49 protein-coding genes and 1 tRNA gene (2 of these 50 running past the window's edge) are annotated in these 57,239 nt (G+C 68.3%); 23 read left to right on the top strand and 27 right to left on the bottom strand.

The features are described 5' to 3' along the window. A protein-coding gene (locus G020_RS0102705) for a proteasome-type protease (RefSeq protein WP_018946433.1) crosses the window boundary here: on the top strand, positions 1–536 show its 3' portion. Its footprint begins 268 nt before the window's first position; only the last 536 of its 804 coding nucleotides appear in the window; the start codon falls outside the window, past its left edge; the stop codon is at positions 534–536. Positions 537–551: 15 nt separating this feature from the next. Here G020_RS0102705 and G020_RS0102700 read toward each other — a convergent pair whose 3' ends face one another. From G020_RS0102700 to G020_RS0102685, 4 genes are all read right to left on the bottom strand, one after another. Then, positions 552–1,514: an alpha-E domain-containing protein gene (locus G020_RS0102700; RefSeq protein ID WP_024328560.1), complete on the bottom strand. Its 963-nt coding sequence runs from the start codon at positions 1,512–1,514 to the stop codon at positions 552–554. Between the two features lies 1 nt (position 1,515). Continuing rightward, positions 1,516–2,964 carry a circularly permuted type 2 ATP-grasp protein gene (locus tag G020_RS0102695; RefSeq protein WP_018946435.1) on the bottom strand — a complete coding sequence of 483 codons (1,449 nt, stop codon included), beginning with the start codon at positions 2,962–2,964 and terminating at the stop codon, positions 1,516–1,518. A 242-nt stretch (positions 2,965–3,206) separates the two neighbouring features. Further along, positions 3,207–4,775: a PAS domain-containing methyl-accepting chemotaxis protein gene (locus tag G020_RS0102690; protein ID WP_024328559.1), complete on the bottom strand. Its 1,569-nt coding sequence runs from the start codon at positions 4,773–4,775 to the stop codon at positions 3,207–3,209. Positions 4,776–4,874: 99 nt separating this feature from the next. Then, complete coding sequence (locus G020_RS0102685) at positions 4,875–6,242, bottom strand: HDOD domain-containing protein (protein WP_024328558.1); 1,368 nt, start codon at positions 6,240–6,242, stop codon at positions 4,875–4,877. Between the two features lie 69 nt (positions 6,243–6,311). Between G020_RS0102685 and motA the strand changes: the two genes are divergently transcribed. Together motA and motB are read left to right on the top strand one after the other, a co-directional pair. Next, positions 6,312–7,163, top strand: a complete 852-nt coding sequence (motA, locus tag G020_RS0102680) for a flagellar motor stator protein MotA (RefSeq protein WP_024328557.1) — start codon at positions 6,312–6,314, stop codon at positions 7,161–7,163. 19 nt (positions 7,164–7,182) lie between these two features. After that, positions 7,183–8,082: a flagellar motor protein MotB gene (motB, locus tag G020_RS0102675; RefSeq protein WP_024328556.1), complete on the top strand. Its 900-nt coding sequence runs from the start codon at positions 7,183–7,185 to the stop codon at positions 8,080–8,082. 15 nt (positions 8,083–8,097) lie between these two features. Here motB and ilvA read toward each other — a convergent pair whose 3' ends face one another. Beyond that, positions 8,098–9,615: a threonine ammonia-lyase, biosynthetic gene (gene ilvA, locus G020_RS0102670; RefSeq protein ID WP_024328555.1), complete on the bottom strand. Its 1,518-nt coding sequence runs from the start codon at positions 9,613–9,615 to the stop codon at positions 8,098–8,100. A 124-nt stretch (positions 9,616–9,739) separates the two neighbouring features. Here ilvA and rpiA point away from each other — a divergent pair, with 124 nt between their 5' ends. Both rpiA and G020_RS0102660 read left to right on the top strand, forming a co-directional pair. Then, positions 9,740–10,402, top strand: a complete 663-nt coding sequence (gene rpiA / locus G020_RS0102665; protein WP_024328554.1) for a ribose-5-phosphate isomerase RpiA — start codon at positions 9,740–9,742, stop codon at positions 10,400–10,402. Positions 10,403–10,408: 6 nt separating this feature from the next. After that, positions 10,409–10,618, top strand: coding sequence for a DUF2905 domain-containing protein (locus G020_RS0102660; protein WP_018870056.1), 210 nt, complete (start codon positions 10,409–10,411; stop codon positions 10,616–10,618). Between the two features lie 9 nt (positions 10,619–10,627). Here the strand turns inward: G020_RS0102660 and G020_RS0102655 are convergent, their stop codons facing one another. The 10 genes from G020_RS0102655 to G020_RS0102610 all read right to left on the bottom strand — a co-directional run bounded on the left by G020_RS0102655 (position 10,628) and on the right by G020_RS0102610 (position 22,005). Beyond that, positions 10,628–11,452, bottom strand: coding sequence for a rhodanese-like domain-containing protein (locus tag G020_RS0102655; RefSeq protein WP_018946442.1), 825 nt, complete (start codon positions 11,450–11,452; stop codon positions 10,628–10,630). A gap of 103 nt (positions 11,453–11,555) precedes the next feature. Further along, complete coding sequence (locus G020_RS0102650; RefSeq protein ID WP_024328553.1) at positions 11,556–15,398, bottom strand: DUF3683 domain-containing protein; 3,843 nt, start codon at positions 15,396–15,398, stop codon at positions 11,556–11,558. Positions 15,399–15,591: 193 nt separating this feature from the next. Further along, positions 15,592–16,509 (bottom strand): MBL fold metallo-hydrolase, encoded by a 918-nt coding sequence (locus G020_RS0102645; protein WP_024328552.1) that lies wholly within the window; start codon positions 16,507–16,509, stop codon positions 15,592–15,594. A gap of 188 nt (positions 16,510–16,697) precedes the next feature. Further along, a tRNA-Gln gene (locus G020_RS0102640) sits at positions 16,698–16,771 on the bottom strand. Positions 16,772–16,818: 47 nt separating this feature from the next. After that, the gene (gene rpsI / locus G020_RS0102635) at positions 16,819–17,211 is read right to left on the bottom strand and encodes a 30S ribosomal protein S9 (RefSeq protein ID WP_024328551.1); all 393 of its coding nucleotides are present in this window, start codon (positions 17,209–17,211) and stop codon (positions 16,819–16,821) included. A 40-nt stretch (positions 17,212–17,251) separates the two neighbouring features. Next, positions 17,252–17,680 carry a 50S ribosomal protein L13 gene (gene rplM, locus G020_RS0102630; protein ID WP_018946445.1) on the bottom strand — a complete coding sequence of 143 codons (429 nt, stop codon included), beginning with the start codon at positions 17,678–17,680 and terminating at the stop codon, positions 17,252–17,254. Between the two features lie 150 nt (positions 17,681–17,830). Further along, on the bottom strand, positions 17,831–18,322 hold the full coding sequence (locus tag G020_RS0102625) for a DUF4168 domain-containing protein (protein WP_024328550.1): 492 nt from the start codon (positions 18,320–18,322) through the stop codon (positions 17,831–17,833). A gap of 66 nt (positions 18,323–18,388) precedes the next feature. Continuing rightward, on the bottom strand, positions 18,389–18,883 hold the full coding sequence (locus tag G020_RS0102620) for a hypothetical protein (protein WP_024328549.1): 495 nt from the start codon (positions 18,881–18,883) through the stop codon (positions 18,389–18,391). 225 nt (positions 18,884–19,108) lie between these two features. Continuing rightward, positions 19,109–20,497, bottom strand: a complete 1,389-nt coding sequence (locus tag G020_RS0102615) for a sigma-54 dependent transcriptional regulator (RefSeq protein WP_018946447.1) — start codon at positions 20,495–20,497, stop codon at positions 19,109–19,111. Continuing rightward, complete coding sequence (locus G020_RS0102610; protein WP_024328548.1) at positions 20,494–22,005, bottom strand: ATP-binding protein; 1,512 nt, start codon at positions 22,003–22,005, stop codon at positions 20,494–20,496. The genes G020_RS0102615 and G020_RS0102610 overlap by 4 nt, the downstream gene beginning before the upstream one ends. Before the next feature lie 334 nt (positions 22,006–22,339). Here G020_RS0102610 and G020_RS0102605 point away from each other — a divergent pair, with 334 nt between their 5' ends. After that, positions 22,340–22,990, top strand: a complete 651-nt coding sequence (locus G020_RS0102605) for an MBL fold metallo-hydrolase (protein ID WP_024328547.1) — start codon at positions 22,340–22,342, stop codon at positions 22,988–22,990. Positions 22,991–23,006: 16 nt separating this feature from the next. On the opposite strand, the gene htpX is transcribed toward G020_RS0102605, so the two are convergent. After that, positions 23,007–23,894 (bottom strand): protease HtpX, encoded by an 888-nt coding sequence (htpX, locus tag G020_RS0102600; protein WP_024328546.1) that lies wholly within the window; start codon positions 23,892–23,894, stop codon positions 23,007–23,009. Positions 23,895–24,048: 154 nt separating this feature from the next. Between htpX and G020_RS0102595 the strand changes: the two genes are divergently transcribed. Continuing rightward, complete coding sequence (locus tag G020_RS0102595) at positions 24,049–27,489, top strand: PAS domain S-box protein (RefSeq protein WP_024328545.1); 3,441 nt, start codon at positions 24,049–24,051, stop codon at positions 27,487–27,489. Positions 27,490–27,507: 18 nt separating this feature from the next. Then, complete coding sequence (locus G020_RS0102590; protein WP_024328544.1) at positions 27,508–29,358, top strand: bifunctional diguanylate cyclase/phosphodiesterase; 1,851 nt, start codon at positions 27,508–27,510, stop codon at positions 29,356–29,358. A gap of 43 nt (positions 29,359–29,401) precedes the next feature. On the opposite strand, the gene parC is transcribed toward G020_RS0102590, so the two are convergent. After that, positions 29,402–31,657, bottom strand: coding sequence for a DNA topoisomerase IV subunit A (gene parC, locus G020_RS0102585; protein WP_024328543.1), 2,256 nt, complete (start codon positions 31,655–31,657; stop codon positions 29,402–29,404). 174 nt (positions 31,658–31,831) lie between these two features. On the opposite strand from parC, the gene cls reads away from it, so the two are divergent. Continuing rightward, positions 31,832–33,256: a cardiolipin synthase gene (gene cls, locus G020_RS0102580; RefSeq protein WP_024328542.1), complete on the top strand. Its 1,425-nt coding sequence runs from the start codon at positions 31,832–31,834 to the stop codon at positions 33,254–33,256. Here the strand turns inward: cls and G020_RS0102575 are convergent. Beyond that, positions 33,247–34,932 carry a diguanylate cyclase domain-containing protein gene (locus tag G020_RS0102575; protein ID WP_024328541.1) on the bottom strand — a complete coding sequence of 562 codons (1,686 nt, stop codon included), beginning with the start codon at positions 34,930–34,932 and terminating at the stop codon, positions 33,247–33,249. The genes cls and G020_RS0102575 overlap by 10 nt on opposite strands. Positions 34,933–35,075: 143 nt before the next feature. On the opposite strand from G020_RS0102575, the gene G020_RS0102570 reads away from it, so the two are divergent. After that, positions 35,076–35,522, top strand: a complete 447-nt coding sequence (locus tag G020_RS0102570) for a DUF3293 domain-containing protein (protein ID WP_024328540.1) — start codon at positions 35,076–35,078, stop codon at positions 35,520–35,522. A gap of 7 nt (positions 35,523–35,529) precedes the next feature. On the opposite strand, the gene G020_RS0102565 is transcribed toward G020_RS0102570, so the two are convergent. Next, on the bottom strand, positions 35,530–35,997 hold the full coding sequence (locus tag G020_RS0102565; protein WP_024328539.1) for a CopD family protein: 468 nt from the start codon (positions 35,995–35,997) through the stop codon (positions 35,530–35,532). A gap of 125 nt (positions 35,998–36,122) precedes the next feature. Between G020_RS0102565 and G020_RS0102560 the strand changes: the two genes are divergently transcribed. The 3 genes from G020_RS0102560 to G020_RS0102550 all read left to right on the top strand — a co-directional run bounded on the left by G020_RS0102560 (position 36,123) and on the right by G020_RS0102550 (position 39,709). Next, on the top strand, positions 36,123–37,214 hold the full coding sequence (locus tag G020_RS0102560; protein WP_024328538.1) for an SO_0444 family Cu/Zn efflux transporter: 1,092 nt from the start codon (positions 36,123–36,125) through the stop codon (positions 37,212–37,214). Between the two features lie 13 nt (positions 37,215–37,227). Continuing rightward, positions 37,228–37,899 (top strand): O-methyltransferase, encoded by a 672-nt coding sequence (locus G020_RS0102555; RefSeq protein WP_018946459.1) that lies wholly within the window; start codon positions 37,228–37,230, stop codon positions 37,897–37,899. A 121-nt stretch (positions 37,900–38,020) separates the two neighbouring features. After that, positions 38,021–39,709, top strand: a complete 1,689-nt coding sequence (locus G020_RS0102550; protein ID WP_024328537.1) for a sensor domain-containing diguanylate cyclase — start codon at positions 38,021–38,023, stop codon at positions 39,707–39,709. A gap of 1 nt (position 39,710) precedes the next feature. Here G020_RS0102550 and G020_RS0102545 read toward each other — a convergent pair whose 3' ends face one another. After that, positions 39,711–40,463: a glycosyltransferase gene (locus G020_RS0102545; protein ID WP_024328536.1), complete on the bottom strand. Its 753-nt coding sequence runs from the start codon at positions 40,461–40,463 to the stop codon at positions 39,711–39,713. Between the two features lie 102 nt (positions 40,464–40,565). Here G020_RS0102545 and G020_RS0102540 point away from each other — a divergent pair, with 102 nt between their 5' ends. Further along, positions 40,566–41,192, top strand: coding sequence for a hypothetical protein (locus tag G020_RS0102540; protein ID WP_024328535.1), 627 nt, complete (start codon positions 40,566–40,568; stop codon positions 41,190–41,192). Beyond that, the gene (locus G020_RS0102535) at positions 41,189–41,695 is read left to right on the top strand and encodes a cytochrome c (protein ID WP_018946463.1); all 507 of its coding nucleotides are present in this window, start codon (positions 41,189–41,191) and stop codon (positions 41,693–41,695) included. Before G020_RS0102540 ends, G020_RS0102535 begins: the two co-directional genes overlap by 4 nt. Positions 41,696–41,736: 41 nt before the next feature. Here the strand turns inward: G020_RS0102535 and G020_RS0102530 are convergent, their stop codons facing one another. Together G020_RS0102530 and G020_RS0102525 are read right to left on the bottom strand one after the other, a co-directional pair. After that, positions 41,737–44,499 carry a cation-transporting P-type ATPase gene (locus tag G020_RS0102530; protein WP_024328534.1) on the bottom strand — a complete coding sequence of 921 codons (2,763 nt, stop codon included), beginning with the start codon at positions 44,497–44,499 and terminating at the stop codon, positions 41,737–41,739. A 154-nt stretch (positions 44,500–44,653) separates the two neighbouring features. After that, positions 44,654–45,190 carry an outer membrane beta-barrel protein gene (locus tag G020_RS0102525; protein ID WP_024328533.1) on the bottom strand — a complete coding sequence of 179 codons (537 nt, stop codon included), beginning with the start codon at positions 45,188–45,190 and terminating at the stop codon, positions 44,654–44,656. Between the two features lie 335 nt (positions 45,191–45,525). On the opposite strand from G020_RS0102525, the gene G020_RS0102520 reads away from it, so the two are divergent. Further along, positions 45,526–45,855 carry a high-potential iron-sulfur protein gene (locus G020_RS0102520; RefSeq protein WP_018946465.1) on the top strand — a complete coding sequence of 110 codons (330 nt, stop codon included), beginning with the start codon at positions 45,526–45,528 and terminating at the stop codon, positions 45,853–45,855. A 27-nt stretch (positions 45,856–45,882) separates the two neighbouring features. On the opposite strand, the gene G020_RS0102515 is transcribed toward G020_RS0102520, so the two are convergent. Next, positions 45,883–46,665, bottom strand: a complete 783-nt coding sequence (locus tag G020_RS0102515; protein WP_024328532.1) for a hypothetical protein — start codon at positions 46,663–46,665, stop codon at positions 45,883–45,885. A gap of 82 nt (positions 46,666–46,747) precedes the next feature. Between G020_RS0102515 and G020_RS0102510 the strand changes: the two genes are divergently transcribed. From G020_RS0102510 to G020_RS0102500, 3 genes are read left to right on the top strand one after another with little or no spacing between them, the layout of a single operon-like run. Next, positions 46,748–47,335, top strand: a complete 588-nt coding sequence (locus G020_RS0102510) for a TetR/AcrR family transcriptional regulator (RefSeq protein ID WP_018946467.1) — start codon at positions 46,748–46,750, stop codon at positions 47,333–47,335. Then, the gene (locus tag G020_RS0102505; RefSeq protein WP_024328531.1) at positions 47,332–47,898 is read left to right on the top strand and encodes a carboxymuconolactone decarboxylase family protein; all 567 of its coding nucleotides are present in this window, start codon (positions 47,332–47,334) and stop codon (positions 47,896–47,898) included. The genes G020_RS0102510 and G020_RS0102505 overlap by 4 nt, the downstream gene beginning before the upstream one ends. 29 nt (positions 47,899–47,927) lie before the next feature. Then, positions 47,928–49,022 carry a DUF3524 domain-containing protein gene (locus G020_RS0102500; RefSeq protein WP_024328530.1) on the top strand — a complete coding sequence of 365 codons (1,095 nt, stop codon included), beginning with the start codon at positions 47,928–47,930 and terminating at the stop codon, positions 49,020–49,022. Here G020_RS0102500 and mltF read toward each other — a convergent pair. Beyond that, positions 48,994–50,439: a membrane-bound lytic murein transglycosylase MltF gene (mltF, locus tag G020_RS0102495; protein WP_024328529.1), complete on the bottom strand. Its 1,446-nt coding sequence runs from the start codon at positions 50,437–50,439 to the stop codon at positions 48,994–48,996. The two genes, G020_RS0102500 and mltF, sit on opposite strands and share 29 nt — an antisense overlap. Positions 50,440–50,616: 177 nt before the next feature. Between mltF and G020_RS0102490 the strand changes: the two genes are divergently transcribed. Together G020_RS0102490 and G020_RS0102485 are read left to right on the top strand one after the other, a co-directional pair. Beyond that, positions 50,617–50,820 carry a DUF3185 family protein gene (locus G020_RS0102490; RefSeq protein WP_024328528.1) on the top strand — a complete coding sequence of 68 codons (204 nt, stop codon included), beginning with the start codon at positions 50,617–50,619 and terminating at the stop codon, positions 50,818–50,820. 90 nt (positions 50,821–50,910) lie between these two features. Next, a complete protein-coding gene (locus tag G020_RS0102485; protein WP_024328527.1) occupies positions 50,911–52,212 on the top strand; it encodes an OmpP1/FadL family transporter in 1,302 nt (433 codons plus the stop codon). Here G020_RS0102485 and G020_RS0102480 read toward each other — a convergent pair. Continuing rightward, complete coding sequence (locus G020_RS0102480) at positions 52,206–53,198, bottom strand: matrixin family metalloprotease (protein ID WP_024328526.1); 993 nt, start codon at positions 53,196–53,198, stop codon at positions 52,206–52,208. The genes G020_RS0102485 and G020_RS0102480 overlap by 7 nt on opposite strands. Positions 53,199–53,296: 98 nt before the next feature. On the opposite strand from G020_RS0102480, the gene G020_RS0102475 reads away from it, so the two are divergent. Next, positions 53,297–53,719 carry a DUF3617 family protein gene (locus G020_RS0102475; protein WP_018946474.1) on the top strand — a complete coding sequence of 141 codons (423 nt, stop codon included), beginning with the start codon at positions 53,297–53,299 and terminating at the stop codon, positions 53,717–53,719. 66 nt (positions 53,720–53,785) lie between these two features. On the opposite strand, the gene G020_RS0102470 is transcribed toward G020_RS0102475, so the two are convergent. Both G020_RS0102470 and hrpB read right to left on the bottom strand, forming a co-directional pair. Further along, positions 53,786–54,007, bottom strand: coding sequence for a hypothetical protein (locus G020_RS0102470; protein ID WP_018870091.1), 222 nt, complete (start codon positions 54,005–54,007; stop codon positions 53,786–53,788). 108 nt (positions 54,008–54,115) lie between these two features. Beyond that, on the bottom strand, positions 54,116–56,659 hold the full coding sequence (gene hrpB, locus G020_RS0102465) for an ATP-dependent helicase HrpB (RefSeq protein WP_024328525.1): 2,544 nt from the start codon (positions 56,657–56,659) through the stop codon (positions 54,116–54,118). Between the two features lie 203 nt (positions 56,660–56,862). Between hrpB and G020_RS0102460 the strand changes: the two genes are divergently transcribed. Further along, positions 56,863–57,239 carry the 5' portion of a winged helix-turn-helix domain-containing protein gene (locus G020_RS0102460; RefSeq protein WP_024328524.1) on the top strand. It continues 25 nt past the right edge of the window, so only the first 377 of its 402 coding nucleotides appear in the window; its start codon is at positions 56,863–56,865; the stop codon falls past the right edge of the window.

Genomic DNA, 57,239 nt, shown 5'->3' with positions numbered 1-57,239 from the left:
CGGAATACCTCGGCCGCATCAACCGCGAGGAGCAGGAGAAGCATTCCGAGGCGCTGTCGAAGTCGGGGATGAAGGCGGACGCCACCCTGATCATTGGTGGCCAGATCGCCGGCGAGCCCCCGGCAATCTACCTAGTCTACCCGCAGGGTAACTACATCACCACCTCGCAGCACACCCGCTTTCTGCAGATCGGCGAGAGCAAATACGGCAAGCCGATCCTCGACCGCATCATCGAGGCCGAGACCCCGCTGGGCAACGCGGCGCGCTGCGCGCTGGTCTCCATCGATTCAACGGTGCGCTCCAACCTCACCGTAGGGCCGCCGATCGAGGTTCTGGTGTACGAGCGCGACACCCTGGAGATGGACCACTACCTCTGCCTGGAGGCCGAGGACGAATACCTGCGCTCACTGACCCATGCCTGGGACGAGAACGTCAAGAAGGCCTTCACCGACCTGCCTCGCTTCGACTGGGAACACCGCCACGGACGCAAGGACCGCGGCACCCGCGTGAGTCGCCGGGCGAAGAAGAAGTCCTGAAGCGCCCGGGCCGTCTCAGGCGACATCCGGCGCGGGAGCGTTTTCCGGAAACTGGAACCAGGTCCGCACATTGGCCCCGTGCAGCTCGGCCACGTCCTGCTGCAGCGTCTCCAGAAATTCATGCAGGGTGTCCTCGCCGATCAGCTCGTCGATATCCGCGTTAAGGGCGTGGCGGCGCGCCTGGGTGACCAGACGCAGCGGCATCTCGTTGCGCGGCAACCGCTCCAGCGCCGCCTGGACCTCGGTCAGGGCGTGCGCCACCGCCCGGGGGAATGCGGTGTCCTGCAGCAGAAAACGCACGACATCCGGCCCGTTGATACGCCGCCTCACGTGCAGCCGGTACATCTGAAACCCGCCCTCCGAACGCAGGATGGAGGTCCACAGCAGCCCCTCGTAGGGCCGGGCCGTCTCGTCGTCTTCACGCTTGAGCAGCCTGAGGGCGCCCACGTCGACCTGGCGGGTGGTCATGTCCGCGCGTTCCAGGTTGCGCCCCAGACGGATGAAATCGTAGGCCGCATCGTGGCTCATGCTGCCCGCCAACAGGCCAGTAAGCATCTGGCAGCGTTCGATCACCTCGGACAGAAATTCGAAACGGCCGCGCTTGGTGATGCCCTGGTCGATGTGATCACGCGCGAACAGGAACAGCTCGTTCATCACCTCCCAGGCCTCGGAGGGCACCAGGTCGCGCGTGGTACGGACGTTCTCGCGCGCCTTGCGCAGCGACGACAGCACCGCCCCCGGGTTGTCGGCATCCGCCAGCAGGAACTTCACGCAGTTGCGCTCGTCCTCGCGCTGGTAATGCGCCTCGAATTCGGCGTCGTGGCCGGTGACCGACACCAGCCCCCGCCACGACAGCTGCGCCGATTTCGGCATGTCCAGCGCCAGCAGGCTGAAGGCCCGGACCATGCGTGCGGTGTTCTCGGCGCGCTCGACATAGCGCGCCATCCAGTACACCCGTTCTGCCACTCGCGAGAGCATCTCAGTCCTCCTCGTCCACGATCCAGGTGTCCTTGCTGCCGCCGCCCTGCGACGAGTTCACCACCAGCGAACCCTTGCGCATCGCGACCCGCGTGAGGCCACCGGCGGTCACGTCGGTGCGCACCCCCTGCAGGATGAAGGGCCGCAGGTCCAGATGGCGAGGCTCGATCGCTTCGCCACACAGCGTGGGCGCCACGGACAGATCCAGCGTGGGCTGGGCGATGTAGTTGCGCGGATCCTTGCGAATCAGCCTGGCGAACTCGGTGCGCTGCTTCTTGGTGGCGTGGGGACCCACCAGCATGCCGTAGCCGCCCGATTCGTTGGCGGGCTTCACCACCAGCTCGTCCAGGTGCTCCAGCACGTACTTGCGATGCTCCTCGTCGGAGCACAACCAGGTCGGCACATTGGGAATGATCGGGTCCTGATCGAGGTAATAACGGATCACCTCGGGGATGAAGGCGTACATCACCTTGTCGTCCGCCACGCCCGCCCCCGGCGCATTCGCCAGGCCGACATTGCCCTTGCGCCAGGCGCGCATCAGGCCGGGGACCCCCAGCAGCGAATCGGGGTTGAAGGCTTCGGGGTCGAGGAAAGCGTCGTCGATGCGGCGGTAGATCACATCCACCCGTTCGGGGCCGTCGATGGTGCGCATGTACACGCAGTCGTCGTCGCCCACCATCAGGTCGGCGCCTTCCACCAGTTCCGCCCCCATGCGCTGGGCGAGAAAGGAATGCTCGAAGTAGGCGGAGTTGTAAATCCCCGGGGTCAGCACCGCGATCTCCGGGTAGTCCTGCGGGCGCGGCGAGATCGAGGCCAGCATGTCGAACAGCTGCGCCGGGTATTCGTCGACCGGCAGGATCGAACTGTTCTGGAACAGCTCGGGCAGGACCCGCTTGGTGACCTGGCGATTCTCCAGCATGTAGGAAACCCCGGAGGGTACCCGCAGGTTGTCCTCCAGCACGTGAAACTGGCCGTCACCCGCACGCACCAGGTCGCTGCCGCAAATATGCGCCCAGACCCCGTGCGGCGGGTGGATGCCGACGCATTGCTCGCGAAAGTTGCGCGACTGTTCCAGCACGTAGCGCGGGATCACCCCGTCGCGGAAGATGCGCTGTTCGTTGTAGATGTCGTCGATCAGCAGATTGAGCGCGGTCATCCGCTGCTCCAGCCCGGCCGCGACCCGCTCCCATTCGCGCCGCGGGATCACCCGGGGAATGATGTCGAACGGCCACGCGCGGTCGATGTTCTCGCCCTCGCTGTACACCGTAAAGCTGATGCCCATCTCGAGGATCGCACTGTCGGCCGCCTGCTTGCGCCCCTGCAGTTCGTCGTCGTCCAGCGTGGCGAGGTATTCCGCCACGGCGCGGGCCGCGGGCCGTGGCTGCCCCGGGCCTTCCATCAATTCATCGAAAAACGGGGCGGAATCGTAATGCTTCCAGTCGATGGGCATCCGGCGGGGCTCCTCTGCTCGGCGGCGTCGCAGCCCACAGCATACGTCCGCCCGCCACCGGGCGGGAAGCCCCGCGTGCAGGAGGCCAGCCCCCTGGCCGATTTGACGTCCGGGCAATCCCCGGCGCCGGATCGGCCAGAGGGCCGGCCTCCTACGCGCGGATGCAATCGTGGGAGGCCAGCCTCCTGGCCGATCGCGGCCCGACGAGCCACCGGGGCCGAATCGGCCGGAGGGCCGGCCTCCTACGCGCGGGTGTCGAAACGGTGGATCAGGGATCTCAGCTCGCCGGCCAGGCGTTCCATGTCGGCGCTGGCCTCGCGCGCGTGTTCCGCCACAGTCCCGGTTTCGGCGGCCACGTCGTGGATGGACGTGACGTTGCGGTTGATCTCTTCGGAGACCGAGCTCTGCTCCTCCACCGCCGTGGCGATCTGGGTGTTCATCTCGGTAATGCGCCCCACCGCCTCGCGGATGCGCCCCAGCGACTCGCCGGCCGACTGCGCCTGTTGCACGCCGTGCGCAGCCTGTTCCTGGCTTGCGCGCATCGCACTGACCGCCTCGCGCGAACCGTTCTGCAAGGTCTCGATCATCTGGCGAATGGTCACCGTGGATTCATCGGTGCGCTGCGACAGCCGCCGGACCTCGTCGGCCACCACCGCGAAACCGCGTCCGTGCTCGCCGGCACGCGCCGCCTCGATGGCCGCGTTCAGGGCCAGCAGGTTGGTCTGTTCGGCGATCTCGCGGATCACGCCGAGGATGTTGTCGATCTCCGCAGCGTCGGTCTCCAGCCGGTTGAGCTTCTCTGCGGTGGTCTCGACCTCGCGCGCCATGCGATTGATCGCTTCCACGGTGGCGTTCACCACCTCCTCCCCGGAACGGGTCTCCTGCTCGGCGTGATGGGCGCTGTCCGCGGCCTGCGCCGAGTTCTGCGCCATCTCCTGGATGGTCGAGGTCATCTCGTTCATCGCCGTGGCGACCTGATCGATCTCGCCCTGCTGGCGGGTGACCCCGCTGGCGGTCTGCTCCACCGCACCCGCCATGCTCCGGGCGCCGTCGCTTACCGCCCCCGACTGCTCCTCGATGCGGTCGAGCACGGTGAACAGCCGCGCCTCGTGGAAGCGCTGGAACAGCTCCAGCGTCGCCGAACCGTCGCGCCGGCCGCAGTAGATGGTCTCCATCGCCGGGTTGTCGAAGATCCGCCGCAGTCCCCGCATGGTGCGCTGCAGCGGCTGCATCAGCCCGACCGTGGCCGCGCCCCCCAGGGCGAACACCAGGGCCAGACCCAGCCCCTGGGCCAGTACTCCCCAGGGCGCCAGCAGGACTCCCAGCGCCAGCGCAAAGCCGAGACCCCAGACACCCAGCAGCCGGAACAGCAGGCTGTCCCAGAGGTGGCGCCGGAACTGGCGCCCGCGCTTCATCGCGGCATAGACCTTCTCCGCGCGCTCTACATACTCGCGCGACGGCACCCGACGAACCGATTCGTAGCCCACCTTCTGGCCGTTCTCGTAGGCCGGGGTCACGAAGGCATCCACCCAGTAGTGGTCGCCGTCCTTGCGCCGATTCTTGACGATGCCCATCCACGCACGGTCCGACTGCAGCGTGGCCCACATGTCGGCATAGGCCGCCTCCGGCATGTCGGGATGGCGCACGATGTTGTGAGCCGACCCGTTCAGCTCGTCCCAGTCGAAACCGCTGACACGCACGAAGGCGTCATTGGCGTTGCGGATCCGGCCCTTCAGGTCGGTGGACGAGATCAGGTCCTCGCCCTCGTTGAGGGTGTATTCGGTCCCCGTGACGGGAAGGTTTTCGCGCATACTGCTCGGTCTCCGCGGGCGCGCCGGCCGGCGCGCCCCTTGCTCATCGCGTGAGTGTCGTTTTACGGGATAACGGCCGCCGCCCGGGCGGCTTGAGCTTCAGCGCCGTGCCGCCGCCAGCAGCCGGGCAAAGCCGTCGAAGGTCCGGGGATCCAGCGCCAGCGCCGGCGAGCGCCGGTCGGCGTAGATCATCCCGATGCAGCGCCCGTGCTCCCGCACCGGCGCCAGCAGGCAGTCCACGCCGCCGGTCAGCCCGGCCACTGCCCCGGGCAGCGGGGTGTCGGGATAATCGCGCGACCACCAGACAGGATCGGTCTGCTCCAGTACCGCGCCCATGGCGCCCAGGTCATGGCGGCCGATGCCGAAATGGCTGAACTCCGGCTCGTGCAGAGTACCGACGAGATCGGCCGCATGCAGCCAGTCGCCGTCATGCGCCAGCTCCGCGAACACCACCCGGTTGAGCCCCAGACCGAACTGGCAGGCACGCAACAGGCGCCGCAGGCGCACGCGCCGGTCAGGCTCGCGCTGCAGCGCGAGCTCGCCGCTGACCGCGATGTCGCCGCGCGGCAACAGGCCCAGTGGCACCGGCGAGCAGCCCTCCCGCCAGACGCGCGCGATCACCGCGGGATCCAGGGCGTCCATGGCATACAGCCAGGCGTCCCGGTTGAAGCCCTCCATCAGCCGGCCGAGCCGGTCCGCCGCCGCCTTGTCGGGCTCGCCCAGCAACCCCGCCAGCAGGCGCAGATCGCGGTCCTCGCGCAGGGTGTCCATGCCGTGGAAGATCTGGCCGGCCACCGCCGAAGCCACCATCACCTCCATGGCCCGCGGGTGAGCGGCGTTCTCTGCGCGCAGGGTACCGCGTACCAGCTCCGGCAGGTGCATGTGCTCGGCCATTCCGCGCGACAGATCGTCGGTGGCATAGCCCAGAGCCACGTAACTGGCCTCGTCGGGCAGCGCCCGCAGCTGCAGCATCGAGCGCAGCCCCGGCAGTTCCGGCGCGTCGGTCATTTCCAGCGCCAGCATGCCGAGGTCGTTCAACAGGGCGGCCAGCCCCAGCTCGCCCGGTTCACTGTCGTGGCGCACCCGTCCCAGTTCCTCCACGATCAGCGCCGCCAGGCGCGCCTGGGCCGCTCGCCGCCGGTACGGCTGCGGGTCCGGGAGGATGTCTTCCACCCTTGGTGCGCGTTCGATCTCCTCGTGCACCGCCCGCAGGCCCAGCATGGCGATCGCGTCCGGTACCGAATGCACCTCCTGCTTGAGGCCCGGACGCGGGGCGTTGGCCCGCAGGATCAGCCGCAGCGCCAGCCCCGGATCGCGCTCGGCATACAGCCCCACCTCGCGCAGCGAGCGGTTGACCAGGGCGTCGGTGTCGGCGAAAACCGCCTCGCTGGACCCCAGTACCGGCCAGTCCGTCTCTGCCAGGCTGCGTGCCCGCCCGGCATAGGGCGCCGTTTCATCCAGGGCCATTGCTGTACCTCGCCTGCGGTTCTCGATTAAGGTTGGCGGGCCGACTATAGCAACGCAGGACCTGCGCGCGTGAAGTTCATCCTCGGTTTTCTCGTCGTACTGGGCGCCGTCTTCGGGGGCTACGTGGCCCACGGCGGCGACATCTTCATCATCTGGCAGCCCTACGAATACATCATCATCGGCGGCGCCGCGCTGGGCGCGTTCCTGATCGCCAACCCGCCGCACGTGGTGATGACGGTCTTCAAGTCCATCCCCAAACTGATGCAGGGGCGCAAATATGCGCAGGCCGACTACCTCGACCTGCTGGCGCTGATGTACAAGCTGTTCGTCAAGGCCCGCAAAGAGGGCCTGATGGCGGTCGAAGTCGACATCGACGATCCGGAAAACAGCGAGCTCTTCCAGGCCCACCCGCGGGTGCTGAAGAATCACCATGCCGTCGAATTCATCACCGACTACCTCCGGCTGATCATCTCCGGCTCGATGAACCCCCACGAACTCGACGCCCTGATGGACGTGGATCTGGAGACCCACCACGAAGAGGTGGAGCGCCCCAGCCATGCGGTGAACAAGGTGGCGGATGCCCTGCCCGGCTTCGGCATCGTTGCGGCCATCCTCGGCATCATCAACACCATGGGCGCGATCGGCGGCGACATCGAGACCATCGGCATGAACGTGGCCGCCGCGCTGGTCGGCAGTTTCCTCGGGATCCTGCTGGCCTACGGCTTCGTCGGCCCTACCGCCTCCGCGCTGGAGGCCCGCTCGCACGAGGACACCAAGTACATGCAGTGCATCAAGGCCTGCATCCTCGCCAACGTGCAGGGGTACAGCCCGCAGGTCTCGGTGGAATTCGGCCGCAAGACCATGGAAAGCGACGTGCGTCCCGGCTTCTCCGAACTCGAGGAACACGTGAAGGCGGCCTGAGGCCGGCCGGACACCGCTCATGGGCGTCGAGGACAAGACCCAGCCGATCATCGTCAAGAAGAAGGTGGTCCAGGGCGGCCACCACGGCGGTTCGTGGAAGGTCGCCTTCGCCGACTTCGCCCTGGCGATGATGGCCTTCTTCCTGCTGCTTTGGCTGCTGGCCGCGCTGGAGGCGGACGAACGCGCCGCGCTGTCGGAGTACTTCCAGAACCCGTCGGCGTTCGAGGGCGAGGCCATGGCCCCGTCGCAGGCCATCGGCGACGGCACCGGCGCCGACCCGTCGATCATCGATTTCGAGGGCCTCCCGGACCGTCACGACGCCCCGCCGGAGCCCGTACCGGACGATGCCGATGACGAGACCCTGCTGGAACGCGACCGCGAGCGCCTGGAATCGCTGCAGGAAGCGCTGGAAGAAGCCATCGACCGCAGTCAGGCCCTGGAGCCGTTCAAGGACCAGCTGCTGATGGACATCACCCCGGAAGGCCTGCGCATCCAGATCATCGACGCCGAGAACCGGCCGATGTTCGCCACCGCCAGCGCGCGGCCGCTGGAGCATGCCAGCGGCATCCTGCGCGAGCTCGCGGGGCTGATCAACGAGGTCCCCAACCGGATCTCGATCACCGGCCACACCGATGCCCGCCCGCTGCAGCGCGAGGACTACACCAACTGGGAACTGTCCACCGACCGCGCCAACGCCGCGCGGCGCGAGCTGATCGCCGGCGGCACCGAGCCGGAACAGATCGCGCGCGTGGTGGGCCTGTCCGACACCGTCCCCTTCGACCGGGACAACCCCGAGGCCGCGGTGAACCGGCGCATCACCCTGATCGTCCTCAACCAGGAGGCGGAGGAAGCGATGCGCGAGGGGATCGAGACCGAGGGCACGCCGCCAGCGGATGCGCTGGACGCCCCGGAGGACTGACCCCGCACGCGACCTTCAGCGCAGGAACAGCGAATAGGCCGGGTTGCCGGTCTCCTCGTGCCACGGGTAGCCGACTTCCTCGAGGAATTCCCGGAAGCGCTTGCGATCCTCCTTCGGGATCTGCATCCCTACCAGCACCCGGCCATGGGCCGACCCGTGGTTGCGATAGTGGAACAGCGAGATGTTCCAGGTCTCGCCCATGTGGTTGAGGAAGTTCAGCAGAGCGCCCGGGCGCTCCGGGAACTCGAAGCGATACAGCCGCTCGTGGCGCACCTCGCCACCGTGCCCCCCCACCATGTGCCGCAGATGCAGCTTCGCCACCTCGTTCTCGGTCATGTCGAGAACCTCGTAGCCGCGCTCGCGCAGGGTCGTCAGGATCGCCTCGCGCTCGGCGTCCCCGCCTTCCAGCTTGACCCCGGCAAAGACATGTGCGGTGCTGTCGTCGGCGTAGCGGTAGTTGAATTCGGTAATGCCCCGCTTGCCCACCGCTTCGCAGAACTCGCGAAAGCTGCCGGGCCGTTCGGGGATGGTCACCGCGAACAGGGCCTCGCGGTGTTCGCCGATCTCGGCGCGCTCGGCCACGTGGCGCAGGCGGTCGAAATTGATGTTGGCGCCGCTGAGCACCGCGGCCAGATGCGCCCCGCGCAGCCCCTCGCGCTGGGCATACTGCTTCATGCCCGCCACCGCCAGGGCCCCGGCCGGCTCGGCCACCACGCGGGTATCGTCAAAGATGTCCTTGATCGCCGCGCAGATGGAATCGGTATCCACCAGCAGGACCTCGTCCACCAGCTCGCGGGTCAGGCGGAAGGTCTCCTTGCCCACCTGACGCACCGCGGCGCCGTCGGCAAAGATCCCCACCTGCTTCAGGCTGACCCGCCGATTCTGCTGCAGGGCCTTGTACATCGACGGTGCATCATCCGGCTCCACCCCGATCACCCGGATCTCCGGGCGCAGGCGCTTGATATAGGCCGCCATGCCCGAGACCAGTCCGCCCCCGCCGATGCACACGAACACCGCATCGAGAGGCCCGGGCTGCTGACGCAGCAGCTCCATGGCCACGGTGCCCTGCCCGGCGATCACGTCCGGATCATCGAACGGGTGGATGAAGGTATAGCCGTGCTCGGCCTCCAGCTCGCGGGCATGCGCGGCGGCCTCGTCGAAGGAATCGCCGAACAGCACCGCCTCGCCGCCGAAGCGGCGTACCGCGTCCACCTTGATCTGCGGCGTGGTGACCGGCATCACGATGACCGCACGGATACCGCGATGGGTGGCCCCCAGCGCCACGCCCTGGGCGTGGTTGCCCGCCGAGGCCGCGATCACGCCCTTCGAGCGCTGCTCCTCCGAAAGCTGCGCGATCTTGTTGTAGGCGCCGCGCAGCTTGAACGAGAACACCGGCTGCAGGTCCTCGCGTTTGAGGCGGATATCACAGCCCAGCCGGTTCGACAGCGTGGGCATGGCATCCAGCGGTGTCTCGCGCGCCACGTCGTACACGCTGGAGGTGAGGATCTTCTCCAGATAGGGATAGTCTTTCATGGCTTCGCACGATAGCACGCTCACCCCACACCCTGTGAGCTCTTCGCGCTGCGCGGCGCTTGTCCCGTCAACGTCGGGATGGTTATGCTCGGCAGGTTATATCAAGAACATGCGAGACGAAGCGATGACTCAGGACGAAATGAAGAAGGCGGTGGCCGAAGCGGCCCTGTCGAAGATCGAGGACGGCTGGGTGGTCGGTGTCGGCACCGGATCGACCGCCAACTATTTCATTGATGCCCTGGCGGGCATGAAGAACCGCATCGACGGGGCCGTCGCCTCCAGCGAGGCGAGCGCGGAGCGCCTGCGCGGCCACGGAATCGAGGTCCTGGACCTGAATTCGGCCGGCCCGCTGCCGATCTACGTCGACGGCGCCGACGAGGCCACCACCCACCTGCACCTGACCAAGGGCGGTGGCGGCGCGCTGACCCGCGAGAAGATCGTGGCCGCGGCCTCCGAGACCTTTGTCTGCGTGGTCGACGACACCAAGATCGCGAACTATCTGGGCAACTTCCCGCTGCCGGTGGAGGTCATCCCGATGGCCCGCAGCCACGTGGCGCGCGCGCTGTCGAACCTGGGCGGCAATCCGGAACTGCGCGAAGGCTTCGTCACCGACAACGGGAACGTCATCCTCGACGTCCACAACCTGCGCATCATGAACCCGGTGGAGCTGGAGTCGGAGATCGATCACATCGCCGGGGTGGTGACCAACGGGCTGTTCGCGCGGCGCCCGGCCGACGTGATGCTGATCGGCAGCGAGAAGGGCGTGCGCGAACTGCACCACCACTGAGGCACGATGAACGAGACCGGCAAGTGGCTGATCATCATCGGCGGCGCGATCGTCCTGATCGGGCTGCTGTGGCCCTGGCTGGGAAAGATCCCCTGGGGGCGGCTCCCGGGGGACATCGTGATCGAACGCGGTGACAGCCGCTTCTACTTCCCGCTGACGACCATGATCATCGTCAGCATCGTGCTGTCACTGATCCTGAGCTTCTTCCGCCGCTGATCCCCGCTCTCAGCCCATCACCTCGTCGTAGAACGCCTCCATTCCGCCCTCGAGGAAGTAATAACGCTCGTCCTCGATGCCCAGCTCGCGCAGGCGATACTGCAGCCAGCGCACCTGCTGTCCGTGCTGGTCGAAGATCAGCAGGGTGTCGCCGTCCGCGGCGGCCGCCCGCAGGGCGTCGTCCAGGGCCGCCGGCTCATTCACCGGCATGACCCGCTCGCGTCCGCCGAACAGGGCGATGTCATCCTCGTCCCCGGCACCACTGATGTCGAGCAGCAGGCTGTCGTCTTCCTGGGCCCGGCGTGCGAACGTCTCTCCATCCAGCAACCGCGCCGCGAACGACGCGTCGGGGATCAGATCGTCGTCCTCGACCGCTTCGCCGAACAGGCGGGAGAAGCGCGGATAGCTCCGCGCCCAGTCGTTCATGCCGGCGTCATACGCCAGCACGGCATCAAGCCCGGCATCACTGGCCCGCGCCGCGGCACGGTACGCCCGATGGCTGTCGCGCCCGTTGCAGTAGAACACCAGCGGGCTGCCCTCGCGGGCTTCCAGGTCGCGGACACGCTCGTCGAAATCGGGGGCGTGCAGATTCACGTGATGGGCGTCGCGCATCCGCATCACGTCGAATTCCGCGCGCGGGCGCACGTCCACCAGGGTCGAGCCGCTGAACTGACCACGCAGGTCGAACAGTTCGATGGCCTCCACCCCGAAGCGTTCGTAAAGATGACGCCCCGGAAACTCCGCCAGCTGGGCCGAGACGATGACAGGGGTGGCCAGCAGGCCGGCGGCAAGGGCGAACACACCCGAACGAACAGCGAAATGACGAAAGCTCATGCGATCTCCGTTGACGTCAGCAGGGGGCCGCGGGATACGGCCTTCCCTGCGACGCCCCGTGAACTCCGTTTATTCCACTGCGCAGTGTACGGGAAACCGTCGTTCAGAGCAGGACCTTCTCGATGCCTCCTTGGCGCGCCCGGTCGATGAAGCCCTTCTGCCAGTCCTCGCCCAGCAGCCGGTTGGCCATCTCCACCACGATGTAATCGGTGTCCAGGCCGGTATCCTCGCGGTAGCGCGACAGCCCCTGCTGGCAGGCCGGGCAGGAGGTCAGCATCTTCACGTTGCCGTTTTCCGCCTTCTCCTCGCCGGTCAGCTGCTTGATGCCCTTGTGCAGCTCCTCCTGCTTGCGGAAGCGCACCTGGGTCGCAATGTCCGGGCGGCTGACCGCGAAGGTCCCGGCCTCGCCGCAGCAGCGGTCGGACTCCAGCACCGGCTGGCCCAGCAGGTTGCCGGCCACCTCGGTCGGCTTGTGCGACTTCATCGGCGAGTGGCAGGGGTCGTGGTACATGTACTGAACCCCCTGGAGGCCTTCCAGTTTGATGCCCTTCTCCATCAGGTACTCGTGGATATCCAGCAGCCGGCAGCCCGGGAAGATCCGCTCGAATTCGTATTTGAGCAGCTGATCCATGCAGGTCCCGCAGGAAACCACCACGGTCTTGATATCGAGGTAGTTGAGCGTGGTCGCGATGCGATGGAACAGCACGCGGTTTTCGGTGCTGATCTGCGAGCCCTTCTCGAAATCGCCACCGGCGTTCTGCGGATAGCCGCAGCACAGGTAGCCCGGCGGCAGCACGGTCTGCGCACCCGCGTCGTAGAGCATCGCCAGGGTCGCCAGCCCGACCTGGCTGAACAGGCGTTCGGAGCCACAGCCGGGGAAGTAGAACACCGCATCGGAGTCCATGTCGGTCTTCACCGGATCGCGCAGGATCGGCACGTAGCGCGAGTCCTCCAGCCCCAGCATCTGGCGCGTGGTCTGGCTCGGCAGCCCCGCCGGCATGGGCTTCTTCACGAAATGCACCACCTGCTCGTGCACCGGCGGCTTGCCGGTGGTCGAACGCGGGGTCTTGCCCTCGCCGGTCAGGCCGAGCTTCTTGAACGACCAGTGGCCCAGGCGCTGGGCCGCGTACCCCATCTGGATCGCGCCCTTGCGAATACCCTTGATGGTGGCGGGATCCTTGGTGTTCAGGAAGGCCATGGACATCATGGTCGCCGGCGATGCCTTGCGCTTGCCCTTCTTGTTCAGGATCGAGCGCATGTGCATGGTCACGTCGCCGAAGTCGATATCGACCGGGCACGGGTTCAGGCACTTGTGGCAGATCGTGCAGTGATCGGCCACGTCGTTCATTTCCTCGAAGTGGTTGAGGGACAGCCCGCGCCGAGTCTGCTCTTCGTAGAGGAAGGCCTCGACGATCAGCCCGGTCGCCAGGATCTTGTTGCGCGGCGAGTACAGCAGGTTGGCCCGCGGGACGTGCGTGTTGCACACCGGCTTGCACTTGCCGCAGCGCAGGCAGTCCTTGATCTCGTCGTTGAGATCCCCCAGCTCGCTCTGCTCCAGGATCAATGCCTCCTGCTTTACCAGGCGCAGCGACGGCGTGTAGGCATTGTTCAGGCCGGAGCCTTCCATCAGTTTGCCGGCGTTGAACACTCCTTCGGGGTCGATCTGCTTCTTGTACTTCGCGAAGGACGTGATCGACTCCGGGTCCAGGTACTGCATCTTGGTCAGCCCGATGCCGTGCTCACCGGAGATCACCCCGTCCAGCTCGCGCGCCAGGCGCATCACCTCGTCCACCAGGCGCTCGGCCTGATGCATCATCGGGTAGTCGTTGGAATTGACCGGGATGTTGGTGTGCACGTTGCCGTCGCCCGCATGCATGTGCAGGGCGATGAACAGACGACTCGTCAGTACCCGGTCATGGATGGCGGTCAGGCGCTTGCGCACCGACTCCATCTGGTGACCGTTGAAGATGTCGAACAGCGGCCGTTCGACCTCCGCGCGGTAGGAGATGCGCAGGCTGCGGCGCAGCAGCAGGTGGATCAGCTTGTCATGCGGACGCATGTCCGCACGCGCGGCGTCATCCAGCAGCTCGTCGCACTCGGAGGCCAGGGTGTGGAAGTTGTCGGCGATGCGCGACCAGCGATCGCGCACGGATTCCAGCACCTCGACCGCCCGCTGGCGCTTGGACTCGAACCACTGCTGGCCCTCGCCCTCGGCGTCTTCCAGCAGCTCGCGCAGTTCGGGATGATCGCCGCGCATGCACTCCAGCATCTCGTCGATCATCGCCAGCTTGTTCTTCAGCGATTCGCGGACGTTGAGGGTCTCCACCCCCTCGGTGTATTCCGCCAGCCGCTCCAGCGGGATCACCACGTCCTCGTTGATCTTGAACGCGTTGGTGTGATGGGCGATAGCCGCGGTGCGGGCACGATCCGCCCAGAAGCGCTTGCGTGCCTCGGGGCTCACGGCGATGAAGCCCTCGCCGTTGCGGGCGTTGGCCGCACGCACCATCTGCCCGGCCAGCCGGCCCAGCGCGTCCTCGTTGTCGGAGACGATGTCGGCCACCAGGACCATCTTCGGCAGGTCGCCGCGCGCCCCCTTGGGGGTGTACTTCACCGCGCGCACGTAGCGTTCGTCGAGGTGCTCGAGCCCGGCCAGCAGGACCTCGTCCTCGGCATCCACCGCGTCCTTGATCTCGACGATCGCCGGGACCGCCTCGTGCAGGTCGGTGCCATAGAACTCCAGGCACACGGTGCGGATGTTGTCCGGCATGCGGTGGAGGATGAACTCGGCCGAGGTGATCAGGCCGTCGCAGCCTTCCTTCTGGATGCCCGGCACCCCCATCAGGGTCTTGTCGGTCACGTCCTTGCCGAGCCCCGTCTTGCGGAACTGCGCCCCGGGCATCTCGAGGATCTCGGGCTCGCCCTTCTGGGTCTTCCCGTCGGCCTCGTAGCGAGTCACGCGGAACTGCACCGTCTGCGCATCGTGGATCTTGCCGAGGTTGTGATCGAGGCGCTCGATGTACATCCAGTCGGCCTCGGGGGTGACCATGGTCCAGGCCGCAAGGTTATCCAGCGCGGTGCCCCACAGCACCGCCTTCTTGCCGCCGGCATTCATGGCCACGTTGCCGCCGATAGTGGATGCGTCCTGCGAGGTCGGATCCACCGCGAATACCAGGCCGTTATTGTCGGCCAGCTCGGAAACGCGCTTGGTGACCACGCCCGCCTCGACATGCACCACCGGCACTTCCTTGTCCACGCCCGGCAGCGTGCGCCGCTGCACGTCGCTAATGTTTTCCAGCTTCTCGGTGTTGATGACCGCCGAGCGCTTGGACAGCGGAACCGCACTGCCGGTATAGCCGGTACCGCCACCGCGCGGGATCACGGTCAGACCCAGCTCGATACAGGCCGCGACCAGCGGGCCCATTTCCTCTTCGGAATCCGGCGTCAGCACCACGAACGGCAGCTCCACGCGCCAGTCGGTCGCATCGGTCACGTGCGAGACGCGGGCCAGCCCGCCGAACTGGATATTATCCTTGTGCGTGAGCCCGTTCATACGCTTGCGAACCTTGTCGCGCAACGCCAGCGTCTTGTCGAACTCCTCCGCGAACGCGGTCAGTGCCGCCTGGGCGCGCCGGGCCAGGGTCAGGGCCTTCTCGTTGCCCTCGGCACGGGCCTCGATCTGATCGAGGCGGTGCTGCATCGCATCGATCAGAGAACGGCGACGCTTGCGGTCTCCCAGCAGATCGTCCTGGATATACGGGTTGCGCGTCACCACCCACATATCCCCCAGGACCTCGAACAGCATGCGCGCGGACACGCCGGTACGGCGTTCGCCACGCAGCTCGTTGAGCAGCTCCCAGGTATCGGACCCGAGGAAGCGGATAACGATTTCGCGGTCGGAGAAGGAAGTGTAGTTGTACGGTATTTCGCGCACGCGTTCGGCGGTCATTGAGGCGGGGCCTCCCGATCAGAGTGAAGCGCAAGGTTAACGGCCAGCCGGACCGAAAGCACGATCTCGCACTCGCGGTCCATTCTTTTGGCACCAAAGTAGTTGCGCAATATTAAGGAAACCCTGATCGACGTGCACGTCCGACCGGGCCCGGAACAGCCCGGGCCCGGTCGGCTGCGGAGATAATGCGGCGTCAGAACAGTTTGGATTCCATCTCCAGAAACACCGCATTGGCGTTGGAGCGGTTGGTGTGGTCGAACGCCGGCAGGTCTTCGTATTCGGACCAGTCCATGGCAGCGTAGGCCTCCTCGAAGGACATCATGTCCTCGACCGATTCCGCCATGTGCTCACGCAGCTTCACCAGGTAGTCCCGGGTGAAACGCACCGCGCGCCGGGCATTGGCGGTCGCGTCGCCATGCCCCGGGATCAGAAAGTTCGGCTCCATCGCCTCCACCTGCTCCAGGCGGTTCACCCAGTTGCCGGAATCCAGGGCATCATCGCCGAGGAACGGGATGCGGCCGTCAAACACGATATCGCCGGCAAACACCACGCCGTCTTCCTCGACCACCATGATGACGTCATCCGGTGAATGCGCCGGACCGGCATGCAGCAGGCGGAAAGTCTTGCCGCCCAGCTCGATGGCGTACTCGTCGTCGAACAGCTCGTCCGGCGGGATCACCTGAGTGTCTTCGTCCACCCACGGATAAAGCACGCCCCGACGCTGCTGCAGACGGGATTCGGCGCCCGGCCCGCGCAGATAATCTTCCGCCCGCCGCTGACCGATGATGCGCGCTTCCGTATGATCGGCGAACGCCTGCAGACCGTAGATATGGTCCGCATGGTAATGACCCGCAATCACGTAGCGGATCGGTTGATCCGTGACCTCCCGGATCCGCCGGATCATCTCGAAGCCCAGGGCCGGGGTACCCAGAGCGTCGTAGACCACCACGCCCTCGTCGGTCACCACGAAACCGGCGTTGGAGGTGTGGCCCTCGTTGTCGGGGCCCGGGATGCCCGACAGACCGATCATGTACCAGGCATTGGTCCCTTCCACCTGGCGGGCGCGGGTATCGACAGTGACCTCGGGATACGGATTCTCGGGTACGGACATGGCTTCTCCTTGCTCGAAACCTGGGACTGACTATAGACCACAGACGCACGGAGAAGACCCGACATTCCGTAGAAAAGCCTGCGCGTGTGCGTTGCTCCGCTGCGCTCCGCCGAACCTTCCAGGTTCTCATCCTGGTCCGGGCCCATATCCATGAAAAAGGGCCCCGCGAGGGGGCCCTTTTCCATGGTTGGCTGGGGGACCAGGATTCGAACCTGGGTTGACGGAGTCAGAGTCCGTAGTCCTACCGCTAGACGATCCCCCAATTCTGGCCGGCGCCCGAAACCTCCGGGTGCACCGGCGAAAACCGGATCAGCGCTTGGAGTACTGCGTCGCGCGACGGGCCTTGCGCAGGCCGATCTTCTTGCGCTCCACCTCGCGGGCATCCCGCGTCAGGTGACCGCCACGACGCAGCGTGCTGCGCAGGTCCTCATTATACTCAACCAGCGCGCGGGCGATACCCAGACGAATGGCACCCGCCTGACCGTTGCCGCCCCCGCCGGAGACCGTGGCCACCACGTCGAAGCCGTCGAGGGCTTCCGCCGCTTCCAGCGGCTGCCGGACAACCATGCGCGAGGTCGGACGACCAAAGAACTCGTCCAGCGGACGGCCGTTGACGGTCACGTTGCCCGAGCCGGGACGCAGGAAGACACGCGCGGAAGCCGTCTTGCGGCGACCCGTACCGTAGTACTGATTCATAGCCATTGGAATCGATTTCCCTGTTTCTGGTTGGCGGCGCCGCGGATCAGATGTCCAGCGGCTGCGGCTGCTGGGCCGCATGCCGGTGCTCGGTTCCGGCATACACCTTGAGTTTCTTGAGCATCGACCGGCCGAGCGGGTTGCGCGGCAGCATGCCCTTGACGGCCAGCTCGAGCACCTTCTCCGGATGACGTTCGATCATCTGGGAGAAGTTCGCCTCCTTGATGCCCCCCGGATAACCGGTATGGCGATAATACATCTTGTCGGAGGCCTTGTTGCCCGAGACCCGGATCTTGTCCGCATTGATCACGACGATGTAGTCGCCGGTATCCACGTGCGGCGTGTAGACGGGCTTGTGCTTTCCGCGCAGCCGACGCGCGATTTCCGTGGCGAGTCGACCGAGGGTCTTGTCACTGGCATCCACAAGGAACCAGTCGCGTTCGACTTCTGCCGGCTTGGCGCTGATGGTGCTCATGTATCGATGCTCCGATGTCGGGGCGATTCAGAAAGCGCGAAAGAATACCGTGTTGTACCCCGTCATTCAAGGGTCCCACGAGCGATCGCGCAAAAAGACGGGGCCGCCCCGAAGGACGGCCCCGTCAGCGCATGCCTGTCCCTTGCGGGCTTACATGGCGCTTTCGGCCTGCTGCTGGACCTCCTGCATCAGCTCGGGGTCGTTCTGCAGGGCCATGGCGACCTCATTGTACTCTTCAACGGTCATGCCGGCATCCTCCACGGCCGCGACCATCTCGTCCTGGGCCTCCTGCTGCATCTGCTGCGCCTCGGTCTCGTCCTCGGCTTCCTGCAGGCGCTGGGAGAAGTCCTCGCGGACCTCCTGCACACCGACAAAGGCTTCGACGAAGGTGTCGATGTCTTCATCGGACAGGTCGACCTCGGGGGCCTCCTGCTGCATCGGGGCGCCGCCACCTTCCGGCGGAGCACCACCCTGGGCGCCCGCGCCACCCTGAGCACCGCCCTGCGGCGGGGCGCCGCCCTGGGCGCCACCTTCCGGCGGAGCACCGCCCTCGGCGCCGCCACCCATCTGGGCGGAGGCCACGCCACCGAAGGCGAACATGGAAGTCAGGGCGAAAGCCATTGCGGTCTTGCGAAAGTTCATCATTGCGTTTGCTCCTTGGTCTTTACGACGGTCTGTATTCACGAAAATCATGATCTGCGGGCCGGACTACCAGTCCCGCTCCGTGCCCTGCCGCGGGTCTTCGCCGGGCTCGGGCATCGCCTCGCCCTCGGGCCGCTCGCCCGGGGCCGGCATCTGCTGGCCGGTGGCACCGCCACGCGGATCCGTGCGCTCGGGTTCCATGCTCCCCGGCGGCGCGTCACGCGGCTCGGGGGGCGCACCTTGCGGCCGATCCGGCTGCCCCGGTCCGGTCTGCGGTTCGGGGGGCTGCCCGCCGGGCGGGAGCCCGCGTTCCTGTCCGGTCCCGCCCGGCGGAAGCCCCCCGCCCTGGCCGCTCCCGCCGGGTGGCGGGGCATCCTGCGGTGCCGGTGCGTCCTGCCGCGGCTCGGGCGGCTGGCCCTGCCCCGGGGTTCCGGCCTCGGGAGGCATGTCGCCGGCGGGGGCACCGCCCTGGCCCGCCTGGGCCGCGGCCACCCCGGAAAAGCCGAGGGTCAGCACCGAACCGAGCGCCATGGCCGTTGCGGTTTTGCGGAAAGTCGTCATGCGACCTCCTGTGGTTTGCGGATTTCGCTACGGACAAGTCACATGATGCAACCCACGGGCCAACATTCAGAACACAAAAAAATATCTTTTCAATCAGAGATATGAAGGCCGTCCGTGCGGCCGGGAGGAGAACAGAAAGAAGATCAGAACTGTTTCTTTTCGACACATGGGTCGCAATGAAACGTGTCACCGCGTCCGCATGACACACCGCGCAAGGGAAAGGGCTCAGTTCGTATCGGACTCGCCGAGCCGCCGATAAAGCGTCTTGCGGCCGATCCCCAGCATGCGCGCCGCCCGTTGTTTGTTGCCCTCGCAGTGCTCAAGGACGCGCTGGATGTAATCGGTCTCGAGTTCGGCCAGCGAAGGCCAGTGGGCGTCCCGGGCTCCGGGAGCGCCGTCACTTGGGGACGTACCGGCGGGTGTCCCGCCGGATGCCGATGCGTGCACCCGCTCCGGCAGGTCGCGCAACTCGATCTGGTCACCGGAAGACAGGGTCGCGGCGCGCTCCATCAGACTGGAGAGTTCGCGCACGTTGCCGGGGAAGGCATAGTGGAGGAGGGCCCGCATCGCCTCGGGACTCGGGCGACGCTCCGGCAGCCCGTGAGCCAGGGCGTGCTGGCGCAGGAACTGCAGGGCCAGGCGTTCGATGTCCTCGCCCCGGTCGCGCAACGGCGGGATCTCGATACGAAAGGTCTCCAGCCGATAGTAGAGGTCCTCGCGGAACTCGCCCTGCGCGATGCGCCCCGGGATGTCCTGGTGGGTCGCCGCCACGATGCGAACGTCGGTGTCCACCTCCTCGTTGCCGCCCACCGGGCGCACGCGCCCGTCCTGCAGCAACCGCAGGAGCTTGCTCTGCATCGCCACCGGCATCTCGGCGATCTCGTCGAGAAACAGGGTGCCCCCGTCGGCCTCGCGGAACAGGCCGCGGCGCGCGCCCCTGGCCCCGGAAAAAGCCCCGGCGACATGCCCCAGCAGTTCCGATTCCAGCAGGCTCTCGGGGATGCCGGCGCAGTTCAGGGCAACGAAGGGACCGTCGCGGCGAGCACTCTCGGCGTGCAGCGCACGCGCCACCAGCTCCTTGCCGGTACCGGATTCGCCGGTGATGAGCACCGATCCATCGGAAGCCGCGATCCTCCGGATCAGGTCGAACAGCCGCAACATCGCCGGGCTGTTCCCCTGCATGCCGTGAAAGCCCTCCCCGGCCGCCAGCAGCTCGCGATACTGGCGCACCTCGGCCTTCAGCCGCCGGGCCTCGATCACCCGGTCGGCCGCCAGCCGCAGATGATCGAGATCCACCGGCTTGGTCAGAAAATCATCCGCCCCCGCCTTGAGCGCGGCCACGGCCTGGTCGATGGTTCCGAAGCCGGTGAGCATGATGAAACCGGGCTCCGGCACCGCCTCGCGCGTGGCTTCCAGCACGCGAAAGCCATCCTCGCCCGGCAGTCTCAGATCGCTGACCACCAGGCCGAAGGGTTGCTGGCCCAGGGCCTGCATCGCCTCTTCGGCGCTGCCCACGGCCACCACGTCATGCCCCGCCTCGCGCAGCTCCTCCACCAGCAGATCCCGGTGACCGCGATCGTCCTCCACCACCAGCACCGACTCCGGATTGGTCATGCACCCTCCTCCGGCAATGTTCCATCCTCTCCATCCCGCGCGGCACTTCCCGCGGCATCCGCAGCCCGGGGAAACCGGATCACGAAACGGGTCTCACCCGGGGCCGAACGATCCAGCGCGATCGACCCGCCATGATCCTCCATCGCCACCTGGGCCACCGCCAGCCCGAGACCGGTACCCTTTCCGGCCGGCTTGGTGGTGAAAAAGGGTTCGAACAGGCGCTCCGCGGCCTCCGCATCGATACCGCCTCCGGCGGCCGGGCCGTCGTCGGCCACGGTGACTTCGACCTGCTCGTCCTCCACGCCCCAGGTGATCCGCACGCGCGACCGGGCTGCCTGCCCGCCGTTCTCGATCAGGTTTTCCAGCGCCTGGCCCAGTCGCAGCCGGTCCGCTTCCACCTGCAGGGGCGCGCCTTCCAGCCTGAACTGCACGTCCGGACAATGTCCCCGACCGCGCACGCGATCCACCAGTTCCCGGACCAGTTCATCCAGATTCACGCTGCGGCGCTGCAGCGGATTGCGCCGAGCGAAATCCAGCAGCTGCCGCACGATGGTCTCCACCCGTTCGGTTTCTGCCCGCAGCTCCTGCATTTCCTTGCGCGCCGGATCGTCCTCGGCCAGGCGGCGGGCGGCCCGCTGGGCGCGTCCGGCGATGATCCCCAGCGGGGTTCCCAGCTCGTGCGCCACCCCGGCCGCCAGCTGGCCGATCGCCGCCAGCTTTTCCGAATGCCGCAGTTTTTCCTCCAGCGCTCGCTGCTCGGCCCGCTGCGCCTCCAGCGCGGCTTCGGACGCCTCGCGCCGTTCCAGCATCCCGTTCATGGTAGCCGCGACATGGCGCAGCTCCGCCGGCCCGGCCTCGGGTGCCCGCACGCCGCGCACCCCTTCGCCGATGTCGTGCATCACCCCGGTCAGGCGCTCGACGTGGCGCCCCACGGCCCGGTGGTACCCCACCAGCACCAGGGCCAGGAACAGCACCGTCACCGCCCCGGTCAGCACCGCGCCCTGCCAGCGCAGCTGGGAGACGTAGGCACGAAACGGAGACACGTCACGGGTTACCTGGAGCAGGCCCACGATTCGTCCCGCATGGTCCGCCAGCGGCAGAAAGAACGAAAAAACCTCGCGCCCGCGATGTTCATCGAACGCGCCCAGGGTTCCGGTCTCGCTGATCGCCTGCGCCTCTCCCCGATGCCGCAGCGACGGGCTGGGCGGCCCGGAGGTCGCCACCAGCTCGCCGCGCGCGTCGTAGACGTACACCCCGAAGACTTCGTCGATCTGGAACAGCGAGTCCAGCGACTCCTGAACGGCGGCCACGTCCTGTTCAACAATCGCCGTGGACACCGGCAGACGGATCGCCCGCGCAACCAGCTCGATGTCGTCCTGCATGCGGTCTTCCATCTGCGTCTGGAATTCCTGCAGGCCCAGCGCGACCACCGCACCCACCAACAGGAGCAGCGGCAGCAGGATGAACATCACCACCACATTGCGCAGGCTGTTCAGGCGTCGCGTCATGATCGATGGGAACCGGGGGCGGGCATGCCGCCATGGTAGGCGCGGCGGCCGGACGATGCGAACGGGCAAAAAAAAGCGCGGGACAGAGCCCGCGCCAAGAAAACCACCAAAGGAGGATGGAGGAGTCCGCCGATGCTGTCAGGGGGGACAACATTCAGCGTATGCAGATCTTCTAATATTAGGATATCCCTGTCAAGCACTTCCCGCGAGCGACGAACAGAAAGCGGTCGCGCCGGACCGGTTTTTCTCCTAAGCTTGCGATCTGCACACCTGTAAGACGCATACGCCGCACAACTATTCCGTCCCGACGCGTTCGCCGCGAAGCGATACCCCAATGCTTGAACACTGCACCCTTCCGGTAACCCCGCTGGAGCAGAACGCCACCCTGATCTGGTGCAACGAAACCGGCCGCGCGGCCTGGGTCGACCCCGGCGGCGAGGCCCCGACCCTGCTGGCCCGCGTGCGCGACCAGGGTTTGGAACTGGAGTCCATCCTGCTGAGCCACGGCCACCTGGATCACGCCGGCGGCGCGGCCGAACTGGCGCGGCTGTCCGGCGCACCCGTCATCGGCCCGCAGCGCGAGGACGCGTTCTGGCTCGAGCAGCTGCCGCAGCAGGCGGCGATGTTCGGGTTTCCGGAAATCGCGCCGCTGACCCCGGACTGCTGGCTGGACGACGGAGAGATCCTGGAGCTGGGAAACGAACGGCTGCAGGTGCTGCACTGCCCGGGACACACCCCGGGCCACGTGGTGTTCTTCAGCCCGTCCGCGCGGCTGGCGCTGGTGGGGGACGTGCTGTTCAACGGCGCGATCGGACGCAGCGATTTTCCCGGCGGTAACGGGCGCGTGCTGATCGAATCGATCACGCAGAAGCTGTGGCCACTCGGAGATGACGTCCGTTTCATCCCCGGTCACGGACCGGAATCCACCTTCGGCGAGCAGCGCCGGCGCAATCCGTTCGTCGCCGATCACGTGCTCGCCGGCTGAACCCGGCGGACGGCCCTCAGCCCCCGGCGCGCAGCGCGGCGATGCGCTGTTCGATCGGCGGATGGCTCATGAACAGCTTCTTCAGGCCCTGCGCCATGCCGCCACGGATGCCGAAGGCGGCCATCTGATCCGGCATGTCCACCGGCCGGCCGGAGGCCCGCGCCAGCGACTCCAGCGCCCCGATCATCTTGTCGCGCCCGGCCAGTTCGGCCCCGGCCCGGTCGGCGCGGAACTCGCGCTGGCGCGAGAACCAGAACACGATGATGGAAGCCAGGATCGCGAGGATGATCTCGGCCACGATGGCGGTGATCCAGAACGCCGGGCCGTGACCGGACTCGTTCTTGAACACCACGCGATCGACAAAGTGCCCGATCACGCGCGACAGGAAGATCACGAAGGTGTTCACCACGCCCTGGATCAGGGCCAGGGTCACCATGTCGCCATTGGCCACGTGGCCGACCTCGTGGCCCAGCACGGCCTCGACCTCGCCCTGCCCCATGTTCTGCATCAGGCCGGTGCTCACCGCCACCAGCGCATTATTTCTGCTCATGCCGGTGGCGAAGGCGTTGGGGTCCGGCGAATCGTAGATCCCGACCTCGGGCATGCCGATGCCCGCCTGCTTCGCCTGGCGCTGGACGGTCTCCAGCAGCCACTGCTCGGTGGCATTCGAAGGCTTCTCGATCACCTGGACCTTCATGGTCTTCTTCGCCATCCACTTGGAGATGGCCAGGGAGATGAACGAGCCGCCGAAACCGAACACCGCGGCGAAGATCAGCAGGGCCGTCAGGTCGAGGTTGACCCCCTGCTCGTCGAGGATGCTCTCCACCCCGAGGATGCGCAGCGTGATGCTGAGCACGATCAGGATGGCGAAGTTGGTGGCCAGGAACAGCAGTATGCGTTTCATCGGATGAACTCGTTCTCCGTTGCGGGTGGAATCAGGCATTTCGGACGGTGTATTAGATAGGGGCGATACACGCGGGTTCAAGTCCCGGCCACACACACCGTCGCCTGCATGACGTATCATCCCTTCGTAGACAATCCTCCGCCCAGGTTCATGCATGCGGGCACCCCCCACCCCCGAAGACGAAGACCGGCGACTGGCCGGCGTGCGCCGTCTCCTGCTCGAGGAGACCGACGGCGAGCGCCTGTTCGCGCCGCTGCTGCGTCAGGCAGCGGCACGCCTGGAGGTCCCGATCACGGTGGTCTCGGTGATCGACCACGACCACCAGCGACTGCTGGGCGCCTACGGCGCCTGTCACCGCCGCATACCGCGCGAGGTCTCGTTGTGCGCCCATGCCATCGCCACCCCGCAGCACACCACCATCGTCGAGGACGCGACCGGCGATCCGCGCTTTGCCGACAACCCGCTGGTCACCGGCGAGCCCGGCGTGCGTTTCTATGCCGGGATACCGCTGACCCTGGAAGACGGCCTCGCGGTGGGCACCCTGAGCGTGATGGATACCCGGCCGCGCCGGTTCGATGCGGACCGGATCCGCGCGCTGGAGGACTTCGCCGGGCTCGCCGGGCACATCCTGCGTACCGAGTTCCTGCGCGGAGATTATGACGCCACCCGCTCCGCACACGAGCACCAGAGCCGCAAGCTGCACGCCGTGCTCGAGACCGCGGCCGCCGGCATCATCCAGATCGACGCCGGCGGCCTCATCGAGAGCTTCAACCCCGCGGCCGAGCGCCTGTTCGGCTACTCCGCGGCCGAAGTCCTGGGCCACAACGTGTCCATGCTCATGCCGGACCCCTGGGCGAGCCAGCACGACGACTACCTGCGCCACTACCAGGCCACCGGGGAAGCGCGCATCATCGGGATCGGCCGCGAGGTCCGCGGCCTGCATCGCGACGGGCACACCTTTCCGATGCAGCTCGCGGTCTCCTCCATCCGGATCGACGGTGAAGAACACTACATCGGCATCGTCAACGATCTGACCGAACTGCACGAGGCTCAGGAACGCGAACTGCGCGAAAGCCGCCTGTTCAACGCGGTGCTGCGCGGGGCCCCCAATCCGATCTACGCCAGCGACGCCGACGGCCGCTACGTGGTGGCCAACCCGGCCTGCGAGCCCCTGCTGGGCTTCGCGCCGGAAAAGGCCCTCGGAAGCACGGCCCACGATCTTTTCAGTGCCGACGTGGCCGACTATGCCCGCGCCCTCGACCACGAAGTCATGACCACCGGGGAGACCCGCACCCAGCCGCTGCATTTCGAGCACAACGGCCGGAGCTGGGAACTGGAACTGATCAAGACCCCGCTGGTCGGCGAGGACGGCCGTTCCGAAGGCGTCATCACCGTCGCCCACGACCTCAGCGAGATCACCCGTGCGCAGAATGCCCTGCGCGAGGCGGAACGCCGTCGCAGCCTGTCGCAGCGCTTTGCGCGCATCGGCAACTGGAGCGTGGACGCGCTCACCGGCGAGCTGGACTGGACCCCGGAGGCCGCCGCCCTGACCAAAGGCGCCGAGCATCCCGCGCTGCAGGATCCGCGTTTCCTCACCGACATTGTGCTGCCGGAGGACCGTCCCCGCGTCCAGGGAGCGCTGAACGAAAGCCTGGCCTCGGGGACTCCGTTGGACGTGGAATTCCGCATCCGCACCTCGCCGCCGCGCTGGCTGCGCGCCCAGGGCGATCTGGAGCGCGACGACCGTGGGCGGCCGCGACACCTGCTGGGCATCGTCCAGGACATCGACGCTTACCGCAACGCGACCGCGCAGCAGCAGCGCCAGCAGCATCTGCTGGAGGCCATGCGCCTGGCCACCACGCAGTACATGGAGACCGACTCCGCCGAGGACGTCTGGCCGTTCCTGCTGGACACCCTGCTGCAGGTGACCGACAGTCACTACGGTTTCATGGGCGAGACCGAATGGCACGACGGCCAGCCGTGTCTCAAGATCCACGCGATCACCAACCTGGCCTGGAGCGATGCGTCCGAACGGCTCTATCAGGAACTGCTCAGCGGCGACATGCGGCTGTGCGGGGCGAACAGCCTGATCGGTCGGGTCATGCACGAGGGCCGCATGCTGATCTCCGACGACGTGATGACCGACCCCCGCGCCGGCGGCCTCCCCGAAGGGCATCCGGAACTCGGCCCGTATCTCGGCATGCCGCTCTACCATGGCAACGAACTGGTGGGCATGTTCGGGATCGCCGACCGCCCGGGCGGCTACGACCAGGAACTGGCCGACTTCCTCGCCCCGTTCTCCGCGACCTACGCGATCCTGATCCGCGCCCTGCGCGACCGCGAGGCGCGCCGCCGCGACCGCAAGGAGCTCGAACGGGCGATGCACGAGGCCGAACGCGCGAGCCAGGCCAAGTCGCAGTTCCTGTCCAACATGTCGCACGAGCTGCGCACGCCCCTGAACTCCATCCTTGGCTTCGCCCAGCTGCTCGCGGAGAGCCCGCGCGAGCCGCTGAGCGAACGCCAGGCCCGCCAGGTCGGCCACATCCGCGAGAGCGGCACCCACCTGCTCAGTCTCATCAGCAATGTCCTCGACCTCTCGCGCATCGAGACCGGCCGCCTGACCCTGTCGCCGGAGGCCACCGCGATCGGCGCGGTACTGCGGGAAGCCCTGGACATGGTCCGGCCGCTGGCCGAGGAACGCGGCGTGGCGCTCCACCACCCCGACCCCGACGCCGCATTGCCAACGGTCCACGCCGACCCTACCCGCGTGCGCCAGATCCTGATCAACCTCCTGACGAATGCCGTCAAGTACAATCGCGATCATGGCCGTGTCGACGTGCTTGTCCACCCCGAAAACGGTGGCGAAGAATCGACGGAGCACGGGAGCCTGACCGTGGAGGTGCAGGACACCGGCCCCGGCATCCCGGAGGAACACCAGGATCGGCTGTTCCAGCCCTTCGAGCGCCTGGAGCAGGAAGGCACGGGGATCGAGGGAACCGGTATCGGACTCGTGATCTCCCGCGAGCTCGCGGTGCGCATGGGTGGCTCCCTCGATTTCTCCAGCACCGAGGGCGAGGGCTCCAGCTTCCGTGTCCGCCTGCCGCGCAGCGGCCACGCGACCCGGAAGCCGCCCTGGGCCACTGCGGGCGCGAATGAAACGCAAACGGCGGAGCCGGAAGCAGCCCCCGAAACGGACACCGACGCCGCGCCCGCACGGCCCCGGCGGATTCTGTACATTGAAGACAACCCGACCAACATGGAGCTGATGCACGAGCTGGTCCGCCAGCGCGGCCAGGCCGAGCTCCGGGTGGCCACCAGCGCCGAGGAAGGCCTGGTCGCGGCCCGCGAATGGAGACCTGACCTGATTATCCTGGACATCCATCTGCCCGGAATGAGCGGCACCGCCGCCGCGCGCGTGCTCAAGTCACGGCCGGAAACCCGCGACGCGCCCCTGATCGCGCTGAGTGCCGACGCGACCCGCAATCGAGCCGGCGAAGGGAACCAGAACCCGGATTTCGAGGACTACGTCACCAAACCGCTGGACATTCCGGCCTTTAACCGCATCCTCGACCGGCTGCTGAACCCTGCCGACTGACCGACCCTACGACCTGCCATGCTGACCCCCGACCAGAGCCAGAGCGACGCCCGCATCCTCATCGTGGATGACAACCCGATGAACGTGGAGCTTCTGACCACCATCCTGGAGGACGCCGGCTTTCAGCATGTCCGCGGCGAGACCCGCCCGCAGCAGGCCGTGGAGTCCTGGCGCGAGGACCCGCGCGACCTGATGCTGCTGGACATCCGCATGCCGGGCATGGACGGCCACCAGGTCATGGAGACCCTCAACGCCGAACTCCAGGACGGTGACTGGCTTCCGGTGATCGTGCTGACCGCCCAGATCGACCCCGACACCCGCCAGCAGGCCCTGGCGGGCGGTGCCCTGGATTTCATCACCAAGCCGTTCGACGCCTCCGAGGTGGTGCAGCGCATCAACAACCTGCTGCGGGTGCGGGCCCTGCACAACGCCACGCACAACGAGGTGCAGGACCTGTCGCAAAGCCTCGAGACGCAATCCCTGACCCTGCAGCGCAAGGATCGCGATCTGGAATACCTGGCCCACCACGATCTGGCCACCGACCTGCCCAATCGCGCGGCCCTGCTGGAGACCCTGGAGCAATGGCTGCAGGACCCGGCGATCCCGGTGATCGATCTGGTGATGCTGCGTCTGGGCGGACACGAGCCGCTGGAACGCCTGGAGGGCCACGCGGCCGCCGACCTGATGCTGCGCGAGACGGGCCAGCGCCTGCAGGGGTGCCTGGAGACACTGGCGGGAGACACCGCGCTGTGCGGACTGTGGGGCGGGTCCACCTTTCTGCTGCTGGCCGCCAGCGAACACGGTCTGCCCGACGACACCCTGCAGGCCATGCTGGAGAGCAGCACCCGGACGCTGCGCATCGGCCAGTACGAGGTCCGCCCGGAGATCGTGGCCGGACATGCCCGGACCACGGAAGCCGGCCACGACACCGGCGAACTGATCCGCCGGCTGATGCTCACGCTGTCCAGGGCCGACCGGCGGCAACTCCCCTGGCTCACCTACGTCCCGGAGCTGGAGCAGGCCGCGCGCCGGCGCCACCGGCTGGAACACGACCTGGCCGACGCCCATAACGGCGACGGCCTCTTCCTGCTGTACCAGCCCAAGATCGATCTGGCCGTGGATTCCGTGGTCAGTTTCGAGGCCCTGATGCGCTGGGAACACCCCGAGTTCGGACCGGTCTCGCCCGGCGAGTTCATCCCGGTCGCCGAGACCACCGGCGCGATCGTCAACCTGGGCGAGTGGGCCCTGCAGGAGGCCCTGGCCGCGGCCGCCCGCTGGCGCTCCGCCACCGGCGAGTGCTACCCGGTCGCGGTGAACGTCTCCGCGCGCCAGTTCGAGGCCCTGACCGCGCGCGGCCACACCCTGACCCAGGCCGTACGCACGGCGCTGGAGCACACCGGCACCCCGCCCGGCTGCCTCGAGGTCGAGATCACCGAGACCGCGATCATGCACAATCTGGAGGATGCGCTGGACGAACTGCACGCCCTGCGCGACCTGGGGGTGTCCATCGCCATCGACGACTTCGGCACCGGCTATTCCTCGCTCGCCTACCTGCGCCGGCTGCCGGTGTCCACGGTCAAGGTGGACCGCGCGCTGGTCGACGGCATCGCCGACGACCCCGGCATGCGCGGCCTGTTCGAGGCAATTCTCGCGGTGAGCCGCGGCTTCGGCCTGCAGACCGTCGCCGAAGGCATCGAGACGGCGGAAGACGCCGCCCTGCTGCACGAACTCGGCTGCCCGGTGGGCCAGGGGTTCCTCTACCACCGCCCTCTGCCCGAGGCCGAAGCCTGCGCCCTGATCACCCCCGCATCAAGCCATCGGGCCAGACCCTCCGAAGAACGCAGCGAACGCAACGCCCGGGGCTCCTGACCCGGGGCACCTGCCCCGGACCGGGAACTGTCGGCCGCGTCCGTCAGCGCCGCACTTCCAGCCGGTCGACGTTCTGGTAGCCGCGCGGGAGCTGCCGCCCGCGCCGCGTGCGCTCGCTCACATACTCGCCCCACTCCGCCGGCGCCAGGGCCTTGAAGCGCTTGCCGGCATGCACCACCAGGGTGTCGCCCGGCGCCAGAGCCACGATCTCCTGCACCCGCTCCGAGCCGTCCTTGAGCGACGCCGCCGGGATCCCGGCCAGTTTGTTGCCCTTGCCGCGGGCCAGCTCCGGCAGCGAGGCCGCGGGGAACACCAGCAGGTAGCCCCGGGTCGTGACCACCGCCAGATGGTCGTTCTCCGGATCCGGCACCGCGACGGGCGGCAGCACCGCTGCCCCGGCCGGCACGGTCAGCACGTTCTTGCCCGCCTTCTGCCGTCCCAGCAGCTCCTCCAGACGGGTGATGAAGCCGTAACCGTGATCGGTGGCCAGAAGCCAGCGGTCCTCGCTGCCGCCGGTGGCCATGCCGACGAAATGCGCCCCCTCCGCCGGGTTCACCCGCCCCGACAGCGGCTCGCCCTGACCGCGCGCCGAAGGCAGGCTGTGCGCCTGCAGGGTATAGGCACGTCCGGTGGAGTCGAGAAACGCCACCGGCTGATTGCTGCGCCCGGCGACCGCGGCGCGGAAGGCATCACCCGCCTTGTAGTTCAGACCGCGGGCGTCCACGTCGTGGCCCTTGGCGGCGCGCACCCAGCCTTTCTCCGAGAGCACGATGGTCAACGGCTCCGCCGGCACCAGCGCGGATTCGTCCAGCGGCCGCGCGGCTTCGCGTTCCACCAGCGGGGATCGCCGCTCGTCACCATAGTCGGCGGCGTCCTTCTCGATCTCCTGGCGCACCCGGGTCCGCAGGCGACGCTCGGACCCCAGGGTCTTCTCCAGCTGGTCGCGTTCCTTTGAGAGCTCGTCCTGCTCGCCGCGGATCTTCATCTCCTCCAGCTTCGCCAGATGCCGCAGCTTGAGTTCCAGGATCGCCTCGGCCTGGGTCTCGCTGAGGCCGAAACGACTGACCAGTTCGGGCTTCGGCTCGTCGTATTCGCGGATGATCGCGATCACCTCGTCGATGTTGAGATAGGCGATCAGCAGGCCTTCCAGCACGTGCAGCCGCGCCTGCACCTTCTCCAGACGCCACTGCAGGCGCCGGCGCACGGTCTCGATGCGAAACTCCAGCCATTCGCGCAGCAATCCGGGCAGATCGCGCACCTGCGGGCGGCCGTCGAGCCCGATCACGTTCATGTTCACGCGGTAGTTCTTCTCGAGGTCGGTGGTGGCGAACAGATGCGCCATCAGCGCCTCGATGTCCACGCGGCTCGAACGCGGGGTGATCACCAGGCGGGTCGGGTGCTCGTGGTCGGATTCGTCGCGCAGGTCCTCGATCATCGGCAGCTTCTTCGCCCGGATCTGGCTGGCGATCTGTTCCAACAGCTTCGCCCCGGACACCTGGTGCGGCAGCGCGGTGACCACGATGTCATCGCCCTCGCGCTCGTAGCGCGCCCGCGCGCGCACCGATCCCTGGCCGGTGGCGTAGAGCTTCTGCAGCTCGGCGCGCGGGGTGACGATCTCCGCCTCGGTGGGAAAGTCCGGCCCCGGCAGGTGCTCGCACAGCTCGTCCACCGTGGCCTTCGGATGCTCCAGCAGGTGCACGCAGGCCGCCGCCACCTCGCGCAGGTTGTGCGGCGGGATGTCGGTGGCCATGCCCACGGCGATCCCGCTGCCGCCGTTGAGCAGCACGTTCGGCAGGCGCGCCGGCAGCATCTTCGGCTCCTCCAGCGCGCCGTCGAAGTTCGGCACCCAGTCCACCGTACCCTGGCCCAGCTCGGACAGCAGCAGCTGCGCATAGCGTGACAGGCGCGACTCGGTATAGCGCATCGCGGCGAAGGACTTGGGATCGTCCGGCGAGCCCCAGTTGCCCTGCCCGTCCACGAACGGATAGCGGTAGGAGAACGGCTGCGCCATCAGCACCATCGCCTCGTAGCAGGCGGCGTCGCCGTGCGGATGGAACTTGCCGAGCACGTCGCCCACGGTACGCGCCGACTTCTTGTACTTGGCGGTGGCGGACAGCCCCAGTTCGCTCATCGCATAGATGATGCGCCGCTGCACCGGCTTCAGCCCGTCGCCGATATGCGGCAGGGCACGATCCAGGATCACGTACATGGAGTAATCCAGGTACGCCTTCTCGGTGAAGTCCTTCAGCGGCAGCTGCTCGCCATTGGCGAACGATTCGGGAGTCAGGGAATGGCTCATGCGTGATTCTCGGCCGGGGAGCGAAACGGAGGGCGACAGGGCTGGATTCCCGCGGGCCACCGTGGCGGGCACCGGGGAAAATCTTTAAGCTGCCGCCCGGCCCGCGTACTGTAGCGGGCCTGCGGCGGTTCATCCACAACGCCGCCACGCCACACCGTCACCGGGAGACCTGCTGTGCTCGACAGCGGCTGGGCCGCCAGTGTTTTCGCCGTCGTCTCGCTCGCGATCGCCGTCGCCACCGCCGCGCACGCCCTGCTGCAGCGGCGCGACACGGGCATGCTGATCGCGTGGGTCGGACTGATCTTCCTGCTGCCGCTGGCCGGGTCCATCCTCTACTGGCTGTTCGGTGTCAACCGCATCCGGCGCCGCGCGCATGCCCTGCGCGAGGGGCACCTGCTGTCCGGGCTGCAGCCGCACGAAGGGGCACGCCCCGCGCCGCCGGCGCGCTGGGAACGCCTGGTACACAGCGGCGACCGCCTGAGCCCCTTCCGCCTGACCGGCGGCAACGCGATGGAACCGCTGTTCGACGGCGACCAGGCCTTCGGGGCGATGCTGGAGGCGATCGATCGCGCGGAACACTCCATCACCCTGGCCACCTACATCTTCGACTACGATGCCCAGGGGCAGCGCTTCGTGCGTCACCTGAAGGCGGCGCGCGAGCGCGGGATCGCGGTGCGCGTACTGGTCGACGGAATCGGCGTACGCTACAGCCGGCGCAACACCGTGCGGCACCTGCGCCGTGCCGGCCTGGTCGCCGCCGAATTCCTGCCGGTACACCACATCCCGCGCAGCCTGGCCGCGTTCAATCTGCGCAACCATCGCAAGCTGCTGGTGGTCGACGGGTATCGTGGCTTCACCGGCGGCATGAACATCCGCCGCGGACACAGCCCCAGCGACCCCGGACGTCACCCGATCCAGGATCTGCATTTCGCCGTGCGCGGGCCGGTCTGCCGCCAGCTGCAACGGGTGTTTGCCGAGGACTGGGAATTCACCACCGGCGAACAGCTGAAGGGCGAAACCTGGTTCCCGCCACTGGACGCCGACGGCGGTGCCCTGCTGTGCCGCGGGCTGCCCGACGGCCCGGACGAGGATTTCGAGGTCCTCAACTTCACCCTGCAGGCGGCGATCGCCGAGGCCCGCGAGCGCATCGTCATCGCCACGCCCTATTTCCTGCCCGACCATGCCCTGGTGGGGGCACTCAAGGCCGCCGCACTGCGCGGGATCCGGGTGGACATCCTGCTGCCGGAACGCAACAACCTGCGGCTGGTGCAATGGGCCAGCCAGCCGGGCCAGGCGGAACTGCTGGAACGCGGCTGCCGCCTGTGGCTGACCCCGCCGCCGTTCAACCATTCCAAGATCATGCTGGTGGACGGCGAGTGGGTGCTGGCCGGCTCCGCCAACTGGGACCCGCGCAGCCTGCGGCTGAACTTCGAGTTCAACCTGGAATGCTACGACCCGGGGCTGGGCGGACGCCTGACGCAGTGGGCCGACGAGCTGCTGGAAGACTCGCGCGAACTCACGCTTACCGAGGTCTACCGCCGCCCGCTGCCGATACGCCTGCGCGACGGCGCCGCCCGGCTGCTCACACCCTACCTCTGATCCGACAGCACCAGTTCCTGGCCGGAACCGTTCTTGGCGACGTACATGGCGTGGTCCGCCTGCTGCAGCAGCTCCTCGGCCCGTTCGCCGTCGTCGGGATAGATCGCCGCCCCCAGACTCAAACCCACGCGTACCGCCTCCTGATTGATCTCCACCGGCTCGGCGAAACGCTGGTGCAGCTTGCGTCCCACGGCGCGCACGTCCTCGGGTCCGCCCACGGCCTCCAGCAGCAGGACGAACTCGTCGCCCCCCACGCGGGCGACCACGTCACTCTCGCGCACCCCGCTGCGCACGCGCGCGGCCACGGTCACCAGCACCACGTCACCGGCATCGTGGCCGAGCCGGTCGTTGACCGGCTTGAAGCCGTCCAGATCGCAGACCAGCAGCGCCAGACGGGTGCCGTTGCGCCGCGCCCGGCTCAGCGCCTGACGCAGGTGCTCCTGCAGCAGGCTGCGGTTCGGCAGTCCGGTCAGCGAATCATGATGGGCCTGATGCCACAGGCGTTGTTCGGATTGCTTGTCGCGAGTGATGTCCCGCACCATGCCCAGCACCCGCTGCGGGCGCCCGTCAGCATCACGCGATATCTCGCCCTCCACCCGCACGTGCCGCAGCCCGCCGTCGGGCAGCACGACCCGGTGCTCCAGGTGATAATGGCTGCCCTCGGCCAGCGCGGCGTTGATGCCCTGGCGCACCCGGACCCGGTCGTCCGGATGGATGGCGTGCATGTAGGCCTCGAAACCGGCCGTGTCCCGTTCGGGATCCAGACCGAACAGCTCGAACACATTGGTCGACCAGTTGAGCTGCTCGCCGCGGATGCCCCAGTCCCAGTACCCCACACCGGCGATGCGCTGGGCCTCTTCCAGACGCGCGGAGGCATCCTCAAGCTCGGCGGTACGCCGTGCCACCGCGGCCTCCAGCCCGGCCTGGGTCTCGCGCAGGCGCGCTTCGGCCCGGCGGCGCTGCACCAGCTCCTCCTGCAGCGCCGAATGATCCTGGCGGATGCGCCGGCGCACCTGAAAACCGATGCCGGCGATCAGCAGCATGGCCACGCCCGAGGCCATCACCATGACCTGCTGGGTATCCTCGTGCTGGCGCACCATCGCGCGAATGTCCGCCGCGTTCTGCTGTTCCAGGGCCGCGAGAAGGCGCTCGATCTGCTCCAGGGTGCGCTCCTGCGCCGGCATGATGCGGGAATACAGGGTCGGCAACGCCTCCTGACGGCCGCCGGCAAGGGCCAGGTCGATCATCTCGCTCATCAGCGGCGCCCCCACCGCGGTCATCTCGCGCAGTTCCGCCAGCAGACGCGCATGGCGGGGATCGTCGATCGTCCGATCCACCTCGTCGCGCGCCTCGATGAAGCGGCGGGCGAGATCACGGAATTCCTGGCGGTACTGGTCCTGCATGGCGGGGTCATCGGTGCTGAGGACCAGCGTCGCGCGCAGCGTCCGCTCGCGCACCAGCGCGCGCATGCGGTGGACACTGTCCACCCGCTGCACGTATTCCGCGGCCAGAGACTGGACCTCCTGCTGCAGCTGCTGCACGCGCAACCAGCTGACCACCGCCACCGCCGCCACCAGCAGCAGGACCAGCAGAAAGGCCCCGGTCAGATGCGAAGTCCGCCCGGGGAGCCGACCGGGGGCCGGCCCGCGGCTCACGTCCCGCCCCGCTGGATCCATGGCTTGACCGACATCCCGCTCCCCCTGTCGAATCGCCTGCCGTGCAGGTGCAACCTCGAGAGTGCCGCGATATGACCGAACAGACAAGCAGCGGGGGATCGTCTGCCCCCGGAGACAACGCAGAGATCCGGCGTCTGGAGCAGGTGTACGCCGCGGCGCACTACCGCGTGCAGCTGCCGCCGGGCCCTACCGGCAGCCTGCATACCGCCGCCACGACCCTCGACCTGCGCATTGGCGAGCCCCACGCGGAACTGGCGCGCCAGCTGAGCGCACGGGGCCATGCACGGATCACGCTGATCACCGCACACAACCCCTTCAGTCGGCCGTCCGGTGCGACGGAGAACGCCCGGCGCCAGGAACAGCTGCGGGCCACGATCACCAGCGCGGGACGGCCCGCCTGGCCGGCCACCAGCGGCGATCCGGACGGAGAATGGCCGGAAGAACCCGGCTTCGGCATCCCCGACCTCCCGCCGGCGATCCGTGACCACTGGCTGGAAAAATTCGAGCAGAACGCAGTGGTGGAGTGCGAACCGCCGCGGGCGCCGGAACTCGTCTGGCACCCGCGCCTGCGCTCCGGGCCGGGCCCCTGAACGCGCTTTACAGCGGCAGCCGGCCGCCGGAGCCCACGGCCACGGTGACCAGGCCCAGCACGGTATTGATCGCCACGAACAGGCGGATCTGGCCGATGCGGCGCAGGCCTTCTGCAACGTCCCCGGCCTCGGCGGCCTGCTTCAGGCGACGATACGGGGCAAAGTAGATGTGCGCGAAGATCAGCATCATGATGATGCCCAGCAGCAGCATGGTGTGCACGCTGGGATGCACCCCGCCCATGCCGCCGAGTACACCGAAGATCAGGTAGAAGCCCGTCACCAGAACCACCGCGATGGAGGCCCACACCCAGGGGAAGAACCGCCCCAGCACCGCCGGCCACAGGCGCAGACGCGCGGCGTCATCCAGCTCCGCGTTGGCCGCCGGGCGCAGGATGGCCCAGGCGAAGAACATGCCGCCCACCCAGATCACCACGGCCAGGACGTGGAGCACGTTCGCCAGTGCGTATCCCGTCATTATCATCTCCTTTCGTTGCATTGCGTGAATGGGCGGCAGTGTAGCCGCTCCCGCCGGGCGGTGCCGAACCGCCACCCGCACTGGTCGCTCTTGCACCCGCGCGGCACACAGCGAAGGATGGACTCATGGCAAGCGACATACTTCAGGCCACCCTGCAACTCGCGCTCGCCGCCGCGCCCTGGCTGCTGGCGGGGCTGGCGGTCGCCGGCCTGGTACGCGCCCTGTTGCCTCAGGAACGCCTGCAGGCCTGGCTGGGGGGATCCTCGGTGGGGGCCACGGCACGCGGGGCGGTGGCCGGGGCGCCCTTGCCCCTGTGTTCCTGCGGCGCCATCCCGGCCGCGCTGGCCCTGCACCGTGGCGGCGCCGGACGCGGCCCCGCCACGGCCTTCCTGATCGGCAGCCCCGGCATCGGGATCGATTCGCTGGCGATCAGCTACGTCCTGCTGGGACCGCTGATGGCCGTGGTCCGGGGGCTCGGCGCGGTGGTCACCGCGCTGGCCACCGGTCTGCTGGTCGGGGCGGGAAGCCTCGCCCGCCAGTCGCCGCCCGCCCCCGGCCCGGACAATGTCGGCGGCGACGCCTGCGGCAGCAGCTGCGGGAATGGCTGCGAAGACGCCTGCGACACGGAGGCCGCGCCGCCCGGCGCCGGCCCCGGTCGGCTGGCCGAACTGCGCGGCGGCCTCGCCTACGCCTTTGGCGACATCCTCGACGACATCCGCCTGTGGCTGGTGCTCGGACTGCTGGTGGCGGGCGTGCTGCTGGCCACCGTACCGCCGGATGCGCTGGCCGCGTACGGCAGCGGGCCGGCCGTCATGCTCCTGATGGCGCTGGTGGGCATCCCCATGTATCTGTGTGCAACGGCGGCCACGCCCATCGCCGCCGGCCTGCTGGTGGCCGGCGTTTCGCCCGGGACCGTGCTGGTGTTCCTGCTGGCCGCGCCGATCACCAGCATGGCGACCCTGGGTGTCTATCGTCGGGAGATGGGCAATGCCGCGCTGGTTCGCTACCTCGTCGGGATTATGGGGTCGACCATTGCCCTGGGGCTGCTGCTGGATCTGGCCCTGGCGTACACCGGATTCGATCCGCTGACCGGGGTCGAGGCCGCCACCGAATGGCTGCCGCACTGGCTGGAATGGGCGGCGCTGATCGCCCTGGTCCTGGCCGCCACCCACCCCCTGCGCGTACTGCGGCGCCTGCGCGCGGCGCGGTCCGCATGACCCGGAGGCTGCGATGTCGACACGTTCCATCGGACTCGACGACGAACTCCACCCGTATCTGCTCGACGCCTCGCTGCGCGAATCGCCGCTGCTGGCAGAACTGCGTGCGCAGACCTCAGCCCTGCCCGAGGCGCGCATGCAGATCGCCCCGGAACAGGGGCAGTTCATGGCCCTGCTCGCCCGGCTGACGGGTGCCCGGCGCTACCTGGAGATCGGCACCTTCACCGGCTACAGCAGCCTGGTCATCGCCGAGGCCCTGCCGGCCGACGGCCGGATCGTGACCTGTGATCTCAGCCGCGAATGGACCGACATCGCCGGCCGCTACTGGCGCCGCGCCGGCGTCGAGGACCGCATCGACCTGCGCCTCGGACCGGCCGCGGACACCCTGCAGGCCCTGCGCGAAGAAGATCCCGCGGTCGAGCCCTTCGACCTGGCCTTCATCGACGCCGACAAGACCGGCTACCGCGAATACTACGAACACTGCCTCGCCCTGCTGGCGCCCGGGGGCCTGGTGATGATCGACAACACCCTGTGGCACGGCACCGTGGCCGACCGCAGCGATCAACGCGAGGACACGGTAGCGATCCGCGAATTCAACCGGTTCGTTCACCGGGACGAGCGGGTGGATCTGTCGCTGGTGCCGATCGGCGACGGCCTGACGCTGGCGCGCAAACGGGCCGCGTGACCCGCTGCACGACGCGCCTTGTCCCGGAAAATCGGGGATGCCAGCGCGAGCGTGCACATTGAACGGCGTTTCTCTAAACTTGAACCATGCACGGTTTTCCATCCCCGTTCCCGCCCCCGCCATGAGCCTGCGCAGCCGCTTCCTGGTGCTCGCCGGCGCCCTGCTCCTGGTCGGGCTGGTCGGCGTCTGGTTCGCCTTCGAGCGCATTGCCGAAGGCATCATCGAGCAGTGGGGGAAGCACGTCGCGGAGATCCAGGTGCGCTACGACAGCGCCCGCCTGCAGCAGCCGCTGGAACGCGAGATCGCCCTGTCGCACCAGCTGGCCGACTCCACCGCCATCCTCCGGTTCGCCCGTGAACCCGACAACCCCGACAGGGAGGCGGCCGCCATCGAGGAGATGGAGAGCTTTCGCGGCAATTTCCGCGACGAAAACTACTTCGTGGCCCTGCGCGAAAACGGCGCCTACTACCACAACAACGCCGACGACGAATTCGCCGACGACCCGCTGCGCTATCACCTGGACCCCGACGACCCCGATGATGCCTGGTTCTTCCGCCTGATCGAGGAGGAACGCGACTTCCATCTCAACGTCAATCCGGACACCGAGCTGGGGGTCACCAAGCTGTGGATCGACGTGCTGATCCGCGACCGCGACGGCTCCATCCTGGGCATGACCGGGACCGGCCTGGAACTGGACGGCATCCTGCGCGACATCGTCGACATCGAGCAGCCGGGGATCACCACGGTGTTCGCCGACTTCAGCGGCGCCATCCAGCTCTACCGCGATCCGGAGTTCATCGAATTCGCCAGCCTGGTGCAGCCGGAGGGCCAGAAAAGCACGGTGGAACGCCTGGTCGACCGGCCCCGCGACCACCAGCGCATCCGCTCCATGATGGACGAACTGCGGGATCTGTCCGACCCGGAAGGCGAGGTGCGCACCGACTTCGTCCAGATCGACGGGCAGCGCCAGCTGGCGGGCATCGCCCGATTGCCGACTCTCGACTGGTACGAAATCACCCTGCTGGATCTCGACGAGGTGATGCCGGTACGACATTTCACGCCGGTGCTGGTGGTCTTCGGCTTTACCCTGGCCCTGGTCCTGGTCCTGCTGCACATGGCCCTGCAGCGCCTGATTTTCCGCCCGGTGGCCGCGCTGGAACAGGCGATGGCACGCATCCAGTCCGGCGACCTGCGCCCGGTGGAACTGCCCGAGGCGCGCGGCGAGATCGGCCGCCTGATGCGGCACTACCAGAGCATGGCGGAGGCCATCCGCAACCAGACCCGCAACCTCGAGACCAAGGTCCGCGAGCGCACCGAGGCACTGCACGAAATGGCCCGCAAGGATCCGCTGACCGGACTGGTGAACCGGCGGGGCATGGACGAGCTGCTGGATGACCATGCCCAGCGCGCGCGGCATTCCGGCGAGCCGTTCGGGGTCATCTATCTGGACCTGGACCACTTCAAGCCGCTCAACGACACCCACGGGCATGCCGAAGGCGATACCACCCTGACCCGGGTCGCCGAACGGCTGCGCGAATTTCTCGGCCCCGACGACCGGGTGGCGCGCTGGGGCGGCGACGAATTCCTGGTCCTGCTGCATCCCTGCGACCCGGAACGCCTGTCCGCCATGGGTCAGGCCCTCATCGAGGCCGCCGCCGGAGTGGAAACCCCCGAGGACACGCCCGTGACCTTCAGCGCCGGGGGCCACCTCGCGCAGCCCGGAGAACCCGTCGACGAGATCCTCGAACGCGCCGACCACGCCCTGTATGCGGCCAAGGAATCCGGACGCAACCGCTTCGACGTGCTCTGAGTCAGGGTTTGCGCGGGGGACGCGTGTACCAGAACCAGCTCAGACGCCGCGAACGCAGGCTCCAGGGCAACAACAGCACCTGCAGCACCACCAGGACGTGGCGCGCAGGGTGGAACCAGTCCTCCTTGCGCCCGGAGGTCAGCACCGGCGTCTGCAGGATCTCGAAGCGCTGACCCTGCGCGCGTCCCCGGCGTTTCAGTGCCCGTGACAGGAACACCTCCTCGCCCGCATAGACCGCCTCGCTGAAACCGCCCACGGCCGCGAACGCCTCGCGGGTGCAGAATACGTAGCAACCCGCGGCCAGCCCCAGGCGCGCGGAGAGGGCGTTCCATGCGGCCGCGCCCCAGCGATAAATGCGATGGTCGAGATGATCAAAGGCGACCCGGGCGCCACCGCCGCACACCGTTCCGCTGTCGAGCGCGTCCAGCGTGGCCTGCAGCAGTTCGGCATCGGGCCAGGTGTCGGCATCGACGAACAGCAGGTACTGCCCGCGAGCCGCCCCGGCACCCGCATTGCGCGCCCGGCTGATCCTGCGCTCTGGCTCGTACACCACCCGGCAGCCCGCGCGCTGCGCGATCTCCGGGGTGGCATCCGTGGAGGCATTGTCGACCACGATGATCTCGCTGGCCCGTTCGACACCGGCCAGCGCCCCCTGGACCGCGGCCAGGGTCCGCGGCAGCCATTCCGCCTCGTTCCACGCGGGGATGATCACGGACAGCCCCGGAGCACCGCGGACAAAAGCGTCGAATTTCACGGATTCACCTCCTCGTCGGCCGTCGCGCCCGGAACTGGGGAAACTACACCGGGCCGCACTCGTCTACCATGGTGGACAAATCGAGGCATCCGGAGACTCCCCATGACCCGCAATCCAGCCACCCGCCTGTTACTCCTGGCCGTGCTCGGGGCCCTGCTGGCGCTGCCACCGGCCGCCTGGGCGGAATCCGGCGACGAAACCACCGCCGCCGCAACCACCAGCGAGTCGATGGAGAGCCTGCGCGAGGACTGGCAGCAGCGCCGCGAGCAGCTGCAGCGCGATGCCGAAGAAGGCGACGAGACCGCACGCGAACGCACCCGGGATACCCTGGACGCGATGGATGACACCCTGCAGCGCCTGCACCGGGAGGCCGGGGAGTCCTGGGACGATCTCGCCGACACCACGCGCGAAAACCGCGAACGGGCCTTGCAGGCCCTGGACGACGAACGCGATGCCCTGGCCGCCTGGTACGACGACATGGAGCTGCGCAGCGGGCGCGCCGGCGGGTCGATCCGCGAAGGCTCGCGCAAGGCCTGGGAAGGCGTGCGGGACGGCTCGCGCGAGGCCTGGGGCGGCGTCCGCGAAGGTTCCCGCGAGGCCTGGGATGGCGTGCGCGACGGGTCACGGGACGCCTGGGGCCGCATCCGCGACGGCTCGCGCGACGCCTGGGACGGGGTCCGTGATGCCTTCGGCGGGGACGACGCGCCGGACGAAGGAGAAGCCGAATGACCGCGACCCTGCGAACGTCCCCGCTTCTCGCCCTGGCCCTGGCCCTGCTGGTGACCGGCTGTGACGGCGGCTTCTGGTCCGGCGAGCCGGAACACCGCGAACGCACCGACAACCCGGAGATCCTCGCGCGCGGCGAGCACCTCTACCAGCAGTACTGCGCGGCCTGCCATGGCGAGGACCGCGAGGGGGCGGAGAACTGGCACCAGCCGGACGAAGACGGCAACTGGCCCCCGCCGCCGCTCGACGGTTCGGCCCACACCTGGCACCACCCCTGGTGGCAGCTCAAGGACATGATCCGTTACGGCGGCCAGGCCCGTGGCGGCACCATGCCCTCGTTCGAGGAACAGATCGACGAAGAAGACGCCGAGGCCATCATCTACTGGCTGCAGTCGCACTGGCCCGACGAGGTCTACGAGGCCTGGCTGGACTACGACCGCAACACCCCCACGCCCGCAGACTGGGAAGAGGCCACCGGCCGCGAGTGGGTCACCCACACCGACTGATACCGGGCGGGGCGGGAACTGACCGGACCCGACCGGCGCGGTCAGTTCCCGGCCCAGCCCATGCGCCGGAACACCAGCTTCTCGCCCTCCACGATCAGGAACACCGCCAGCCCGAACAGCAGGATGCGCGCCCAGTCCCCGGCATCGATCGCAGTGGTACCGAACAGGGTGTGCATCACCGGCACGTAGGTGAACGCCAGCTGCAGCACGACCAGCACCCCGATGGCGATCCACATCGCCCGCGAGCGGAACAGCTCGCCGCCCGCCAGCACCGGCTGATGGATCAGGCGCAGGTTCAGCAGGTAGAAGGCCTGACCGGCCACCAGGGTGTTGATGGCCACGGTGCGGGCGAGGTCATCGGCCACCCCCAGCACCTCCTCCATGTACACGAAGTGGCCGAAGGTCCCCAGCCACAGCAGGATCGCCACGAACGGTATGCGCCACAGCAAAAAGCCCGACAGCAGCGGGGTATCGGGCGCTCGCGGCGGACGGCCCATCACCCCCGGCTCGGTCCGTTCGAAGGCCAGCGCCATCGCCAGGGTCACCGAGGTCACCATGTTGACCCACAGCACCTGCACCGGGGTCAGCGGCAGGGCCAGGCCCATCAGGATCGCCATCATGATGGTCAGTGACTGCCCGGCATTGGTGGGCAGCATGTGCAGGATGGCCTTGCGGATGTTGTCGTAGACCGTGCGGCCTTCCTCCACCGCATGCGCGATGGAGGCGAAGTTGTCGTCCGCCAGCACCATCTCCGAGGCCTCCTTGGCCGCCTCGGTCCCCTTGTGCCCCATGGCCACCCCGACATCCGCGCGCTTGAGCGCGGGGGCGTCGTTGACCCCGTCCCCGGTCATGGACACGATGCGGCCATTGCCCTGCAGCGCCCTGACCAGCCGCAGCTTGTGCTCCGGCGTGGTGCGCGCGAACACATCGGTATCCTCCACCGCGCGCGCCAGTTCGGCGTCATCCATGGCTTCCAGCTGCTGGCCGGTCAGCGTGCCGCCCTCGCCGCGCAGGCCCAGCTGCTCGCCGATCGCCCGCGCGGTGGCCGCGTGGTCGCCGGTGATCATCTTGACCCGGATCCCGGCCCGCTGGCACTCGGCTACCGCGGCGATCGCCTCGTCGCGGGGCGGATCGATGATGCCGACCAGCGCCAGCAGGACGAAACCGCCCTGTTCCACGTCACCATAGGTCAGCTCGCGCTGCTCGGCGGTGGTGGCGCGCCGGGCGATGGCCAGCAGGCGCTGACCGCGTGCCGCGATCGCGTCCATCGCCGCATGCCATTCATCCGCCCGCAGCGGCTCGCGGCCGTCGGCGGTGGCCTGGTGCTCGCACAGCTCCAGCACCCGTTCCGGGGCCCCTTTCAGGTAGATGCGCCCGTGACCGTCGTGATCGTGATGCAGGGTCGCCATGTAACGGTGATCCGATTCGAACGGGATCACATCGGTACGCGGCAGACCCTCGTGTTCCCGTCGGGAGCTCAACCCGCCCTTGAACGCCGCGGTCACCAGCGCGCCCTCGGTGGGGTCGCCCTGCATCACCCACTGGCCGTCCTTCTCGAAGACCTCCGCGTCGTTGCACAGCAGGGCGGCACGCAGAACCTCCTCCAGGCATGGCGCATCCGCCGGTTCGATCTCCTGGCCGTCGCGCGAGAAGTCACCGTGCGGGGCATACCCCACCCCGCTGACCCCGTATTCGCCGGCACCGGTCAGCAGCGTCTGTACGGTCATCTCGTTGCGGGTGAGGGTCCCGGTCTTGTCGGAACAGATCGCCGACACCGAACCCAGCGTCTCCACCGCCGGCAGCTTGCGGATGATCGCGTTGCGCCGGGCCATCTTCTGCACCCCGATGGCCAAAGCGATGGTCAGGATCGCCGGCAGGCCCTCGGGGATGGTGGACACCGCCAGACTGGCGGCCGCCAGGAACATCTCGTCCAGCGGGTAATCGCGGACCCAGAAGCCGAAAGCAAAGGTCGCCGCCGAGATGACGATGATGACGCCGGCCAGCCAGCGGCCGAACTGCGCCACCTGGCGCACCAGCGGCGTCTCGAGGCTCTCCACCTCGCCCAGCATGGTGGAGATGCGCCCGATCTCGGTATCGCCGCCGGTGGCCACCACCACCCCGGTGCCGCGGCCGAAGGACACCAGCGTGCCGGAGAACGCCATGCCGCGCCGATCGCCCAGATCGGCACCTTCATCAACCGCGGCGGTATCCTTCTCGACCGCCACCGACTCTCCGGTCAGCACCGCCTCCTCGACCTGCAGGTTGCGGGTTTCGAACAGCCGCACGTCGGCCGGCACGCGATCCCCGGCCTGGAGATAGACGACATCCCCCGGCACCAGGGTATCCGCGGGAACCTCGCGGCGTTCGCCGTCGCGCCGCACCACCGCCTGCGGCGAGAGCATCCTGCGGATCGCATCCAGCGCCTTTTCCGCCTTGCCCTCCTGGACAAAGCCGATCAGCGTGTTGATCAGCACCACCGCCAGGATCACCCCGGTGTCCACCCAGTGGCCCAGCAGGGCGGTCCCGATGGCCGCCAGCACCAGGATGTAGATCAGGATGTTGTGGAAATGACGCAGGAAACGCCGCAGCACCCCGGCCTTTTCCGGCGGCTTGAGGGCGTTGGGGCCGAAACGCTCCAGCCGTTCACGGGCCTCGTCGCTGCTCAGCCCCTCGCGTGCGGCGTCGTGGCGCCGCAGGGCCTCGTCGGCTTCCAGTGCATGCCACGGAGTGGTGGCACCTGTATCGTCCCCCGAGCCGCCGGACGTGTCAGGCGTGTCAGGGGCATCGGGACGGGATTCATCCATGGGCGGGCTTCATCCGGGTGGTTGGTGCGTCATGGTTCAATCCTGTCGGAGTTCGGCGCCGGCCACAAGCCCGCCGATTCCGTGACAGAACGCACAAAAAAGGCCGCCCCGGTCGCCCGGGACGGCCCTTTTTCTCAGTGAAGGCCCTGCCGGTTCAGAAATTGAAACCGACCTTGGCCATCACGCGCATGTTGTCCATGTCCTCGCGCGAGCCGGCGAAGCGATCGCTCTCGGTGATCTGGTAGCGCGCTTCCATGCCGACGAACAGGGTGTCGTCCACGTCGTACTGCACCGAGCCGCCGAACTGCCCGGCCCACAGACCGTTGCGGTCACCGTCCAGCCTGGTGTTTACATAGCCCAGCCCGGGCCCGAAGCCCATGGTCACGCTGTCGGCAACTTCAAACTCCCAGTGGGTGTTCAGTTCGGTGCTGGTCATCCGCAGCGGGCCGTCGTCGAACTCGGTCACGCTCAGACGATGGCGCAGCACGCCGTTGTCCGGCTGGAACAGCAGGCAGTCGGCGCCGATTTCCAGACCATAGGCCGGGTCATCTCGCAGATCGGAGTCGGTGGTCCAGAGGCCACCCCCCATCACCGCAAAGCTCGGGTTGAGCCCCATCCCGTCGGCGCTGGCGGTGCCGACCGCCAGGAGCGGGGCGGCGGCCATTGCGAACATCATCCTGCGTACCTGCATGTCGAACTCCCGGAAAAGCCTGTGTTTCACGGTAGTTTAACGCTGACACCCGATCCGTAAAACTCCCGGGACAGGGGCGGTGCTCCGCAAGCCTGGCGCAGCCGGTACCGATCGGCTGCGCCGGCGGGAGCGGAAGGAATTTCCCGCGACCCCATGTCATCTACTCAGGCTGAGGCCCATGTGCAGACCGGAGCCCCGCGACACGGATCCCGGATCTGGCCGGGAACCCTCATCGTCTGTAACACTCGAAAGCAGCGTCCGGAATACACAGTAAAGAACACCGGACGTTGTCAGCGAAGAACATTCACAAGCCTACGCAAGTACGGAGGTTTTCCATGTCCGACAAGCACAACGCCAATCGCCGTGCCTTCCTGCGCCGCGCATCCGCCGCGGTGGCCGCCATTCCGGTGGTGAGCCTGATGGGCACGCAGTCCGTCCACGCCGCGGACGAGAAGGCCGAAGACGGTCACGCCCACGACTACGTCAACGACGCGGCCGATGCCGCGGATCACCCGCAGTTCCAGGAAGGCGCGCGCTGCGACAACTGCGCCTTCTGGAACGCCAACGCGGATGCCCCGGACGGCTGGGGCGGCTGCTTCCACCAGGACTTCCAGAACGTCCTGGTCAACGAAGCCGGCTGGTGCGACGCGCACGTGATGAGCTGATTCACGGGCACGTCCCGACCCCGCCGGTCACGCATCGGCGGGGTCTTCCCTCACGATCTCCGCGTCCTCCGACGCTCCGCCGGCATCGCGATAAACCACCCGCCGGTCGGTGATCTCGAATTCCCCCTCGGCGTGCCGCACGTCGCCCGCCAGCATGCGTTCGTCCAGACGTTCGAACAGGCGCTGCAGCGCCAGCGCAATCGCCTCCCGGGCCCGCACGTCCAGACCGTATCCTTCCCAGTTCGCGCGCGCGCTCGCCAGACGCGCGTACCCGGCCTGCACGAAACCCGCAACCAGCAGTGCCCGCAGGGCCCCCTGCCCCGCCCACTGCGCCAGCCCGCGCAGATGTTCCGGATCGGGGCGCGTATCCGTGCCGGGCCGCAGGGCTTGCGGCAACAGGGCCGGCCAGTCGTCCGCGACCGGACGCCCGGGCAGCAGGTCCTCGTCGATCATCTGACGATAGTCCTCCACCGGATCCGAGCCCGTGCGCAGCGCCAGCTGCATCAGCGCCCCCGCCTCGTCGAGGTAACCGGACAGCGCGAAGCCGCACAGATGGTGATCCACGATGTCATGCACGAAGACCGAGGTGGGGATGCGTTCGCCGGTGAACGGCGTCGCGGCAATCACATCCTCGCCCAGTCCGGGAAGGGCCAGCTTCCAGCCGCGCGCGCCGAAGCCATCCTCCCATGTCCTGCGATACCGCACTGGCACATGCACCGGCGACGTGGCCGATCCACCGGAGGTACCCGGGGCCCCGTCATCCGAAACGCCGCCCTCAAGGCCTTTCGCTTCGTTCGTTGGATCTCCCATTGGATTCCCTCCCCTTGCGTTTACCGATCGGTCAACTAGACTGTAGATCATGACGACCGGAGACCAAAGCCGACAGGCCCTGATGGATGCCACCCGCGGTCTCGTGCTCACCCGCAGCTACGGTTCGGTGGGCATCGCCGGCATCTGCGAGCGCGCCGGCGTGCGGCGGGGCAGCCTGTATCACTTCTTCCCGGGCAAGGAGGATCTGGTCATCGCCACGCTGGAGGCGCTGTATACCGAGTTCACAGCGGAAGTCCTGGAGCCCGCCCTGCGCGGCCCCGGTGGACTGCGCGAGCGGGTCACCGCCTTCGTCGGCGCGATCCACGCATTCCAGGCCCGCATGCAGGCCGCGGAGGGCCGCCTGCCGGGCTGCCCGTTCGGCAGCCTGGCGGTGGAAACCGGCACGCAGAGCCCACGGCTGCGGGCAGCCATGCAGGGCCATCTGGACGCGATCCGCGCGCAATTCCGCGCGGCCCTCGACGCGGCCGTGGCGCACGGCGAACTGGACGCACGCACCGACACCGCCCGCCTCGCCGATCACTGGCTCGCGCTGATGGAGGGCATCCTGCTGATGGCACGGGCGGAACAGGACGCGGACACCATCCTGCGTCTGGCCCCGGCGCTGCAGGACCTGCTGCTCACCACCCATCCCGACGGAGACGCGCCATGACGACCGAATCCGATTTCCCCCTGCATGACCGCGCATCGGCCCCCGCGGCGGCCGCCAGTTTCGACCGCGCCGAGGCCACCTTCGGCATGGTCCCCAACCTGATCCGCAAGATGGCCACCGTCCCGGCCCTGGCCGCGGCCTATCTCGATCTCAACGAACTCCTGCAGCAGACCTCGCTGAGCGGCGAGGAACAGGCCGTGCTGCTGCTCACCGTCAGCCGTTTCCACGCCTGTGATTACTGCATGGCCGCCCACAGCATGACCGGCCGCATGGCCGGCGTCGCCGATTCGGTGGTGGACGCCCTGCGCGAGGACCGGCCGCTGGAGGACCCCGCGCTGGAGGCCCTGCGCGGGTTTGCCCGGGCCATGCTGGAACACCGCGGCTGGGTCGACGAGACGGCCAAGCAGGCCTTTCTGGAGGCCGGCCACACACCGCAGAAAATGCTGGAGGTCATCCTCGCCATCGGCCTCAAGACCCTGTCCAACTACACCAACCACATCGCCGCCACACCGGTGGACGAACCGATGCAGGGCGAACGCTGGACGGCCCCGACCGGCGGCTGAGGCAGGGCGCAGTCAGAATGAACCGGGAAATGCCCCCACGCGTGCTGCTGCTGTCGGCCTATCGTGCCGACAGCCATGCCGCGTGGGCGGACGCCCTGGTGACCGCCTTTCCCGGGATCGACTGGCAGCGCTTCGAGCTGCCCGGGCGCCATTTCCGCTGGCGCATCCGCGGCAACCCGATCTCCTGGCTGGATGCGCTGGAAGGCGTGCAGGCCGATGCGATCGTCGCCACCTCGATGGTGGATCTGGCCACGCTGCGGGGCCTGCACCCGACGCTGGCGGCCCTGCCCGCGCTGTACTACTTCCACGAAAACCAGTTCGCCTACCCCGTGGGCGAACAACAGGTGCGTTCCGTCGAGCCGCAGATGGTCCAGGTGTACGGCGCGCTGTCCGCCGGGCATCTCGCGTTCAATTCGGCCTTCAACCGCGACTCCTTCCTCGACGGCCTGCGGGCCCTGTTGCGGCGCATGCCCGACGCAGTCCCGCCCGGCGTCCCCGAACGCCTGTCCGAGCGGGCCCGCGTACTCCCGGTCCCGGTCGCGCCGCCGCGGCGCCCCGACGGGGGAACACCCGAACGTGACCCGGGACTGATCCTGTGGAACCATCGCTGGGAATACGACAAGCGCCCGGAACTCTTCGCCGAGGCGCTGGAAAGACTGACCGCGCGCGGGCGGGATTTTCGCCTGGCCCTGCTGGGTCCGCGTCCGGAACCGCCCCCCGACGCCCTGCAACGAATACGGCAGCGTTTCGGTGCATGGATCGTCGCCGACGGGCGCGTGCCACGGGAGGAATACGACGCCCTGCTGCGGCGCGCGGGCATCGTGGTCAGCAGCACCGCACACGAATTCCAGGGACTGTCGATGCTGGAGGCGAGCGCCGCCGGCGCCCGCCCGCTGGTGCCGGACGCCCTTTGCTACCCGGAGCAGTACCCCCGCGAGTACCGCTATCCGGCCGGCGACTCCGAGGCCCTGGCCGCGCGACTGGACGGCTGGCTCACCGACGGCCTGCCGCCACCGGTGGACGTCTCGACGCTGGAAACCACCGCGCTGCTGCCGGCCTGGGCGCGGGCCCTGGAGGACCTGACCGGGAGCGTGCTCAGTCCAGCGCCACCCGCGGTCCGGTGAGCGGCACCGATTCGTCCTCGACGAACACCGGCCGGATCACGTCGCGGTAATTGCGGATGCGCTGGACGTAGTACACCGGCTGGTAGCCACGCGCATAGCCGTAACGCAGGTTGCTGTAGTAACGCTCCTCGGTCAGCAGCGGCAGCACCTCGCGCATGTCCGCCCAGCGGTCGGGATCGCGGCCCAGCTCGCGCGCCAGGCGCCGCGCGTCCAGCAGATGCCCGCGGCCGATGTTGTAGCTGGCCAGCGCGAGATAGGTGCGGTCCGGTTCCGGAATGTCCTCATCCAGGCGCTCGTGCATCTGACGCAGGTAACGCGCGCCGCCGCGAATGCTCTGCTCCGGATCCAGGCGATCCTCGATGCCCAGCTCCTGCGCGGTGCGCTGCGTGAGCATCATCAGGCCGCGCACCCCGGTGGGACTGCGGGCTTCCGGATCCCAGTGCGACTCCTGGTAGGCCAGCGCGGCCAGCAAGTCGGCGGGCAGTTCGTGCTCGTCCGCGGCCTCCTCGAACACCGGGCGGAAATCCGGCAGCCGCTGGTCGATGCGCCGGGTCAGCGCGCGCAGGTCGACGAAATCGAATTCGGGTACATAGGCGTAGTACAGCTCGTCCACCCGGGCACGCGCCTGCACCCCCTCGTCGGTGTCCATCCAGGCGCGCGCCTGTCCGGCCAGCCCCTCGAAATCGGGGTGCAGGTACCAACCAATCGCGCGGACGTCACTCAGGTCGAAAGACACCTCCAGATGCGGGAACATCCGCCGGTTGAGCTCGGCGATATGCGAGTCCGCCACGGTGCAGTCCAGTTCGCCCTTCTCCACCGCCGCCAGCAGTCGCTCGGTGCCCTTCGGCTCGGCGCGATACGGTACCGGCTCCTCCAGCGCCTGCAGCGTTTCCACGTAGGCACTGCTGGCGCTCACCGCCAACTCCAGCCCGTCCAGGTCGGCGGCCGTCTGCGGCTGCGGGCGCTGGTCGCGATGACAGACGACCTGCTCGGTCACCTCGGTGTGCTGCGGCCCGCGGAGGAAATCAGCATCGCGCGACTCGAGGTGCGTGAGCCCGGCCGCGGCCATGTGGACCTCTCCCGAGGCGAGGGCCCGCAGCACGGCATCGACCGAATCCACCACCTGCCACTCGACGTCCCAGCCGCGGGCGTCGGCGAACGCCTCCACCAGATCGTGTTCGGGGCCCGCGGTCTCGGTATGGCGGTCGTAGAACCAGGCGGTGGGTGCGTTGCGGGTGACCACCACCAGTTCGCCCGCTTCCTCCGGATGCGCCAGCGCGGACGCCTCCACCCCGGGCACCTCGGACTGCCCTTCACCGGGGCTGCAGGCCATCAATATGGCCGCGCCGGCGGCCACCAGGCCCGACCGAAACCAGTGACGTGCGTGCTGCGAATGGTTGAGCAAGAACGATGACATGAGATCCCTCCCGATTGGCTGTCTCCTGACAACCCACTATCCTGAATGGTCATTACCACCTTCGAGCACTGAGACCCCGTTCACAACCAACCCCGGTGAGATCAGGGTTGGGATGCGAAATGGGGGAACGCAACGCATGATCCATGATGCAGGATCCGTCGTTCGCCCGGGAGCTTCATGGAATACGCCGCACTGCTGGACATCTTCGGCATCATCCTGCTGGTCGCCGGCGCCATCACTGCGCTGGTCGCCGTGCAGGATGCCTTCACCCGGCGCGAACGGGCACGCCCGGTGATCGGCCGCTTCACCGCCCGCACCCTGGGGCTGGCCGGTGGCGGCGCGGCGGCCGCCGCAATCGGGCTCGCCCTGCTGCTGATTTAAGCCGGCCCTTGTGTCCGGCCGGCGGGGTCGCTACCTTCGGCTGCCAGTCGGATCACGAGAATCCGTGTCACGGGTGTGAAGGGGGGAACCATGCCTGTTCGACCGCGCCATCTCGCGGCCGCGGCCATCGCCGCGCCGCTCGGTCTGGCCCCGGCCACCGTGCTGGCCGCCGGCTTCTACCTGCAGGAACAGGGGGTGACCGGCCTGGGCCGGGCCTATGCCGGCGAGGCCGCCATCGCCTCCGACGCCAGCACCATCTATTTCAACCCCGCCGGCATGACCCGCCTGGAAAGCGCCGAGGTGCAGGCCGGTGCGCATCTGCTGTTCCCGCGCTCCAGCACCCGCAACGACGGCTCGAGCTTCACGAATGCCAACGGCCAGACGCTCCCCGTGGAAGGCAGCGAGGGCGACAACCCCTACGACCCCACCCCGCTGCCCAATTTCTACTGGGCCGAGCCACAGTCGGATCGCGTATGGCTGGGCTTCGGCCTGGGCACCCATTTCGGACTGAAGGGCGAGTATGACGACGATTTCTTCGCCCGCTACGACTCGCTGGAGACCGACCTGCGGGTGCTCAATCTGCAGCCCAGCATCGCCGTGCAGGTCAGCGATCGGGTCTCCGTCGGCGGCGGCATCGACCTGCAGTACGCCGATGCCACGCTGCGTGCGGCCATCCCGGACCCGATTGGTCCGGACCCGGCACTCGACGGCGAATACCGCCTGGAAGGGGACAGCTGGGACGTGGGGTACAACCTCGGCGTGCTGATCGACCTCGCGGACACCACTCGCCTCGGGTTGCACTACCGCAGCGGGGTGACCCACACGCTCAAGGGCACGGCACGCGTCGCCATGCCGAAGAACGGCCCGCCGCTGACCGGGCCGGTGGTGGCCACCGGCGAGGCCGACCTCAAGCTCCCGGACATCGCCAGCGCCGCGCTCAGCCATCGCTTCAACGAACGCTGGACCGGGCTGCTGCAGTACACCTGGTTCAACTGGTCGAATTTCGACGAGATCGCGGTGGAGTCCAACCACCCGCTGGCCGAACAGGAACTGGCGCAGGACTATCGCAACAGCTACGCCCTGGCGATCGGGGCCGAATACGAGCTCAACCCGGCCTGGACCCTGCGCGGCGGCATCCAGTACGACCGCACCCCCACCCGCGACAGCCATCGCTCGACCCGAACCCCGGACGGCGACCGCACCTGGCTGTCGCTGGGGGCCTCCTGGCATCCGTCGGAACGACTGAGCGTCGACCTCGGTTACTCCTACGTCCACGTGTCGAGCGAGGACATCGAACTGACCCGCGAATTCGACACCGGTACGGTGGAATACAGCGGAAGCACCCGCGGGCGGGTGAACATCCTGTCGGCAGGGCTGCGCTACCGCTACTGACCCCGTGCAGGCCCGGTGGGCTCGGCGGCCACGTCGCAGGCCTGTTCCAGCGCACGCCGGTCGGCCTCCGCGAGCCGCTCGCGCCCCGCATTCTCGGCACCCAGGCTGGCGTGCATCACCGCCGCCGGATCCGCAACATGGCCGATGCCCAGCGCATGGCCCAGCTCGTGCGCCAGCACCAGCGTCAGCTGCTCGCGATCGGTAGCCTGATAGACGGTGATCGAACGCCCTTCGCCGGAGCGCTCGTACAATCCCACGTTGAATCCGCTCGCCTCGCGCGAGCGTTCGTTATGGCCGTCCGCACGTGCATTGTAGTCCGCGATCGCCGCGTCCAGCTCCGCCCGGCGGTCCTCCAGTTCATCACGGCGTTCGCCCAGCCGCTCGGCCCGGTGGTTCAGCTCGCGCCGCTGGCGCTCGATGGCCTCCGCTTCGCGCTCCAGCCGCGCACGACGCGCCTCGGTGCGGCGCCCTTCTCCGGCATTCCATGAGGCCACGTCGCGCTGGTGGGCCGCCTGACGTTCCGCCAGCTCCTGTCGGTTTTCGTCATGGCGCCGGATATCCGCCTCCAGCGCGGAACGTGCGTGATCCAGACGCTCGCGCCGGCGCTCGATCTCCGCATACAGCTCCTCCAGGCCCGTCCGGGCCTGATCCCGCCGCAGGGCCGCAGCCTGACGCTCGTCGAACACCAGCCGCACCGCAACCCCCTTACCCTCTTCCTCACGGAACAGCTCCGCGTCAGTGGCCTCCTCCCACATCCCCCGGGCATCGCGCAGGGCCGCGCGCACCTCGCGCTCCGACAGTCCGAACTCGGCGTCGACCCGGTCGAGGTGAAAGCTCACCGGCAGCCGGCATCCCGGAGCGACCGGATGCTCCGCGAGGGTGGTGACCGGATTCCCCGGTTGCTCCGCCCCCTCCTCCACCAGTTCGCGCCACCCCCCGATCGCGACCAGCACCACGACCAGAGGCAACCACCAGCGTCCCGTCATTGCGTACTCCTCTTCCCCTACAAATGCAGAGTTGCCACACCTCCGGCCCCCATGCAAGATGGATCGGGAAAGCCCTTTTCCGCATCCGGAGAACCGTCATGCTGCGATTCCTGATCCCGCTGGCCCTGCTGGCCCTGCCCGTGGCCGCCCAGGCCGAGACGCCCAACATCGAACCCGGTGAATGGGAGTACACCCATACGACCACCATCGAAGGCATGCCCCAGATGCAGGACCAGGTGGAGGTCACCCGCGAATGCGTGACGCAGGAAGACATCGAAAAGGGTGAGGACGTCATCGAGGTCCCGGAAGAATGCACCCTGGATCACGTGGACGTCCGCTCCGACGGCGCCGACTTCGCCATGACCTGCACCGATCCGCAGGGCGGCCGCGCCACCATGGAAGGCGAGATGCGCTTCATGGGGACGCGCTCCGAAGGTACCATGACCACCGACGTCGACAGCCCCATGGGCCCGATGACGATCATCATGGAGATCGAGGGCGAGCGCATCGGGGACTGCTGACCCGCGGCTCGACCCGCGGGGCCTCTCCTCGGCGAGGCCCCGCACACCGCTTGCGGGACGAACGGACTACAGCAGTCCCAGATGTTCCGTCAGCAGGTACCAGACGACATACCCCCCGTACAGGATCAGGAAGATCACGCTGAGGATGGTGATCGGCCGATAACCCTTGATCCGCACCTCGTAGGAGATGTCCTCGCCGCGTGCCCGGCGCCGGCGCACCTCCAGCCAGCGCGACACCCGCCACCAGATGAACAGCAGGATCAGGATCGCGGTCAGGAACTTCAGCATCGGGGGAATCTTCTCGCAGTGGTGCTGAACGCGACACTACCCGAGAACGCCGCGCGCCGCATCGTGGACCCGAGCCGGAGCCGGACTCCGGGGGAGCGGTCCCCGCGATCACCGCCGCTTCGCATGCCGGGTCGCCGGCGCGTTCCACGGATCCTCCGGCCACGGATGCTTCGGATAGCGCCCCTTCAGCTCGCGGCGCACCTCCGGGTAGCCGTTCGCCCAGAAGCTTTTCAGATCCTGAGTGACCTGTACCGGGCGCCCGGCCGGTGACAGCAGATGCAGCATCACCGCCACCCGGCCGCCGGCGACCGTCGGGGTGTCGGTCAGACCGAACAGCTCCTGCAGCTTGACCGCCAGCACCGGCGGGTCGCAGGTGTAGTCGACCCGGTGCGCGGAACCGGACGGCACCTCGATGCGCGCCGGCGCCTCGCGCTCCAGTTGCTGCTGCTGCGCCCAGTCCAGGCGTGCGCGCAGGATCGCCGCCAGGTCGAGGCGTTCCAGATCGCGCCGCCGCGTGATCCCGGCGAGATACGGGCCCAGCCACTGCTCCAGGTCCGCCAGCAGCGCGGCATCGTCCATATTTGGAAAGCCCGCCTCCGGCATCGCCTCGTGCAGCAGGCGGATGCGCGCGCGGAGCTGGCTCGCCGCCGCGTCCCACGGCAGCCGCTCCAGCCCCTCGCGGCGCAGTCGCGTGCACCACGGGGCGATGGTGTCGGCGGGATCCTCCAGCGCGATCATCTGCCGTTCGATCACCAACATGCCGACCCGGCGGATACGCGCATTCTCCAGGCGCGCACCGTCCTCCACCCAGTCGCAGCGGGTCTCGCGGTGGAACAGCTCCGGCGCCTTGCGTTCCAGCACCGCCGAATCCAGCGCCACCGCGCAGCGGATGCGGGCCTCGCGTTCGGCGTCGCTGCAGTCCACCGCCACCAGGAATTCCGCATGCGCCAGGCGTTCGCGCTCCGGCAGCACCGCGCCGCGGCCGTTGCCCATCACGAAACGCCCGGCCGCGCCGCCACGGCGCCGGGCGATGCGCTCCGGCCAAGCCAGCGCGGCCAGCACGCCGAGGGCGGCGGGCTCGTCCATCGCCCCGTCCGCCGCCGCTTCGCCGGCTTCGGCCGCACCCGCAACCCGTTCCAGTCCCTGTTCCAGACGCCGCAGGGATCGCTGCCAGGCACGTCCGCCCGCGCGCCGCGCCCGCTCCAGCCGCAACTCCAGATCCAGGGGCATCTCCGGTCCGGCCAGACCCGGCTCCTCCACCAGCACCGCCAGCTCACAGGCCAGTCGCGACCACCCGCGTTCCTGCGCACGCAGCAGCATGTGCCCCAGCCGCGGATGGGTCGGCAGGCGCAGCAGCGCGCGTCCGTGATCGGTGATGCGCCCCGCTGCGTCCACCGCACCCAGTTCCGCGAGCAGCGCCTGCGCCGAGGCCAGCCCCTGCGCCGGGGGCGGCTCCAGCCAGTCCAGCCCGGCCACCGGCTCGCCCCAGCCCGCCAGCTCCAGCGCCAGCGGCAGCAGGTCCACCTGGCGCAGTCCCGGGGTTGCATAATCCGGCCGGGCGACCTCGTCCGCCTGCGCCCACAGCCGGATCGCGACGCCGGGTTCGGTGCGTCCGGCACGCCCGGCACGCTGTTCGGCCGCAGCCTTCGAGGCCGCCACCGTCACCAGCCGCGAAAGCCCGGTGGCCGGGTCGAAACGCGGCTCGCGGGCCAGCCCCGCATCGATCACCACCCGCACGCCTTCGATGGTCAGGCTGGTCTCGGCGATGTCGGTGGCCAGCACCACCTTGCGTTCGCCCGCCGGGGCCGGCTGCACCGCGCGTGCCTGCTCCTCCGCGGCCAGACGGCCGAACAGCGGCACGACCCGCACACGACCGGCCGGCGTGTCCAGTGCGGCGTCCCCGCCCGTTTCCAGGCGTGCCGCCACCTCGCGGATCTCGCGCTCCCCGGGCAGAAAGACCAGCAGGGACCCGCTCTCGGCCGCCAGCGCCTCGCGCACCGCCCCGGCCACCGCATCCGCCAGCGACGCGTCCGGCGCCGGCGGCGCATGCCGCACGTCCACCGGAAACTGCCGGCCGCGCGCCCGCAGCACCGGCACGGGTTCGGCCCCGCCCTCTGAGCCGCCGTCTGGCCCGCTCCCGGCCAGCAGGCGCGCCACCGCATCGTCATCCAGGGTGGCCGACATCACCACGATGCGCAGCTCCGGGCGCAGCAGCCGGCGCACCTGCAGCGCGAAGGCCAGCGCCAGCTCCGCCTCCGGCCGGCGCAGGTGGAATTCGTCGAAGACCAGGGTATCGACCCCCTCGAGCAACGGGTCGGCCTGGATCCGGCGCAAGAAGATCCCGTCGGTGACCAGCTCCACCCGGGTCTGCGCCGACACCTGCTGCGCATCGCGCACGCGATAGCCCACCGTCTGCCCCACGGCGTCGCCGCACTGCCCGGCCATGAACGTGGCCGCCATGCGCGCGGCCAGACGCCGCGGCTGCAGCACCACCACGCGCCCGGGCGACTCCCCGGAGGCCAGATGCAGCGGCACGCGGGTGGTCTTGCCCGCCCCGGGCTCGGCCACCAGTACCGCCGCCCCGTGCGAGGACAGCGCCGCATCCAGCGGGCCCAGCAGATCCTCCAGCGCCGCTGCTTCTTCACGGGCCATCGTCGCGCTCATCGCGAACGGGCCACCCGCCAGCGGACGCCACGGACGACGCGGCCGAGACGGAACGGGGCCGATCTGGAAAGCTTGCTCACCATGTCCTCAGTCTCGCAGATACCGCCGCACCGCGCCGCCCGCCGGGCGCATGCCTCGCAATCCGCGTCCTTTCACGGCACCATCCCTGCAGATTTCGACCATGGCCAGCCATGAGCAGCGACACTGACAACCCCGACAGCGCCCCCAACAGCGGAAACCGGCATGACCCGACACCCCGCCTGCGGATCCTGCTGGGCGAGGTGACGGCCCTCGGACCGGGCAAGGCACGCCTGCTGGAGGCCATCCGGATCGCGGGTTCGATCTCCGGTGCGGCGCGTGACATGGGCATGTCCTATCGCCGGGCCTGGAACCTGGTGGAGACCATGAACCGCAGCTTCCGCGAACCCCTGGTGGACACCGCCCGCGGCGGCACCCGGGGCGGCGGCGCCCGGGTCACACCGCTGGGCGAGGACGTCCTCGCCCGCTACCGCCGCATGGAGGAGCGCGCCGCCGAGGCCATCCGCGACGAGCTCGACGCCATGCGCCC

It is taken from the genome of Thioalkalivibrio sp. ALR17-21, assembly GCF_000420185.1.
GTDB classification, from domain to species: domain Bacteria; phylum Pseudomonadota; class Gammaproteobacteria; order Ectothiorhodospirales; family Ectothiorhodospiraceae; genus Thioalkalivibrio; species Thioalkalivibrio halophilus.
This window is presented reverse-complemented; position numbering and strand designations above follow the sequence as displayed.

Bases quoted from the DNA above. Each gene is read 5' to 3' on its own strand.
- G020_RS0102700 (WP_024328560.1), bottom strand. From the start codon at position 1,514: ATGCTCTCGCGAGTGGCAGAACGGGTGTACTGGATGGCGCGCTATGTC.
- G020_RS0102695 (WP_018946435.1), bottom strand. From the start codon at position 2,964: ATGCCCATCGACTGGAAGCATTACGATTCCGCCCCGTTTTTCGATGAA.
- G020_RS0102690 (WP_024328559.1), bottom strand. From the start codon at position 4,775: ATGCGCGAAAACCTTCCCGTCACGGGGACCGAATACACCCTCAACGAG.
- G020_RS0102685 (WP_024328558.1), bottom strand. From the start codon at position 6,242: ATGGCCCTGGATGAAACGGCGCCCTATGCCGGGCGGGCACGCAGCCTG.
- motB (WP_024328556.1), top strand. From the start codon at position 7,183: ATGGGCGTCGAGGACAAGACCCAGCCGATCATCGTCAAGAAGAAGGTG.
- ilvA (WP_024328555.1), bottom strand. From the start codon at position 9,615: ATGAAAGACTATCCCTATCTGGAGAAGATCCTCACCTCCAGCGTGTAC.
- rpiA (WP_024328554.1), top strand. From the start codon at position 9,740: ATGACTCAGGACGAAATGAAGAAGGCGGTGGCCGAAGCGGCCCTGTCG.
- G020_RS0102660 (WP_018870056.1), top strand. From the start codon at position 10,409: ATGAACGAGACCGGCAAGTGGCTGATCATCATCGGCGGCGCGATCGTC.
- G020_RS0102655 (WP_018946442.1), bottom strand. From the start codon at position 11,452: ATGAGCTTTCGTCATTTCGCTGTTCGTTCGGGTGTGTTCGCCCTTGCC.
- G020_RS0102650 (WP_024328553.1), bottom strand. From the start codon at position 15,398: ATGACCGCCGAACGCGTGCGCGAAATACCGTACAACTACACTTCCTTC.
- G020_RS0102645 (WP_024328552.1), bottom strand. From the start codon at position 16,509: ATGTCCGTACCCGAGAATCCGTATCCCGAGGTCACTGTCGATACCCGC.
- rpsI (WP_024328551.1), bottom strand. From the start codon at position 17,211: ATGGCTATGAATCAGTACTACGGTACGGGTCGCCGCAAGACGGCTTCC.
- rplM (WP_018946445.1), bottom strand. From the start codon at position 17,680: ATGAGCACCATCAGCGCCAAGCCGGCAGAAGTCGAACGCGACTGGTTC.
- G020_RS0102625 (WP_024328550.1), bottom strand. From the start codon at position 18,322: ATGAACTTTCGCAAGACCGCAATGGCTTTCGCCCTGACTTCCATGTTC.
- G020_RS0102620 (WP_024328549.1), bottom strand. From the start codon at position 18,883: ATGACGACTTTCCGCAAAACCGCAACGGCCATGGCGCTCGGTTCGGTG.
- G020_RS0102615 (WP_018946447.1), bottom strand. From the start codon at position 20,497: ATGACCAATCCGGAGTCGGTGCTGGTGGTGGAGGACGATCGCGGTCAC.
- G020_RS0102610 (WP_024328548.1), bottom strand. From the start codon at position 22,005: ATGACGCGACGCCTGAACAGCCTGCGCAATGTGGTGGTGATGTTCATC.
- G020_RS0102605 (WP_024328547.1), top strand. From the start codon at position 22,340: ATGCTTGAACACTGCACCCTTCCGGTAACCCCGCTGGAGCAGAACGCC.
- htpX (WP_024328546.1), bottom strand. From the start codon at position 23,894: ATGAAACGCATACTGCTGTTCCTGGCCACCAACTTCGCCATCCTGATC.
- G020_RS0102595 (WP_024328545.1), top strand. From the start codon at position 24,049: ATGCGGGCACCCCCCACCCCCGAAGACGAAGACCGGCGACTGGCCGGC.
- G020_RS0102590 (WP_024328544.1), top strand. From the start codon at position 27,508: ATGCTGACCCCCGACCAGAGCCAGAGCGACGCCCGCATCCTCATCGTG.
- parC (WP_024328543.1), bottom strand. From the start codon at position 31,657: ATGAGCCATTCCCTGACTCCCGAATCGTTCGCCAATGGCGAGCAGCTG.
- G020_RS0102575 (WP_024328541.1), bottom strand. From the start codon at position 34,932: ATGGATCCAGCGGGGCGGGACGTGAGCCGCGGGCCGGCCCCCGGTCGG.
- G020_RS0102565 (WP_024328539.1), bottom strand. From the start codon at position 35,997: ATGACGGGATACGCACTGGCGAACGTGCTCCACGTCCTGGCCGTGGTG.
- G020_RS0102560 (WP_024328538.1), top strand. From the start codon at position 36,123: ATGGCAAGCGACATACTTCAGGCCACCCTGCAACTCGCGCTCGCCGCC.
- G020_RS0102555 (WP_018946459.1), top strand. From the start codon at position 37,228: ATGTCGACACGTTCCATCGGACTCGACGACGAACTCCACCCGTATCTG.
- G020_RS0102550 (WP_024328537.1), top strand. From the start codon at position 38,021: ATGAGCCTGCGCAGCCGCTTCCTGGTGCTCGCCGGCGCCCTGCTCCTG.
- G020_RS0102540 (WP_024328535.1), top strand. From the start codon at position 40,566: ATGACCCGCAATCCAGCCACCCGCCTGTTACTCCTGGCCGTGCTCGGG.
- G020_RS0102535 (WP_018946463.1), top strand. From the start codon at position 41,189: ATGACCGCGACCCTGCGAACGTCCCCGCTTCTCGCCCTGGCCCTGGCC.
- G020_RS0102530 (WP_024328534.1), bottom strand. From the start codon at position 44,499: ATGGATGAATCCCGTCCCGATGCCCCTGACACGCCTGACACGTCCGGC.
- G020_RS0102525 (WP_024328533.1), bottom strand. From the start codon at position 45,190: ATGCAGGTACGCAGGATGATGTTCGCAATGGCCGCCGCCCCGCTCCTG.
- G020_RS0102520 (WP_018946465.1), top strand. From the start codon at position 45,526: ATGTCCGACAAGCACAACGCCAATCGCCGTGCCTTCCTGCGCCGCGCA.
- G020_RS0102515 (WP_024328532.1), bottom strand. From the start codon at position 46,665: ATGGGAGATCCAACGAACGAAGCGAAAGGCCTTGAGGGCGGCGTTTCG.
- G020_RS0102510 (WP_018946467.1), top strand. From the start codon at position 46,748: ATGGATGCCACCCGCGGTCTCGTGCTCACCCGCAGCTACGGTTCGGTG.
- G020_RS0102505 (WP_024328531.1), top strand. From the start codon at position 47,332: ATGACGACCGAATCCGATTTCCCCCTGCATGACCGCGCATCGGCCCCC.
- G020_RS0102500 (WP_024328530.1), top strand. From the start codon at position 47,928: ATGCCCCCACGCGTGCTGCTGCTGTCGGCCTATCGTGCCGACAGCCAT.
- mltF (WP_024328529.1), bottom strand. From the start codon at position 50,439: ATGTCATCGTTCTTGCTCAACCATTCGCAGCACGCACGTCACTGGTTT.
- G020_RS0102490 (WP_024328528.1), top strand. From the start codon at position 50,617: ATGGAATACGCCGCACTGCTGGACATCTTCGGCATCATCCTGCTGGTC.
- G020_RS0102485 (WP_024328527.1), top strand. From the start codon at position 50,911: ATGCCTGTTCGACCGCGCCATCTCGCGGCCGCGGCCATCGCCGCGCCG.
- G020_RS0102480 (WP_024328526.1), bottom strand. From the start codon at position 53,198: ATGACGGGACGCTGGTGGTTGCCTCTGGTCGTGGTGCTGGTCGCGATC.
- G020_RS0102475 (WP_018946474.1), top strand. From the start codon at position 53,297: ATGCTGCGATTCCTGATCCCGCTGGCCCTGCTGGCCCTGCCCGTGGCC.
- G020_RS0102470 (WP_018870091.1), bottom strand. From the start codon at position 54,007: ATGCTGAAGTTCCTGACCGCGATCCTGATCCTGCTGTTCATCTGGTGG.
- hrpB (WP_024328525.1), bottom strand. From the start codon at position 56,659: ATGGCCCGTGAAGAAGCAGCGGCGCTGGAGGATCTGCTGGGCCCGCTG.